Annotated in this window: 53 protein-coding genes and 1 tRNA gene (1 of these 54 running past the window's edge); 30 read left to right on the top strand and 24 right to left on the bottom strand. The window is 55.9% G+C overall.

What is annotated here, in order from left to right:
- Window positions 1-266, top strand: a 266-nt coding sequence (locus Q0Y02_RS06575) for a helix-turn-helix transcriptional regulator (protein WP_297766162.1), incomplete at its 5' end; no start/stop codon positions are given.
- Here Q0Y02_RS06575 and Q0Y02_RS06580 read toward each other — a convergent pair.
- From Q0Y02_RS06580 to Q0Y02_RS06610, 7 genes are all read right to left on the bottom strand, one after another.
- Window positions 253-1143, bottom strand: coding sequence for a hydrolase or metal-binding protein (locus Q0Y02_RS06580; protein WP_297766164.1), 891 nt, complete (start codon window positions 1141-1143; stop codon window positions 253-255). The genes Q0Y02_RS06575 and Q0Y02_RS06580 overlap by 14 nt on opposite strands.
- Window positions 1144-1237: 94 nt before the next feature.
- Window positions 1238-2245, bottom strand: a complete 1008-nt coding sequence (locus Q0Y02_RS06585) for a lambda-exonuclease family protein (protein WP_035246358.1) — start codon at window positions 2243-2245, stop codon at window positions 1238-1240.
- Window positions 2242-2742 carry a hypothetical protein gene (locus tag Q0Y02_RS06590; RefSeq protein WP_297766169.1) on the bottom strand — a complete coding sequence of 167 codons (501 nt, stop codon included), beginning with the start codon at window positions 2740-2742 and terminating at the stop codon, window positions 2242-2244. Before Q0Y02_RS06590 ends, Q0Y02_RS06585 begins: the two co-directional genes overlap by 4 nt.
- Before the next feature lie 84 nt (window positions 2743-2826).
- Entirely contained in the window at window positions 2827-3795 is a 969-nt protein-coding gene (locus Q0Y02_RS06595) for a DUF932 domain-containing protein (RefSeq protein ID WP_297766172.1), read from the bottom strand.
- 98 nt (window positions 3796-3893) lie between these two features.
- Entirely contained in the window at window positions 3894-4388 is a 495-nt protein-coding gene (gene radC / locus Q0Y02_RS06600; protein WP_297766175.1) for a DNA repair protein RadC, read from the bottom strand.
- Between the two features lie 80 nt (window positions 4389-4468).
- Complete coding sequence (locus tag Q0Y02_RS06605) at window positions 4469-4801, bottom strand: hypothetical protein (RefSeq protein WP_297766178.1); 333 nt, start codon at window positions 4799-4801, stop codon at window positions 4469-4471.
- 169 nt (window positions 4802-4970) lie between these two features.
- On the bottom strand, window positions 4971-5858 hold the full coding sequence (locus Q0Y02_RS06610; protein WP_297766182.1) for a WYL domain-containing protein: 888 nt from the start codon (window positions 5856-5858) through the stop codon (window positions 4971-4973).
- 162 nt (window positions 5859-6020) lie between these two features.
- On the opposite strand from Q0Y02_RS06610, the gene Q0Y02_RS06615 reads away from it, so the two are divergent.
- The 10 genes from Q0Y02_RS06615 (at window position 6021) to Q0Y02_RS16275 (ending at window position 20931) form a co-directional block, all read left to right on the top strand.
- Window positions 6021-6833 (top strand): DUF6694 family lipoprotein, encoded by an 813-nt coding sequence (locus Q0Y02_RS06615; protein WP_297766185.1) that lies wholly within the window; start codon window positions 6021-6023, stop codon window positions 6831-6833.
- A 274-nt stretch (window positions 6834-7107) separates the two neighbouring features.
- Window positions 7108-10479 carry a DEAD/DEAH box helicase family protein gene (locus tag Q0Y02_RS06620; protein WP_297766189.1) on the top strand — a complete coding sequence of 1124 codons (3372 nt, stop codon included), beginning with the start codon at window positions 7108-7110 and terminating at the stop codon, window positions 10477-10479.
- A 23-nt stretch (window positions 10480-10502) separates the two neighbouring features.
- A complete protein-coding gene (gene rmuC, locus Q0Y02_RS06625) occupies window positions 10503-12281 on the top strand; it encodes a DNA recombination protein RmuC (RefSeq protein WP_297766192.1) in 1779 nt (592 codons plus the stop codon).
- On the top strand, window positions 12282-13883 hold the full coding sequence (locus tag Q0Y02_RS06630) for a class I SAM-dependent DNA methyltransferase (protein ID WP_297766195.1): 1602 nt from the start codon (window positions 12282-12284) through the stop codon (window positions 13881-13883).
- Window positions 13880-15043 carry a restriction endonuclease subunit S gene (locus Q0Y02_RS06635; RefSeq protein ID WP_297766198.1) on the top strand — a complete coding sequence of 388 codons (1164 nt, stop codon included), beginning with the start codon at window positions 13880-13882 and terminating at the stop codon, window positions 15041-15043. Before Q0Y02_RS06630 ends, Q0Y02_RS06635 begins: the two co-directional genes overlap by 4 nt.
- A gap of 9 nt (window positions 15044-15052) precedes the next feature.
- Window positions 15053-17308 carry an AAA family ATPase gene (locus Q0Y02_RS06640; RefSeq protein ID WP_297766201.1) on the top strand — a complete coding sequence of 752 codons (2256 nt, stop codon included), beginning with the start codon at window positions 15053-15055 and terminating at the stop codon, window positions 17306-17308.
- Complete coding sequence (locus Q0Y02_RS06645) at window positions 17305-18168, top strand: hypothetical protein (RefSeq protein ID WP_297766204.1); 864 nt, start codon at window positions 17305-17307, stop codon at window positions 18166-18168. Before Q0Y02_RS06640 ends, Q0Y02_RS06645 begins: the two co-directional genes overlap by 4 nt.
- Window positions 18165-19775 (top strand): DUF3696 domain-containing protein, encoded by a 1611-nt coding sequence (locus tag Q0Y02_RS06650; RefSeq protein WP_297766207.1) that lies wholly within the window; start codon window positions 18165-18167, stop codon window positions 19773-19775. Before Q0Y02_RS06645 ends, Q0Y02_RS06650 begins: the two co-directional genes overlap by 4 nt.
- The gene (locus Q0Y02_RS06655; RefSeq protein ID WP_297766211.1) at window positions 19775-20650 is read left to right on the top strand and encodes a hypothetical protein; all 876 of its coding nucleotides are present in this window, start codon (window positions 19775-19777) and stop codon (window positions 20648-20650) included. The genes Q0Y02_RS06650 and Q0Y02_RS06655 overlap by 1 nt, the downstream gene beginning before the upstream one ends.
- Before the next feature lie 59 nt (window positions 20651-20709).
- Window positions 20710-20931, top strand: coding sequence for a hypothetical protein (locus Q0Y02_RS16275; protein ID WP_366516910.1), 222 nt, complete (start codon window positions 20710-20712; stop codon window positions 20929-20931).
- 215 nt (window positions 20932-21146) lie between these two features.
- Here the strand turns inward: Q0Y02_RS16275 and Q0Y02_RS06660 are convergent, their stop codons facing one another.
- From Q0Y02_RS06660 to Q0Y02_RS06680, 5 genes are all read right to left on the bottom strand, one after another.
- Complete coding sequence (locus tag Q0Y02_RS06660; protein ID WP_272974541.1) at window positions 21147-22067, bottom strand: bile acid:sodium symporter family protein; 921 nt, start codon at window positions 22065-22067, stop codon at window positions 21147-21149.
- 177 nt (window positions 22068-22244) lie between these two features.
- Entirely contained in the window at window positions 22245-22586 is a 342-nt protein-coding gene (locus Q0Y02_RS06665; protein ID WP_272974542.1) for a P-II family nitrogen regulator, read from the bottom strand.
- 14 nt (window positions 22587-22600) lie between these two features.
- The gene (locus Q0Y02_RS06670) at window positions 22601-25702 is read right to left on the bottom strand and encodes a CusA/CzcA family heavy metal efflux RND transporter (RefSeq protein WP_272974543.1); all 3102 of its coding nucleotides are present in this window, start codon (window positions 25700-25702) and stop codon (window positions 22601-22603) included.
- A 14-nt stretch (window positions 25703-25716) separates the two neighbouring features.
- Window positions 25717-26802: an efflux RND transporter periplasmic adaptor subunit gene (locus tag Q0Y02_RS06675; RefSeq protein WP_290500865.1), complete on the bottom strand. Its 1086-nt coding sequence runs from the start codon at window positions 26800-26802 to the stop codon at window positions 25717-25719.
- Entirely contained in the window at window positions 26799-28100 is a 1302-nt protein-coding gene (locus Q0Y02_RS06680) for a TolC family protein (protein ID WP_272974545.1), read from the bottom strand. Before Q0Y02_RS06680 ends, Q0Y02_RS06675 begins: the two co-directional genes overlap by 4 nt.
- A gap of 203 nt (window positions 28101-28303) precedes the next feature.
- Here Q0Y02_RS06680 and Q0Y02_RS06685 point away from each other — a divergent pair, with 203 nt between their 5' ends.
- The gene (locus Q0Y02_RS06685; protein ID WP_290500866.1) at window positions 28304-28558 is read left to right on the top strand and encodes a hypothetical protein; all 255 of its coding nucleotides are present in this window, start codon (window positions 28304-28306) and stop codon (window positions 28556-28558) included.
- A 40-nt stretch (window positions 28559-28598) separates the two neighbouring features.
- Here Q0Y02_RS06685 and Q0Y02_RS06690 read toward each other — a convergent pair whose 3' ends face one another.
- Window positions 28599-29204 carry a cation diffusion facilitator family transporter gene (locus tag Q0Y02_RS06690; protein WP_272974547.1) on the bottom strand — a complete coding sequence of 202 codons (606 nt, stop codon included), beginning with the start codon at window positions 29202-29204 and terminating at the stop codon, window positions 28599-28601.
- A 71-nt stretch (window positions 29205-29275) separates the two neighbouring features.
- On the opposite strand from Q0Y02_RS06690, the gene Q0Y02_RS06695 reads away from it, so the two are divergent.
- Window positions 29276-29746 (top strand): helix-turn-helix domain-containing protein, encoded by a 471-nt coding sequence (locus Q0Y02_RS06695; RefSeq protein ID WP_272974548.1) that lies wholly within the window; start codon window positions 29276-29278, stop codon window positions 29744-29746.
- A gap of 299 nt (window positions 29747-30045) precedes the next feature.
- On the opposite strand, the gene Q0Y02_RS06700 is transcribed toward Q0Y02_RS06695, so the two are convergent.
- From Q0Y02_RS06700 to Q0Y02_RS06710, 3 genes are all read right to left on the bottom strand, one after another.
- On the bottom strand, window positions 30046-30903 hold the full coding sequence (locus Q0Y02_RS06700) for an IS3 family transposase (protein WP_272974549.1): 858 nt from the start codon (window positions 30901-30903) through the stop codon (window positions 30046-30048).
- The gene (locus tag Q0Y02_RS06705) at window positions 30900-31208 is read right to left on the bottom strand and encodes a transposase (RefSeq protein ID WP_272974550.1); all 309 of its coding nucleotides are present in this window, start codon (window positions 31206-31208) and stop codon (window positions 30900-30902) included. Before Q0Y02_RS06705 ends, Q0Y02_RS06700 begins: the two co-directional genes overlap by 4 nt.
- A 538-nt stretch (window positions 31209-31746) precedes the next feature.
- Window positions 31747-32451, bottom strand: a complete 705-nt coding sequence (locus Q0Y02_RS06710; protein WP_297766224.1) for a TetR/AcrR family transcriptional regulator — start codon at window positions 32449-32451, stop codon at window positions 31747-31749.
- A 151-nt stretch (window positions 32452-32602) separates the two neighbouring features.
- Between Q0Y02_RS06710 and Q0Y02_RS06715 the strand changes: the two genes are divergently transcribed.
- Both Q0Y02_RS06715 and Q0Y02_RS06720 read left to right on the top strand, forming a co-directional pair.
- On the top strand, window positions 32603-33274 hold the full coding sequence (locus Q0Y02_RS06715) for a hypothetical protein (RefSeq protein ID WP_297766226.1): 672 nt from the start codon (window positions 32603-32605) through the stop codon (window positions 33272-33274).
- A gap of 13 nt (window positions 33275-33287) precedes the next feature.
- Complete coding sequence (locus tag Q0Y02_RS06720; protein ID WP_297766228.1) at window positions 33288-34103, top strand: SDR family NAD(P)-dependent oxidoreductase; 816 nt, start codon at window positions 33288-33290, stop codon at window positions 34101-34103.
- 16 nt (window positions 34104-34119) lie between these two features.
- Here Q0Y02_RS06720 and Q0Y02_RS06725 read toward each other — a convergent pair whose 3' ends face one another.
- From Q0Y02_RS06725 to Q0Y02_RS06740, 4 genes are all read right to left on the bottom strand, one after another.
- A complete protein-coding gene (locus tag Q0Y02_RS06725) occupies window positions 34120-34575 on the bottom strand; it encodes an AtaL-like protein (RefSeq protein WP_297766231.1) in 456 nt (151 codons plus the stop codon).
- Window positions 34576-34678: 103 nt separating this feature from the next.
- Window positions 34679-35881 carry a low temperature requirement protein A gene (locus tag Q0Y02_RS06730; protein WP_297766234.1) on the bottom strand — a complete coding sequence of 401 codons (1203 nt, stop codon included), beginning with the start codon at window positions 35879-35881 and terminating at the stop codon, window positions 34679-34681.
- A 68-nt stretch (window positions 35882-35949) separates the two neighbouring features.
- Entirely contained in the window at window positions 35950-36576 is a 627-nt protein-coding gene (gene ycaC, locus Q0Y02_RS06735) for an isochorismate family cysteine hydrolase YcaC (RefSeq protein ID WP_297766237.1), read from the bottom strand.
- Window positions 36577-36651: 75 nt separating this feature from the next.
- Complete coding sequence (locus Q0Y02_RS06740) at window positions 36652-37518, bottom strand: pirin family protein (RefSeq protein WP_297766239.1); 867 nt, start codon at window positions 37516-37518, stop codon at window positions 36652-36654.
- A gap of 113 nt (window positions 37519-37631) precedes the next feature.
- On the opposite strand from Q0Y02_RS06740, the gene Q0Y02_RS06745 reads away from it, so the two are divergent.
- Both Q0Y02_RS06745 and Q0Y02_RS06750 read left to right on the top strand, forming a co-directional pair.
- Entirely contained in the window at window positions 37632-38537 is a 906-nt protein-coding gene (locus Q0Y02_RS06745; protein ID WP_297766242.1) for a LysR family transcriptional regulator, read from the top strand.
- A gap of 135 nt (window positions 38538-38672) precedes the next feature.
- Window positions 38673-39146: an NYN domain-containing protein gene (locus Q0Y02_RS06750; protein ID WP_297766245.1), complete on the top strand. Its 474-nt coding sequence runs from the start codon at window positions 38673-38675 to the stop codon at window positions 39144-39146.
- An 81-nt stretch (window positions 39147-39227) separates the two neighbouring features.
- On the opposite strand, the gene Q0Y02_RS06755 is transcribed toward Q0Y02_RS06750, so the two are convergent.
- Window positions 39228-40502 (bottom strand): bifunctional O-acetylhomoserine aminocarboxypropyltransferase/cysteine synthase, encoded by a 1275-nt coding sequence (locus Q0Y02_RS06755; protein ID WP_297766248.1) that lies wholly within the window; start codon window positions 40500-40502, stop codon window positions 39228-39230.
- Window positions 40503-40574: 72 nt separating this feature from the next.
- Window positions 40575-40955: a nucleoside diphosphate kinase regulator gene (gene rnk / locus Q0Y02_RS06760; protein ID WP_297766250.1), complete on the bottom strand. Its 381-nt coding sequence runs from the start codon at window positions 40953-40955 to the stop codon at window positions 40575-40577.
- Between the two features lie 393 nt (window positions 40956-41348).
- Here rnk and Q0Y02_RS06765 point away from each other — a divergent pair, with 393 nt between their 5' ends.
- From Q0Y02_RS06765 to Q0Y02_RS06825, 13 genes are all read left to right on the top strand, one after another.
- Window positions 41349-42701, top strand: coding sequence for a wax ester/triacylglycerol synthase family O-acyltransferase (locus Q0Y02_RS06765; RefSeq protein WP_297766253.1), 1353 nt, complete (start codon window positions 41349-41351; stop codon window positions 42699-42701).
- Window positions 42702-42773: 72 nt separating this feature from the next.
- Window positions 42774-43292 (top strand): CinA family protein, encoded by a 519-nt coding sequence (locus Q0Y02_RS06770; RefSeq protein WP_297766256.1) that lies wholly within the window; start codon window positions 42774-42776, stop codon window positions 43290-43292.
- Window positions 43293-43563: 271 nt separating this feature from the next.
- On the top strand, window positions 43564-44601 hold the full coding sequence (gene recA / locus Q0Y02_RS06775) for a recombinase RecA (RefSeq protein WP_297766259.1): 1038 nt from the start codon (window positions 43564-43566) through the stop codon (window positions 44599-44601).
- A complete protein-coding gene (locus tag Q0Y02_RS06780; protein WP_297766262.1) occupies window positions 44594-45061 on the top strand; it encodes a regulatory protein RecX in 468 nt (155 codons plus the stop codon). The genes recA and Q0Y02_RS06780 overlap by 8 nt, the downstream gene beginning before the upstream one ends.
- Window positions 45062-45290: 229 nt before the next feature.
- Entirely contained in the window at window positions 45291-46058 is a 768-nt protein-coding gene (locus Q0Y02_RS06785; protein ID WP_035246462.1) for a sulfite exporter TauE/SafE family protein, read from the top strand.
- A gap of 175 nt (window positions 46059-46233) precedes the next feature.
- Window positions 46234-48834: an alanine--tRNA ligase gene (gene alaS / locus Q0Y02_RS06790; RefSeq protein WP_297766269.1), complete on the top strand. Its 2601-nt coding sequence runs from the start codon at window positions 46234-46236 to the stop codon at window positions 48832-48834.
- 93 nt (window positions 48835-48927) lie between these two features.
- Complete coding sequence (locus tag Q0Y02_RS06795) at window positions 48928-50154, top strand: aspartate kinase (protein ID WP_297766272.1); 1227 nt, start codon at window positions 48928-48930, stop codon at window positions 50152-50154.
- A gap of 211 nt (window positions 50155-50365) precedes the next feature.
- On the top strand, window positions 50366-50554 hold the full coding sequence (gene csrA, locus Q0Y02_RS06800) for a carbon storage regulator CsrA (RefSeq protein WP_011589077.1): 189 nt from the start codon (window positions 50366-50368) through the stop codon (window positions 50552-50554).
- 103 nt (window positions 50555-50657) lie between these two features.
- Window positions 50658-50747: transfer RNA gene (locus tag Q0Y02_RS06805), tRNA-Ser, on the top strand.
- 214 nt (window positions 50748-50961) lie between these two features.
- A complete protein-coding gene (gene pyrC / locus Q0Y02_RS06810) occupies window positions 50962-51996 on the top strand; it encodes a dihydroorotase (protein WP_297766281.1) in 1035 nt (344 codons plus the stop codon).
- Window positions 51997-51999: 3 nt separating this feature from the next.
- Window positions 52000-53004 (top strand): GTP-binding protein, encoded by a 1005-nt coding sequence (locus Q0Y02_RS06815; protein WP_297766284.1) that lies wholly within the window; start codon window positions 52000-52002, stop codon window positions 53002-53004.
- 8 nt (window positions 53005-53012) lie between these two features.
- On the top strand, window positions 53013-53342 hold the full coding sequence (locus Q0Y02_RS06820) for a multidrug efflux SMR transporter (RefSeq protein WP_297766287.1): 330 nt from the start codon (window positions 53013-53015) through the stop codon (window positions 53340-53342).
- 20 nt (window positions 53343-53362) lie between these two features.
- A complete protein-coding gene (locus Q0Y02_RS06825; RefSeq protein WP_297766290.1) occupies window positions 53363-55513 on the top strand; it encodes an acetyl-CoA hydrolase/transferase C-terminal domain-containing protein in 2151 nt (716 codons plus the stop codon).
- Between the two features lie 130 nt (window positions 55514-55643).
- Here Q0Y02_RS06825 and Q0Y02_RS06830 read toward each other — a convergent pair whose 3' ends face one another.
- Together Q0Y02_RS06830 and Q0Y02_RS06835 are read right to left on the bottom strand one after the other, a co-directional pair.
- Entirely contained in the window at window positions 55644-56162 is a 519-nt protein-coding gene (locus Q0Y02_RS06830) for a DUF4282 domain-containing protein (RefSeq protein WP_297766293.1), read from the bottom strand.
- Window positions 56156-57071, bottom strand: the 3' portion of a protein-coding gene (locus Q0Y02_RS06835; protein WP_297766296.1) for a DUF2804 domain-containing protein. It continues 119 nt past the right edge of the window; the window shows 916 of its 1035 coding nt (coding positions 120-1035); its start codon lies off the right edge, out of view; its stop codon occupies window positions 56156-56158. The genes Q0Y02_RS06830 and Q0Y02_RS06835 overlap by 7 nt, the downstream gene beginning before the upstream one ends.

Below are 57071 nucleotides of genomic sequence, written 5' to 3' on the forward strand. Positions count from 1 at the left end.
GCGACGAGCTTCATGTGACCAAATCCACGATATCCGCCTGGGAAAATGGCCGTGATTCGCCCGGATTTCGTTTACTGCCGAAGTTGAAGGCGGTCCTCGGTGTATCGCTGGATCATCTGATCTGCGGTGATCCGGTCGAGGGTGCCTCAGAGCTGAATTCCAAGTATGACGCCCAGGTACGCAATGACGCCGAAGCCCAACTGCTCAAGGGCTACCGGCGCCTGTCCGTTAAGCGCCGCCAAGGTCTGCTGGCTATGATTGATTAGCCTGCCTTTTTCCGGCCAGCTTCTGGCTGAGTCCCTGTGCCGACTGCGGTTGAGCATTGCCCGGTGGGGCCGAGCCTTCCGGCACGAACTCCTCCACGACCTGTAACCCTTCCTCCTCCGAGTACTCGAACTGAGTGTTGAGCAGGCCGGCATGGGCCACCTTGTCCAGCTCTGCTTGGTTGATGCCTTGGTTTTCCCTGACCTTGGCTGTTTCCCTCGCGTGGCTGACGGCATCCTCCATGGATTGCTCAGCCCGCAGCGTCAGATCCACGTAGTAGATTGGTGCTCGGTGGCTCTGGGTAGTGCTCTTCCCGCGCAGCTTCAGCTCGAGGGGCAGGGTGGCTAGGTTGCCGCCAGAGATGGCATGGAAGTAGCGTAACCGGGCAGCCAAGGTGCGGATGCTGTTGTAGCCGGTGGTCCGGAACACGAAGCAGCCCAGTTCATCCTCTTCCCCGATTCGTACGTACAGACGCCCGTAGGGTTTGCACAGATCGTGGGCGCCGAATTCGCATAGGTCGGGTGACGGGCAAGGCAGTTGCTCCAGGCCCTGGTCGGTGCGGCGCCGACAGATCTCCCCGTCGCCACTACATAGGGGGCGGCCACTCTTGCGCTCGAAGAAGGTGTACTCCGCCCGCAGGTTAAGGTCCGGATCATTGAAAGGCAGGGTGACGGGAATGCTGCGCAGCTTCTTGCCTTGTACTTCCTGACGTAGAGCCTCATCCAGCGGGTGCGGTAGCCAGCCCTCCCGGGTCTGGATCTGGGTGGTGATGGTGAATTGGTCGTCTTTCTCCGGCAGACGCTTGCCGTTCTTTTCTACCATGCGGCCAATACTGATACGGCCAATCACGGGGGGCGTAATGGCGAGTCCTTTGATCATGGGAATCTCCTGTTATAAAAAGCACAGCCGCCGGGCTGGGCCCGGCGTTTATGCTGTTAGGCGTGGCGTGTTGAGTGGGGGGATGGTTGAACGATCAGGCGTTGGGCTTGACCAGGAACCGGCGACTGCCGGCCCGATGCTTGGGGAATTGCTGCAGTAGCGCGGGCTGAGTCTTGAGCAGGGCGTCAGTATCGAGCACCGTACTGTCCTTGCTGCGTTTCCAGCTCACCTGGCCATCCAGGAAGTAAGCCCGAGCGGCGTCCCCCATGCGTTGCTGGATGCGCTGCTTGAGCCTTGCTTCCCGCTCGGCCAGACGGGCCAGTCGCTCCCGGATATCCAGCATCTCACTGAAATCACCGTTGAGTGCGGTGTCTTCAATGAGATCCAGGGTTTCGCCATCATCACGAGGGTAGAGCGCCCGCAGCGCCTGGTCGGCGGAGTCGGAGCCATCGGCCTCGGGTGGCGTATCGGTTTCCACCAAGTGCCAGAAAGCCCGCTCCAGCTCGATCAGTTGCTTGATGACGGCTTCATCCCGCTCGATGCGATGCACCTGCAACTCCTGCCCGCAGATCAGTACCGCCACGTCCGCTGCCTGCTTGCCGGTGACGGCCAGTTGATGCTGAACCTGGCACTGGATGTACTCCGGTACGCCATCGGCCCAGAGCCGGGCACCATTAAGGCCAGTGGTTTTGCACTCCAGGATCTGCACCTCTGGATTGCCCACTACCGAGTAATCCAGATTGGCCAGCATCCAGGACTTGTCCGCATCCGGGTGCTGGAGTACGGCATTCACTCGCCGCACCTTGTTGCCTGTCGCCTTGGCATAGGCCTCGGCCACCTTGGGTTCAAGAAGATTGCCCCAGTACAGCGGGGTATGGATGTCGTCCGGATCGGGGGCCGGTAATAGCCCATCCCGACCGGTCTTGATCATCCACAGCTCCAGGGGCGACTGATACGGGTTGAGCCCCACTGCCGCAGCGGCATCGCTGGCGCCGATACCTTGTTTGCGGACCTTGAGCCATTGTTCCCGGTTCATGCCCTTGGTGGACACCAGGCGCAGGGCCGGACGGGATGAGGGTTTGATGGCGCGGGGCGTGCTCATGAGTGACCTCCTTCCAGTTGGGTCAGCCGCTCGGTAAAGCGATCATGGAGATTGATCAGCCGGTGGGTCTGGGGCGTCTGATCCGTCGGGATCTCATGACTGCCGCCCTGGCTGAAGAAGGTGACCACCAGATCGGTGATCATCTGCTGGATGTCAGCTTGGGATGGAAAATTGCCGTCATTATCGAGCAGATAGGTACCGAGCTGTTCGCCCAGAATGGACACCACCTCGTACTCGAACACCCCAGGAAACCCTTGCGGGCCGTACCAGTAGGGTTGCACCTGTTTCCAGATATCGGGAATGAAGTCACACAGGGTGCGGATCAGCTCGATACAGCCATTACCCCAGATCTCCAGAAGCCGGGTGCCGCGCTCCTTGTTCAGCATCACCCCTTCATGGAGAAAGGCACCCCAAATGGCGGCCAGATGCGGTGAGAGGGGTGGCGCAGAGAGTCTTGATTCCCGGGTTACAGGACTATCGTGATTGCGTTCTGTCATGGTCAGGCTCCAAACAATAAAAAGCCCAACCGGCACAGAGCGGGTCGGGCTTTAGTCGAGGGAAAAGAGTGAGTCGGGAATCAGTCAGGCCACCAGTTCCAGGGTCTGGCTCAGGGCCCGCTGCTTGATCTGGGCACCCTTGCCGAACCAGGCGGAATCCAGCCGGTTGTCGGTGCTGCGGGCGCGTCGTTCGTGGTCCACGAACTCGGTGACTGCATTGAGCAGTCCGTAGGCCGTGTTCTTGGCAGACGGTAGCTCTGCACCGCGACCGGCGCCCTCATACAACGCCATGGCCTTCTTCATGGCCTGTTCGTTGGGCTTCACCAGCATGTCACCAGAGGCGTAGTTCACATCGGTGAAGACCGAGCGCATGACTTTCTCGGCGGTCTTGCGGGTGATGCGCCGCTCGCTGAGGGCCTTCAGGCGATACATGAAGTCATCCCAGGCGGAGACGGAGATCCCCAGCTGTTTCTTGACGGCCTGGGCATCGAAGGTGGTGTTGTGGCGGACTTTCACCGCCTGGCCGGCGCCATTCAGGGCTACCGCCAGGGTGTTGTTGCACACCACCCGGATGCTTGTGAACTGGGCAGTGGTGGCCAGGGTGCCGTCACAGGCAGTAGCCAGAAGCACATAGCCGTTGGTCTGGTCATCGCCTGCCAAGGAACCCGTTTGCCCGGTGCGGGCCAGCGCCCAGAGCTTGCGGCCACCTTTAAGGACGCCAGCGGTTTCCAGCTCAAAGCCGGAGCGCTCGGTGAGATCCCGGTAGAACTCCAGGATCTGCCGGGGCTGAACCACCTTGAAGCGGTTACTCACTACGGACAGAGGCGCCTGATTGTCTGAGCGGAACAGCACCTTCTGATCCGGGAAGGACGAGATCTGGCCGAGGGCGCCGGCCTCGCTGCTAATGAAGCGGACAGGGGTTTCACGGATCTCCCAGTCCATGCCGGCTTCTTGCATCCAGACATTGAGAGGTTGTTGGGCAGCGAGCTGGTTGCCCAGCCCGTGCCAGGGGGTACGGCCTGCATAGGCCATGCTTTCGACAAGGTGTGCCATGGTAATTCTCCAAGAATAACGCTGAGCCCGAAACGGGCGGATTAACGAATGAGAAGAGGGGTGAGTCAGGGGTAGAGCAAAAGCCCAAGAGGGGCGGTTCAGAGCCAGCCACGCTGGGCCAGGCTGACCCACTCAGAGCGAGACACGACGAAGTGATCTAGTACTCGCACATCGATCAGGGCCAGAGCGTCCTTCAGCCGGGTAGTGATGGTGCGATCAGCCTGGGAGGGCTCACAGCATCCGGAGGGATGGTTGTGGGCGAAGATCACGGCAGCGGCATTGCAGGCCAGGGCCTGCTGTACCACCACACGGGGATACACCGCAGCACCATCAATGGTGCCGTTGAACAAGGACTCGAAACTGAGCACCTTGTGCTTGTTGTTGAGAAAGATGGCCGCGAAGACCTCGTTCTTCTCCTGGGCCAGGGCCATCTGCAGGAACTGGGCGACATCGGTGGGTGCAGTGAGCGCCTCCCGACCGGTCAGCTCATCCAGCAGAATGGTGGCAGCGGTACTGACAATCTCCTCAGGCTTCACGCAGCCCTGTACGTGGTACAGGCCCTGCTCGTTCTTTACGAAAGTGGGAATATCCATAAAAACTCCAAAACGGCATAAAAAAGCCCGCACAAGGCGGGCCCTGGTATGCAGTGAAAAGGGGATGTGCGAAATACGGGTCAATCGGTGTCGAGTCGAAAGGCGTGGCCGCAATCCAGGCACTTCAGGTTGTCGAGGAAGGTCTGGTCGAGCTTATCACCGAGGGCAGCGCCAGCCTCACCGCCAGCTACTCCCCCTATCAAACCGCCAATCACGGCACCGGCTATGCCGCCGAGCAGAGATCCTCCAGGGCCTGCGACATAGCCCAGTGTCATGCCCACACGGGCACCACTGGTGGCTGCAGCTACGCCACTAGCGGCACCAGCAGCTGTGCCGACGGAACCACATACCCTGCGTCCGTTGTGGAGTGCTGATACCCGGATAGATTGGCAGCTGGGACATTGAATGATCATTAAACCTCCATGAGATGGGTCAGGAAGGTCATTCCTCCCTGGCTTCGTGGAGGTGATATGTGTCTGAAAAAATCTTGGTTAACGTTGGTTGTTGATCTTGGGTATCAATCAACGTTTATTTGCGAAGGGCATACTGTTTTACCCCTTAATCAAAACTGGGGTTGCCATATTAGTTGTCTTTCCAAAGCCACTTTTGGATTGCTTTCCGGTTTCCTAATACAACCTGCTGGGCTATGGCCTCACGGTGATGCTGATCATCCAGTCGTAGAAGTTGCACGATGTAATTAGCCATGGCTGCCCGACACGTAACGGCCAATACGCCACTTGTCATGCCATAGTCACGAGCAATCACGGCCTGCTGAGCCGGCGATAGTCGTGGGTCGGGAATGATTTCTAGCGTTAGCGTTTGCTGCCAGGCGGTATCCTGCTCTGGGCCATGCTCTCCAGCTAGACTGATGTCCGGTTTATCCTGAATCCTGCTAAGCACAAAATCCCGATAGCCACTATTTTTTTCGCACCAGGCACGGACATGCCAGCGCAGACCACTGTGTACCACTGTGTGGGGCTGGATGACCCGATATTCCGGTTCCGGATTGCTCAAGGAAGCGTACTGGATTTCCACGCGTAGTTTATCGCGGCAGGCCTGGAGAATCGGGCGCAGCACACTCGGGTGTAGGTCACGAGAAGGAGGAAGCAGCACTTCGGTATTGAGTTCGCGCACATCCAGGGCCTCAAAGGCACAACTGAGGTCCTCCCGGGCATGCATCATCTGAAGGTACTCATCCGCCACGCCCCGTGTGAATACGGGCTTGAAGGTGCTGGCGGGCTTGTACCCCTTCAGGGAGCGGTCGTATTCCAGGTTGCCCGGCGCATATTCAGCAAGATAGTGGTTAATGTCCTTGCTGGCCTGCTGTCGGCCAATGCCAAATGCTCGCTGAAGGTGGTTGGTGGTCAGCCGCCCCTCCCAGAGGGCGATCACCTCGATCAGTCTATAGCGCAATAACAGATCCCAGCGCAGCGGCCAGTCTGCCGCGTTTTTACCCGCAGTCCGTGCCATGGATATGCTCCAAAAAGCGATATGTGCCAAAAGGCGACGTGTTCATGTATTCAGTATCGACATGACGATAATAAGTAAATAGCCTTTGGGTGTCATCATGGACGAGACAAAAGCGGCAGGATGCCGCATCTGACTTAGGGAAAAGTGGCGAAGGAGAAAATAATGAAAGTCTATGCACTATTGATGCTGGTCCTGGCGACCATGGCCATTACAGGCTGTTCCGACCCCACCATTGATGCCTCCAGTGAGGCCAAGATGAAAGAGTCTGTGGCCAAGGTTCGGGAGTCATTGCCCGAAGCGAAGCGGACAGATTTCGATCAGGCGGTTCAGTTGATCGCCTTCAGTCAGATCGATATGAAGAGCCTGTTTGCCAATGGCGGTGCCGATGCCGGTGATGTGGAGGGCAAAATGCGCGAAGCCCTGAACGGCAAGACGGCGGAGCAGGTACTGGCCCAGGCAGAGCAAATTCAGGCCGAACGCAAAGCTCGGGAGAAAGAGCAAGCACTGGCCGAGATCCGCGAGCTAGTTGCCAAGCGGGACAAGGCTGAGCAGGCCAAACAGCAGCTGGACAAATTCCAGGTGGTGCGCTCCCGCTTCTATATGCGGGAAAGGCAATACCTTGGCGAGCAGCCGATCATTGAGCTAACGGTCAAGAACGGCACGGATCAAGCCATCTCTCGTGCCTATTTCTCCGGCACCATCGCCAGCCCTGACCGGAGTGTGCCTTGGCATGAAGACCAGTTTAATTACAGCATTTCCGGTGGCCTGGAGCCTGGCGAGGAAGCTACCTGGACGCTGGCACCGAACAGTTACTCTGACTGGGGCAAAGTGGATGCCCCTGCAGATGCTGTCTTTACGGTGATGGTGGAACAGCTGGACGGGCCGGACGGCGAAGCCCTGTATTCCACCAGAGACTTCAGCGAGCGAGATCGTAACCGCTTGGCTGAGCTAAAAAAGCAATATGGAGTTGATTAGACCGGCCCCCCTGCATCATGGGATGCCTGATGCAGGGGGGTAATAGGGGAGAAGGAATGTGTAGAGGGGAGGCACTCATGATTCTTTGTGATAGCCTTTCCAACACGATGAATAACCTTCACAAAGCACCAAAAAAGGTGGCGTGGAGCCAAAATGATATTGGCCGGATAAAAGAGGGCTGATAGGGGGGAGTTGGCAGCAACTCAAAGGGCCACGAAGGAGCCTGGTGCTGCCTTGGCCTTATATGTCGGGCCAAGCAGGGGAAAAGGGATTTATGAAGTCTGTTAATTTCGAGTTTCTACGCCCGGCCAATGAGTCGTTGGCCGAAGTGGCGGGTTTGGCCGAGGCAGTCCTGCATATTGATCCCGGCAGCGCCCTGACCAGGCTCAGGGGCTTTGCAGAAGAGGTCACCAAGGCCATCTACAAAGAAGAGCTCCTTCCGCGCCTGCCTCAGGCGAGTTTCTACGAGTTGCTCAAAGACCCGGTGTTCACTGCCTGTACCAGCAAGCCGCTGGTCTACCAGATCAATGCTTTGCGGATTCAGGGCAATGAGACCGCTCATGGTGCCAAGGGCTCGGTGAGGGATGCCAAACTGGCATTGGGTATAGCGCACCAGCTCGCCATGTACATGGCAATCAAGTATTACGGGAAGAAGAAGGCAGATATTCCCGACTTCCAGGAAATCCCGGATCAATCCGCTGCGCTTGGCGAGCTAAAGCAATCGGTTAGTGCTTACAAGGAAAAGCTGGAAGCCCGGCAGGAAGAGGTAAAGGCTCTCCTGGATGAGTTGGATAGGGAGCGGACAAAAAATGTTCAGCATATCGATCCGCCCCAGCCTGTAGAGCAAAAAGAGAAGCACCAGAAAAGCCAGGCGGTTGCCGATAGCCTGCAGTGGAACGAGGCCAAAACCCGCAAGCAGCTCATTGATGTAATGCTCACCAAGGCAGGCTGGGATGTGGATGACCCGGAGCAGGTTGGTCAGGAAGTCGAAGTGGACTTCCCCAATAACCCCTCAGGCAAGGGCTATGCCGACTACGTGCTATGGGGCGATAACGGCCAGCCCCTGGCCGTCGTGGAAGCCAAGAAATCGGGAAACACCAGCCTGCAGGCGGGCCGCGAGCAGGCCCGCCTGTATGCCGATGCCTTCGAGCGCATGGGCTATCAGCGCCCGGTCATCTTCTACAGCAATGGCTACGAAACTTTCATCTGGGATGATCACCAGTACAACGCGTACCGTCAGGTCTACGGTTTCTATAGTAAAGACAGCCTTAATTACCTGATTTACCAGCGCCACTACCGCGCCGCCGAACTGGAGAAGTTCAACCCGGAGCTGCGCATTGCGGATCGCCCCTACCAGATTGAGGCCATCAAGACGGTTGCCGCTCACTTTCAAGGCCAGCGCCGCAAGGCCTTGATCATTCAGGCCACGGGCACCGGGAAAACCCGAGTGGCCATTGCCCTGGGCGAGCTATTGTTGCGCACCGGCTGGGCCAAGCGTGTGTTATTCCTTTGCGACCGCAAGGAGCTACGAATTCAAGCGGATGATGCCTTCAAGCAGAACCTGCCCAGCGAACCGCGCTGTGTCATCGGCGAAACCAACCAGATCGACCAGAATGCGCGTATCTACATCGCCACCTATCCCGGCATGATGAATCGTTTCGCGCAGCTGGACGTGGGCTTTTTCGACCTCATCATCGCCGATGAATCCCACCGCAGTATCTACAACAAATACCGGGATCTGTTTGACTACTTCGATGCCCTGGAAGTGGGGCTCACCGCCACCCCGGTGAAATTCATCAGCCGCAACACCTTCGACATGTTTGGCTGTGAAACCACCGACCCCACCTTCGAATTTGGTCTGGATGCGGCCATCAACAACGAACCGCCGTACCTGGTGCCGTTCCGGGTCAAGGATCTCACCACCGACTTCCTGCGTGATGGCATCCACTACAACGACCTGGACGATGAACAAAAGCAGCGGCTGGAAGACGACCTGGGAGAGGAAGAAGCCCGCAACACCACCATCGCCGGCAAGGACATTGGCCGTAAGATCTTCAGCGAAGATACCGACCGCATCATCCTGGAAAACCTGATCAATAACGGCATCAAGGATGAAACCGGCTCCCTGGTGGGCAAGACCATCATTTTTGCCCAGCGCCAGGACCACGCGGAGCACCTGGAAGCGCTGTTCTGCAAGCTCTACCCGCAATATGGCACCAAGGTATGTAAGGTCATCCACAATAAGGTTCCCCATGTAGATAGCCTGATCAAGGAATTCAAGAAAGCCGACAACGACTTCCGCATCGCCATTTCCGTCGACATGCTCGACACCGGCATTGATGTCCCTGAAGTGGTCAACCTGGTCTTCGCCAAGCCGGTCAAATCCTGGGTCAAGTTCTGGCAGATGATCGGTCGCGGTACCCGTCTTTGTCCGAACCTGTTTGGCCCCGGAAAGGATAAAACCGAATTTCTGATCTTCGATCATTACAGCAACTTCGATTTCTTCGAACAGGAATACAAAGAGCCGGAAGACACCGGCGGAAAATCCCTGCTGCAGACCACCTTCGAGGCCCGTCTGGATCTGGCCGAAAGTGCACTCAAGAACAGTAATGCTCCAGCCTTCGATGCCGCCATCGCACTGCTTCAGGCAGACATCAACGACCTGCCGGAAACCAGTGTTGCCGTAAAACGTGAACTGCGTCTGGTACACCAGCTTCAGCAAACCGATGCCCTGAAGAAATTCGAGGCCACTACCCGGCATAAGCTGGTCGAGACGCTGGCTCCCCTCATGTCAGCCAGAGTGCTGCGAGACAAGCACGCCACCGCGCTGGATAAGCTGATCGCCAGCATCCAGCGCTGTCTGGTGGAACAGGCTAGTTGTTTTGAAGATGGCCGGGATGAATTCCTGGCCGAATTGGACAAGTTGGCGGTGAATATCCAGGCCGTCCGGCAGAAAGATGCCCTGATCGCCGACGTACGCAGTGCAGACTTCTGGCAGCAGCCCAGCATCGAGAAACTGGAAAAGGCCCGCAGCGGGCTGCGCGGCATCATGAAATACAAGCAATCCGGCGGAACAGGCGGCTACACCACGCCTTCTACCGGTACGTCTGATGGTGGAGTAAAGGAAGGGGAGCGGCAAGTCACCATCGCTGGTGCCAATGAAGCTATGATCTACCGCCGCCGCCTGAAAGGCATTCTCGATGACATGCTGGCCGCCAACCCGGTGCTGCAGAGAATCCGCCAGGGTGAGCCCATTGCCGTGACGGAACTGGAAACGCTCACCTCCACCATCCTCACCAGCCACCCCGGCGTCAGCCTCGAAGTCCTTAACGACTTCTATGGCCGTACCGCCGACCAACTGGCTGTCACCGTCCGAGAAATCATCGGGTTGGACCCGCAGGCAGTGGAAAACCACTTTAAGCAGTTTCTCCACCAGCATCCCAGCCTCACTGCCCAGCAGGTGCGTTTTATGAACCTGCTCAAGAACCACATTGCCCAGCATGGCTCCATCGTCGTGGACAAGCTCTACGAGGCACCGTTCGACAGCATCTCCCATGAGGGCATCGACGGCGTCTTCAGTCCCGAAGATGTGGATGACCTCATTGCTGTGCTGAAACCCTTTCTGCGCCAGGATGATGCGCATTGATTGACCAGGAATAAGGACGAAGGATGCTCTGGAACACCGAACAAAGCGTGGTAATGGCGGTTGCAGCCGTGGTCTTTATCGGCGTGGGCTATTTGCTGGCCGCCCTGAAAGCAGCAAAACGGGTTGCCGCGCTGGAAGGCCAGCTCGATCAGGGCAACGCGGACCTTCAAGAAACCCGGGAACAGCTGGCACAGGCCCAACAAGAAGTCTCGACGCTAAAAGCAACCACTCACCAGCAAGAACTGGAAATGAGCAAGCTGACTTCCCTGCTTGCCACAGAGCAGGGCCGTGTTCAGGAACGCCAAACACGCCTTCAAGAACTCCAGACCCAGTCAACATCAGAGCTGCAGCAGGCGCGGGACGAATTGCGAACCATCCGTGATGAAAAACACCATGCAGAGAAAAGCCTGGAAGCGGCCCAGTCCGATATCCGTGCCAGCGAGAAACGCCTGGAGGACGCCAATTCCCGCATTCAGGAGCTGAAAGACCAGGTCACTGAAAATGCACAAGCCCATAAGGCCTTGAATGAGCGCTACCTCAGCCTGAACAACGAGCACACCGAACTGAAGACCAACCTGGAGCGCAAGGAAGAGCACTACAAGGAGCAGTTGGAACAACTGGGCGAGGCGCGGCAGTCCCTCACCAAGGAATTCGAGAACCTGGCCCACAAGATCTTCGAGGAAAAGGGCAAGACCTTCACCGATACCAGCAAGGCCAGCATCGACGTGATGCTCAAGCCTTTCCGTGAACAGATTGAAGGTTTCCAGAAGCGCGTCAACGAAGTGCATGAATCCTCCGTGCGTGGCCAGACCGAGATGAACGGCAAAATCCGTGAAGTGCTGGAAATCGGCATGAAGATGAGCGCCGAAGCCAACAACCTCACCTCGGCTCTCAAGGGCGATTCCCAGCAGCGCGGTGCCTGGGGCGAAGTGCAGCTCCGCCGCACCCTGGAAATGAGCGGCCTGATCGAAGGTGACCATTACGACGCCCAGAGCGAGTTCAAGGATGCTGAAGGCAAGAGAAAGCGCCCGGATTACCTGATCAAGCTGCCGGACGGCAAGCACATCATCATCGACAGCAAGGTATCCCTGGTGGCCTATGACAAGGCCGTCAGCGCGGAAACCCCCGAAGAGCACCGTCTGGCCATGGATGAACACGTCAAAGCCATCAAGCGCCATATCGATGATCTGGAAGGCAAGGATTACACCAACCTTATCGGCATGCGCAGCCCCAGCTTTACCCTCATGTTCATGCCCATCGAGCCCGCCTATATCGAGGCCCTCAAATACGACAAGGGGCTGTTCGAATACGGCTACAAGAAGAACATCGTGCTGGTCTCCCACACCACGCTCATTCCCATCCTGCGTACCGTTTCCAACCTGTGGATGATCGAGCGTAGCAATGCGGAAGCCCGCGAGATCTCTGAAAAGGCGGGCGAGATTTTTAATCAGGTTTGCACCGTGGCAGAGCGGCTCAACAAGCTGGGCGGCACCCTGAAAACCGTCAGCAGCCACTACAATAACACCATAACGGCACTGGCGGGGCAGCAGGGCCTGTATGGGAAAGTGGAGCGTTTCGGCCAGCTTTCTACCAAAGTTAGCAAGTCACTGCCAAGTCTGGAGCCTGTGCACACCGATATTGAATCCGAGCGCCTTGCCTTGATCGTAGAGCCGCTGGAAGAACCAGAAGAGCAAGATGAGGAAACAACCGCTCAGGGCGAATCGATAGACCAGATCAGCGACCAATCACACACAGATGCTGACGAATCAGCAGATGAAACACCGAATCAAGAGATCAACTAAATGCTCACAGGCCAGCTGAAAAACGACATCGACAACCTCTGGGAAAAATTCTGGACCGGGGGCATCACCAACCCCCTCACGGTTATCGAGCAGATCAGCTACCTCATGTTCGCCCGCATGCTCGACATGCAGGAAGAAGTAGCAGAGCGTAAAGCCGCCCGCAGCAAGAAGGAGTTCGACCGCCTGTTCCCGAACACCCCGGAAGGCCAACTGCTGCGCTGGAAGAACTTCAAGAACCTCAGCGGCAAAGAGCTGCACAAGCACCTCAAAAACGCGGTCTACCCCTATTTCGCCAGCCTGGGGCAACATGCAGAAGAAGAGGGTCTGGGCAGCGAAGGCAGCGCCACCCAGGCGCTGGGCCACATCGGCGAATACATGCAAGACGCCGATCTGGAGATCAAGAACGAATCAGTACTGGTCTCCGCCGTGGAAATGGTCGATAACCTGCCGCTCACCCAGAGCGACGTGAAAGGCGACATCTACGAATACCTGCTCAGCAAACTCACCACCGCCGGTATCAACGGCCAGTTCCGTACCCCGCGCCACATCATCGATGCCATGGTGGAGCTGATCGACCCGCAACCCACCGATATCATCTGCGACCCGGCCTGCGGCACCGCCGGTTTCCTGGCCCGCACCATGGAATACCTCAATCGAGTGCATTCCAGCGAGGCCGGCACCTTCGAAGACGAAGAGGGCAACAAACACTACACCGGCGACCTGCTGGAACCCTACCGGGAACACATCAACAAACAGATGTTCTGGGGCTTCGACTTCGACACCACCATGCTGCGCGTCTCCAGCATGAACATGATGCTCCACGGCGTAAACGGCGCCAACATCCTCTACCAGGACAGCCTCAACAAATCGGTAAAGGAAAGCTACCCGGAACAGGAAGAAGACTTCTTCGACATCATCCTCGCCAACCCGCCGTTCAAGGGCAGTCTGGATGAAACCAACACCAACCCGGATGTGCTCGGCCTGGTCAAAACCAAAAAGACCGAACTGTTGTTCGTCGCCCACATCCTCCGCGCCCTCAAGCTAGGTGGCCGCGCTGCCGTCATTGTGCCCGATGGCGTGCTGTTCGGCTCCTCCAAGGCGCACCAGCAACTGCGCAAGGAACTCATCGAGAACAACCAGCTCGAAGGCATCGTCAGCCTCCCCAGTGGCGTATTCAAACCCTACGCCGGTGTCAGCACCGCCATCCTGCTCTTCACTAAAGGCGGAAGCACCGAACGTGTCTGGTTCTACGACCTGCAAGCCGACGGCTACAGCCTGGACGACAAGCGCACCCCACTGAAAGGCGAGGGCGGCAATGACCTGCCAGATGCCATCGTCAAATGGAAACAATACAGGGAATTGGTGGAAGCCAACGCCAGCGACAAGAAAATAGAAAAAACCTTTGGCGACAAGACCCGGAAAGCCTTCATCGTCAACGCCTCCGACATCGCCAGCAACAAGTACGACCTCTCAATCAATCGCTACAAGGAAGTGGTGTACGAAGAGGAAGAATACGAAGACCCGAAAGTGATTCTCAAGCGGCTAATGGCGCTGGAGGAGGACATCGTGGGGGATTTGAAGGATCTGGAGGGGATGCTGTGAGTTGGCCTGTGGTTGCGCTGGGTGATCTCGTGGATATTCGTGGCGGCGGAACACCAAGCAAGCAGAAACCTGAGTATTGGGGTGGCGCGGTACCCTGGGCATCGGTTAAAGATTTTAGAGGGGCTGAGCTAAATGAAACTACGGATTATATTACTACGCTTGGTGTAGAGAAGTCGGCTACGAATATCATTCCGGCTGGGAATATTATTGTCCCGACACGTATGGCTCTTGGGAAAGTGGCCATTAACACTGTGGATATGGCCATAAATCAGGACCTAAAGGCCTTGATTGTGAGGAATGAGAAGGTTCTAGATAAGAATTATCTGAAAAGATTTTTAGAAGCAAAAGCAGATTTTATTGAAGGGCACGGGAAGGGGGCGACAGTAAAAGGCATTACCCTTGATGTATTGAGGAAATTGGAAGTACCTGTTCCCCCCATCCGCGAACAAAAACGCATCGCCACCATTCTCGACAAAGCCGACGCCATCCGCCGCAAACGCCAGCAAGCCATCCAACTCGCCGACGAATTCCTCCGCTCCGTGTTTCTGGATATGTTCGGTGATCCGGTTATTAATCCGAAGGGGTGGGAGGTTAAGCCCTTAAAACAGCTCGCAAGGGTGACTACCGGGAGCACTCCGTCGAGAAAAGAAGAAAGATTCTATGGTGATCACATCGAATGGATTAAGTCAGACAATATCAACACGCCTTGTCACTTTTTAACCAAGGCTTCTGAAAGTCTCTCTGTAGAAGGAAAAAAGGTGGCGAGAGTTGTTGGCTCGGGTTCGATATTAGTTACATGTATTGCGGGAAGCTTTGACTGTATTGGCAATGTGGCTTATGCAGATCGTGAAGTAGCGTTCAATCAACAAATAAATGCACTTACACCTTTTAATGGTGTAAGAAGTTGGTTTTTATATGCTCTCATCATTTTTTCAAAAAAGCATATCCAGTCGGCATCAACAAACTCAATGAAAGGAATGGTGAGCAAAGGAAAAATGGAAGAAATTCCTATGATCTGCCCGCCGCTATCAATCCAGGATGAATTTCAAGAAGTCTTTCTCAAATTTCTATCGCTGACTGATCGTTTGGATCGTTCTTTTGCTGGGGCGACGGATGTTTTCGATTCACTAAGCCAGCAGGCTTTCTCGGGCGAAATATAAGGAGGGAGTATGATCGGCGAAATCAAGATCAATCCACCGGTAGCAACCTATTCAAATCCGGCAACGCTCGGCGATCTGCGCAGTATCAACTATATTTTCGGTGCCAATGGTACCGGGAAAACCACCATCAGCCGCGTGATTGCGCAAACTGAGGGACATAGTCATTGCCAACTGGTATGGCAGGGTGGTGCTCCCCTGGATGTGATGGTTTATAACCGCGATTTTATTGACAGAAACTTTAATCAGGATAGCCCGCTACAAGGCGTATTTACCCTTGGTGAGAACCAGGTTGAGGCAGAGCGTGAGATCGCGCGATTGCAGCCAGAAATAGAGAAGGTTGACGACCAAATAGCCAGTCTAAACAATCAGCTTGATGGCGAAGATGATCAGCCTGGTAAACGAAATGAGCTAGCAGACCTCGAACCTGAATTGCGTGAAAAATGTTTTAAGCAGAAGCAACTTCACGATGGGTATTTTCAAGAAGCATTTAGCGGCGTACGCAGCAATGCTGAAAAATTCAAAGAAAAGGTTTTGAGTGAAAGGGATTCGAACAGTGCGGAGCTGCTTACACTGGATGAATTAAAAGAAAAGGCCAGAACGGTTTTTTCAAAGGGCCTAGAGAGAGCGTCACATCCTGCGGATCTGGAAGTGGGAAATCTCGTACAATTGGAGTCCCATGGACTACTGCAGAAAGCCATCATAGGTAATCAGGACGTCGATATTGCTGCTTTAATTGAGCGTCTTGGGAGTAGTGATTGGGTGAAACAAGGCCTCAAGTACCATGAGCAAGACCCGGAAACCTGTCCATTTTGCCAACAGCCCACAGACCACCATTTTTCCGAGAGCCTGGCGTCATTTTTTAGTGATGCCTATGATAACGACATTCGGTCATTAAAGGCACTTCAAGCTAACTACCAGAGAGCGGCCGAGCAGTTACTGGCTGCTATTCAGCGCAATGTTGAGTTAGGTAACCCTTTCTTGAACCTGGAGCTGTTCAATGCCGAAGCACAGGCTTTGTCTGAACGGATTAAGGGAAATCTGGGAGTTCTGGACAAAAAGCTGGCCGAACCAAGTCGAAAAATCCAGCTCGAACCTGTTGAGCCATTGCTAGCACGACTGGAAAAGACAGTGTCTGATGCAAATGACGCGACCTCTAGCCATAACCAAACGGTGGCGAATATAGCGACAGAGAAGCAGAGGTTAACCTCCCAGGTCTGGCGCTATGTGCTCAACGAGTTAACGGACGATTTGTCGCAATATCAGGAAAAAAGGGATCAGTTGAACCGGACAATTCAAGGCATGGAAGGCAGCCGGCGAGAAAAACAACGGCGGCGTAGAGAGCTGAAGGAGCACATTGAAGAGCTCGAAAAGCAAACAACGTCAATTCAACCAACGATCACGGCGATCAATGAGTTGTTGCATAAATTTGGCTTTCATTCGTTTCATCTTGGAGAGGCTGATGGAGGCCGCCACTATCAAATTGTCCGTGATAATGGTGACGATGCCAGTCGCTCGCTGAGTGAGGGCGAAAAGACTTTCATAACCTTCTTATATTTCTATTACCTCATTAAAGGTGCTCAATCCCCCTCAGGGATAACTACCAACAGGGTGGTGGTATTCGACGACCCCATATCTTCACTGGACAGCGATATCCTGTATATCGTCAGTAGCCTTATCAAGGGTGTAATGGAGGAAGTCAGAAGCCAAACTGGGCGGATCAAGCAGCTGTTTTTGCTCACGCACAACGTCTATTTCCATAAGGAAATCACTTTCAATCGAGTGAGGCCCTTAGATCGAGTTCTCAATGAGGAAAGCTTTTGGTTGGTTAAGAAGCAGCAGCAAGGTTCAATTCTCGAGCGTTGCAGTTCCAATCCGATACGTTCGGCCTATGAGCTGCTTTGGGAAGATGTGAAGTCCGCCAATGTCTCAAGCATCAGTCTCCAGAATACCCTGCGGAGAATATTAGAGAACTACTTCACCATGTGGGGAGGCATGGGGAAAGACGAGATCTGTGCGTTATTCGAGGGCCGGGAAAAGCTGATTTGTCAGTCGCTTTTTTCTTGGGTCAACGATGGTTCTCACTCTATCCATGATGACCTTTACATCAATCATGGCGAGCAAAAAAATGAAGCATACCTTCGTGTCTTCCGTAGCATTTTTGAAAAGGCCTGTCAGTTAGGCCACTACAACATGATGATGGGAGTGGCCAACGATGATGGCAATCAACAGGATAGGTTGGCTGTCAACTCGGAAGATGCCTCATGAGAATATCCATACAGCACAATAGCGCCTACATCATAGAGTTTGATCAGCTTTCTGTTAGTGGGCGCGAGGCGGCAGGTGCGTATGCCTTCAATTTAACTTTGCGCGGTAGCCGTCAGGCATGCAGTGCTCCAGTAAGCATTTTCGATATTAGCCTGAGCCTTTCCCTTTCCGATCCCGTTAGGCCGTTGCTCACCGCTGCTCCAGCATCGAATCGTGTGGTTCAGTGCCATAACTTCGCTAATAACAGCGAGCAGGTTAATTTTGAGTTTGTGTTAACTAAGGGGCAAGTAAACGCGATTGAAGACTACCGCCAAGAGCAAGACTTGAAGCTAAACGTGGGCTTAAGGGCCTTAACCACATCGAGTGACGGCCTGCTTCCCAGCTTCGATTTGGCAGACGTTGTTATACCTAGAGAGCATTGGCTTAACGCTCTGAAAAGAGCCGGTTTTAGGAAGACGGTGCTGTTTGAAGTGCCGCTACCCTCAGTTTCTGATGAGCTAGAAAGCATTATAAGTAAGGCGCAGGAGTTCATCGAAACCGGCCATTACAAGGATGCGGTCATGCAATGTCGTCATATCATCGAGTCGATAGAGGAGCTGCGAGATGACAAACGAGAAGCTGCGGAGGCAAATCGTAAGGCTCATGGGAGTTCGCGCAAAGACATGACGTCCATCGAGCGTTTGCTTAGTCTCAGAGAGCAGTTGAAGAATGTATGTCAACTTGGGGGGCACGGAAGGGAGGCGTTTACACGATCCCAGGCACTTTCCGTGCTTGGAATGACAATGGCCCTCATTTCTGAGCCCACTGTCGGAGCTTCAGTCAATGTGACTCCAGAAGACGCTGAGCGGGGTGAAGTGTGAGAATAACTGGTGTATCGCTTACCAACTTCAGGTCGTTTGGTGAAACTCAGACCATCGACATTGCTCCCGTCACCCTGCTCTTTGGGCCCAATAGTGTTGGCAAGAGCACAGTCCTCATGTCGCTCGCTTACATCCAGGAGATTCTAGAAAACGGCCATTGTGACCCCAAGAGGCTCTTCTCTCTTGGTGACAAGCCTGTAGGGGGATTTCGGTCTCTTGTGTTCTCTCAAGACCTTGAGAGGCCCATAAAGATCCGGATTGACTACGAAGCAGGTCAGACCGTTTTTGGTGATTATGCATCAGAGGTTGAAGAGCTTGCTTCTCATCTCGGGCTTTCCTTCCTATTAATGCCGGATATTGGCGGCTCCATCAACAATGGAGCGATTGAGGTCGAGGTAGCATGGTCGAAACAATTCGCCCAAGCGTATGTTCGTCACTACCGGACATGGATCAACGGCAAGTTTGTTGCCCAGGTGAGTTCCAGTGAAGACCTGAAAAATACGCGGGTATCTGAATTAAATACGGATCATCCAATCCTGCAGCCTGAGGCTAATGAAGAGTGGTTAGAAGAGCAGAGCTACAGTCACACAATAATGCAGGGAGAATATTTGACGGCATTTGAAGAAATCATTGATGGCTTAAACCCGAACTCAATGCCATTAGGTCTCTCAAAAATCCCGGAGGGGATAACTACCCATTCCAAGCGGCTTGGGGACATAGCGCTGACATGCCGGTATGGTGCGATTCCTCTCCTTGGTCGTCATGTCGATGTGCGATTGGCAGGGAAAGATATAGATGATATGGAAAAGCATCTTGACTATCTGGTCGTACGGGACACCCTGTCACAAATTTTGGTCGAGCCGCTTGATTGCCTGCTGGCATTGCTAAAGGAAACAGTGTTTATCGGCCCGCTCCGAGTTATTCCTGGCAGTGATTATACGCCCAACCCCTATCCCGACCAATCTGACTGGGTAGATGGTGCAGCTGCATGGGACCTGCTTTCAAGGAACCCTAATCGAAATAAAGATGCCCAGGCCCTGATTAAGAAGACCAGCGAATGGCTTTGTCAGTCAGACAAGCTGGATGCTGGATATGAAATTGTTAATAAGTCTATTTCGGAATACGCAGGTTTAGGGAGGCATCCGGATTCCTTGGGTTTTCTTGAGCAGCGACATGTCTACTTCAAGGACTTAAAAACCGGGATTAACCTCTCCGCTAGCCAGCTGGGAACAGGTATTTCCCAAGTTCTTCCAATCGTAGTCGCGGCATGCTCAGAAAAACCTGGACTGGTCAGTGTTGAACAGCCTGAACTTCACATTCATCCTCGCCTCCAAGTTGAGCTTGCTGATGTGCTTTTAAACTCAAAGAACAAACACTCATATCTAATTGAGACACATAGCGAACATATTGTTCTAAGGCTTCTAAGAAGGATTCGTGAGAAAGAATATTTGGGTATGTCAGTAAGTCCAGATGATGTCAGCATAGTTTACTTATCTCCAACGGCTGATGGTGTTGTCACCAAGAGAATCAACATCACTGGAGATGGCGATTTTGAGGAAGATTGGCCAGACGGCTTCTTTGATGAAAGAGACGAGGAGCTTTTTTAATGTACAAGGAAGTCTCATTTGATCCTTCTTGCATGGGGAGCATGGAGTACTATGGACTGATTAAGCAGCATTTTGGATATGACCATGGCCGCTACATATCCGTTGAGGTTAAAGCGTGGGCAAAAGAGGCTATGAGGTACGCTCAAGATGCTGACTTGCCTCCAGTTAAAAAGCAATCGATTAAAAACTTTCTTAATAAAGCATATAGGTCTCCTGTCAAGAAAGAATATTTCTTTCTTTCTGAGGATAGAAAAGGTGTATCGGGAGGTGGTTGGTTTGACTGGCATGTTGAGCAGGAGAGAGTGAGGCCCTTCTCATTTGTGATTTCTGAGTCTGACCGTATAGACGGTATTACTGTTGATGATATTAACTCAGATTGTGAAGAGTGGCAGGTAAGTCGGTCGCTTTCAGTTGATCGAAATGAAAAAGATATCGTGGCTCCGCTAGTCTCTTTAATGGTGATTAGCTCTTCGCTTACCTTGCTTGACCCTTACTTCATTTTTGCAGATAACAAAGTGGTATCTGAGCTTTTTACTAACGCCAAAGCTCTTGGTGTTTCCAGTATTCGCTTTGTTACATCTATGCAGACGCCAGGAGCAGAATCAATCTTTGAACGATGCTACAAAGAAAATATGCCTAATGACCTGTCCATGTCTTGGGTTGTGGTGCCTGATAAGTGCTTCCATGACCGCTATGTTATAACCGAGGCAGGGGCGATTAGGTCCGGACAAGGGTTTATGCCGGCCACGAAAAGAGGTGTTCACGCTGACAAGGCTAACTATAACTCGATTTCAAAAGTCGAGGCCGCCGGAGTGATTTCTGAACTTGATGAATTGATAAAATCAGGAAAGGCTGAGGTGGTGTTTGAGGTCTGATTACGATCGTGCGGTGATAATATGAAAATTGACAATTTTCTTGGATACCCCCCCACCCGATTGTTCACCCCGACAAGCCCGGCATTTATCTGGCGTGCATCGAGTGCGATGGCGCCATGTATCACAGCTCCGTCTATGCCCGTGAGCGCGACAATATCCGCCGGGGTGTGCTGGAGGGACTGGGTTGGACCCTGTTTAGGGTACGTAGTGTGGTCAACTATCCCCGGACAGTAATTAAAGATGGATTAGTGTTGGGTCTCTTACCTAACCAGAATGTGTAGCATTTAGTGTAGTCGTTCAGTCTAAATACTTCGAAACAGCCTTGGTTTCTGCCTTTGAGACCTTTGTATTATTGGTGTTTATCAATAAACCTATTCTTTGACTATTTTTCTTGTAAATCTTTGATCTCTGATGTATCGATTTATCTGCCATTAAGAAAATTCGATCTATATTTAAAATTCGAATTTGTAATAGGGATTCGATCAACAGGGAGCTTTCAATCTCGTGCCAGGATCTTGGCTGCAATAGGTGAGGTGATCATCTGAATCACTGCAAAAAAAGCGGCTGGGATCGCTATTTCAGAGGGTAATCCGGATGCGGCTACAAAAGCAGCTGCGATGCTGAATTCTTTTTTACTTACAGTAAAAATATATGTAATGACTTCTTTTCGGTCAATGGTTATCAATCGTGATGCCATTCCTACTAGATAACCAATCAGGTTCAGCAATAAGGCTGCGCCAGCAATCACAAAAGCGTACCAGCCATAGCCAATGATAGTCTCTGCGTTGGGGCCGACTACGGCTAGCAATATCAAAAGATATATAATTGATCCAAGCCCGGCATAAGCGGAATCATGTCGTCCAAAGAACGTAGGAAATCCTGTGCGTAAGCTCACACCTATGATAGTTGGGATGAGAACAATCAAGACCAGTTCGAGAATGATCGAACCGAGCGGGACTTCCAGTTTTATGCCTGTAAGCCATAGAAAAAGGAAAGGAACTATAAAAGGGGATAGCGCAGTGTTAACTGCATTAAAAACGGCAGCAAGGGCAATATTGCCTCGTGCCATCAGTACGAGGAGAGGGGACGATACATCTGTTGGCAGTGTGCCAAGTAAAGTCTGGCCTGCTGCCAGTGAACCGCTCCCAAAGAAGAGGCGACCCGTTAGCAACCCGGCAATCGACATTGGACCATAAACCAGGATCAGTGCCAAAAACTGCCTGGATGGTTTACGAAGTACCAATCGCACATCATGGGCGTCGAACGTCAGGCTGATAACAAGCATTAACAATGCAAGTAATGGTCCTATGAATGATGCAAAGAAATTCCCAGTCTCCGGTATTATTAATCCCAGTCCAGCTGCAACGATGACAAACCATACGAGGTGAGACTCAACGAAAGAGATTAGTCGGCTCATATTTCCAAGTTCCAATTGATGGTTTTTAACCGATGGCGGCGGGGCATTATCAGGTAATTTTTTTGAGCTGTTTTAGATGATTTCTGAGAGGGGGAGGCCCGCCATAGCCCCTTGAACTGAGCGTTTTGGCGGGCGGATCATAACATTAAGCGCCGATTGGCATCGGCGCTCATTCTTTCAGACTACAGAATCATCCTCTGCGCCATCCTCGATCCTGATGGCGCGATTGACGTCACTGACGAAGACGCGGCCATCACCACGCAGGCCCGTGTGGGCCTCGGACTTGAAGGCCTGTACAACCTCGTCCACGTATTGATCGTGGCAAACCACCTCAACTTTAACGTGTTTGACGAAGTCGGCGGCACCGTCAATCGGATTTGCCGCGCTGGTATGCACCTTACTGCGCCCAAAACCGCGCACTTCCGACACGCTCATGCCGGTAACGCCATCGATCCGATGCAGGGCTAGTGTTACCGCTTCCACCTTGTGGAGCTTGATGTAGGCTTTTATCTCTTGCATGTGACTATCTCCAGTTAGTGGCTTGCGCCGATATCAGCGGGCTTGTCGGCAAACCACTGATAGAGTGCGGGGAGGACAAGTAAGGTCAGCAGCGTGGCGGTTACCAGGCCGCCAACAACAACTGTTGCCAATGGCCGCTGCACCTCGCTGCCCGTACCACTGGCAAACAGCAGCGGGAACAGCCCCAGGGCGGTGGTTACTGCCGTCATGATGACGGCGCGCAGGCGTGAGCAGGCAGCTCTCACACTGGCTTCTGCAACGGGAACCCCGTCTCTGACCAACTCATTGAGATAACTGACCAGTACGAGGCCGTTTTCCAGCGCGATGCCAAACAAGGCGATGAAGCCCACGGATGCGGGCACCGACAAACTCTGGCCGCTCAACCACAATCCGACAATGCCGCCCACTAGGGCCAGCGGGATATTGAGCATGATCAGCAGGGCATTGCGCAGTGAATTGAAGTTCGCGTAGAGCATGAGGAACACTAGGCCTAGGGTGATCGGTACCACAATCATCAACCTTTTGTTGGCCTGTTGTTGAAGCTCGAACTGACCGCCCCACTTGAGAAAATAGCCAGGTGGCAAATCGACCTGCTCAGCAATGGCGGCATCGGCCTCGGCCACAAAGGAGCCTATATCCCGTTCACGTACATTGGTCTGAATGGTTATGAATCGCTGATTATTCTCACGCGTGATCTGCCGTGGGCCGACCACTTCCTCGATGTTGGCCAGCTCTTCCAGCGGGATGCGCTGGCCTGCGTCATTCTCGATGATCAGCTGCCGGATCACATCCGCTTCATCGCGTGATTTTTTCTCCAGGCGAACATAAATATCGAAGCGTCTGATTCCCTCAAACACCTGGCCGGCTTCACTGCCACCCACGGCAACGCTCAAGGTTTTCTGAACATCACTGACGTTGAGGCCATAGCGAGCAATCGCGTTGCGATTTAGGGTGATGCGCAGTTGCGGTGTGCCACCGATTTGGTCACGCTGAACATCCTGAGCACCGGGTACTGTGCGCATAACCTGCTCAATGGCCTGGGCTTGTTTGGCGAGCACGTCCAGATCATCACCAAACAGCTTGGCTGCAAGCTCTGCTTTGGTGCCTGTCAGCAGTTCATCCACCGCAGCGGCGATAGGCTGAGTGAAGTTGAACTTGGCGCCGGGAAAATTCTCGAACTTTTTGCTCATGGCTGCGTAAAGCCCGTCCAGGGATTCTGCGCTGACCCATTCCTCCTGTGGCTTGAGAGAGACGAAAATCTCCGCATTATTGACCGGGTCGGCATGAGCGCCGACCTCGCCACGACCAATGCGTGAGACCACCTGGGTTACCTCGGGAAACGCCTTCTTCAGCTGCCGTTCGAAGACGGTGATGGTGTCTTCGGCTTTCTCCAGAGAAATGGACGGTGCCATGGTGGCGCGGATCAGCAGGTCGCCTTCGTTCAGCCGTGGCACGAACTCCGACCCAAGAAACGGCGCCACTGCAATACCTACAGCCAACACCACTCCGGCCACAGTTACGGCGATCCAGCGACGGGCGACCATGAGTTGCACCATTGGCTGATAGCCTTTCATCAGAAAACTGATGATGTCCTTGCGCGGCTTATCATCTTGTTTCTGTGGGCGTTTCATCAGCAATAACGAGGTCACCGGTGCAACCACAAGGGCGAAAATCAGTGAACCGAGCATAGCCACCGCCACGGTATAGGCCAGCGGTCGGAACGTTGCCCCTTCCACGCCCTGTAGGGTAAACAAGGGCAGGAACACGATGATAATAATACTAATGGCGAAGAGGATCGGACGTGCAACAGCCTGACAGGCTCGTGCGACGATATGCAGACGGGATTCATCCGGCGAGGATTCGCGCAGCATGCGATCAACGTTTTCCACTACTACGACCGCCCCGTCCACCATCATGCCAATGGCAATGGCTATCCCGCCCAGTGACATCAGGTTTGCCGAAATGCCGAAGAACTTCATGGCAAGGAAGGTAAAGCCCACAGAAAAGGGTATGGAGAGCGCTACTACCAGGCTCGGGCGTAGCCCTCCCATAAAGGCCAGTAGGACCAGTGCTACCAGAATGATCCCTTGTAACAAGGCGTTGATTACGGTGCTTACGGCGGCTTTCACCAATGTAGCCTGATCATAGTACGGCTGGACCTCAATCCCTTTCGGGAGGTTGTCGTTGATCGTTGCCAGCTCCTTCTTGACTGCATTGATCACCTCGGAGGTGTTGCTGCCGATCAACTTCAATACCATGCCGACAACGACTTCACCGTTGCCATCCTTGGTGGTAAGTCCGCGTCGAATCTCGCCACCAATCTTGAGCTCGCCGAGCTGCTCCAGATAGACGGGCGTGCCGTCGATGGTTTTGACCACGATGTTGCGCAGTGAAGCCAGGTCCGTGGCGAGGCCCACGGACCGCACGATGTACTCCTCATCGTTCTTGACAATAAACTGGGCGCCGGCATTAGCGTTGTTCTCCTCGATGCGCTCCTTGATCTGCGGTAGCGATACGTCGTAACGAATCAAGGCGTCCGGGTCCACGCGGACCTGAAACTGTTTTACCTCGCCGCCAATGGAAAGTACTTCCGTGACTCCCTTGACTGTTTGCAGGTTGAACTTGACGATCCAATCCTGGATTTCACGCAGCTGGGTATTGTTGTATTCGCCGCTAGTATCTTCCAGTACATAAAACAGAATCTGCCCGAGGCCGGTGGTGATCGGCCCCATGACTGGTTCCCCAAAGCCGTCAGGAATTGACTCACGGGCAACTTGCAGACGCTCACCCACCAGCTGTCGAGCGAAATAAATATCGGTGCCGTCCTCGAAATAGATATTTACCACCGACAAACCGAAGTTAGAGACCGAACGTACGTGATCCAGTTTCGGCAAGCCATTCATGGCGCTTTCAACGGGGTAAGTGACGTATTTTTCGACTTCCTCCGGTGCCAGCCCTTCGGTTTCTACGAACACCTGCACCAGAGACGGTGAGATATCCGGGTAGGCGTCCACAGGCAGGGTGCGATAAGCGAAGTAACCGCCGATCAGTGTTGCCAGAGATAACACGACCACCAACAGCCGGTTCTCCAGCGCAAAACGGATGATGCTTTGCATGCTGTTCTCCTGTGTTAGTGGTTGTGACCTGATTCAAATTCGCTTTTCTGCAGCTCTGCTTTGAGCACAAAGCCGCCCCTGGAGACATATTTTTCACCCGCTTCCAGGCCTTTCAATATTTCTACCTGATCGCTGTCATTGCGGCCAAGCTTGACCGCTCGTGGTTGCCAGCGCTCCCCTTGTCGCACAAATACGGTGGGCTGGTTTTCGAAATCAATAACAGCGCTTCTGGGTACTACCACGGCTGCAGGGAATTTACCGACGGTAATGGTCGCCTCGACGAACATACCAGGCTTCCACTCTCGGTTTTTGTTGGTGAGAAAGATGCGAGCTAGGCCGGTACGCGTCCCTTCATCTACCAGCGGGGCAACATAATCGATACGGGCGTCGACCGGTGCTGGGCCGTGTGAGGTTGTGATGCGCACAGGTTGACCGGTTTTCACGCGCGGTATCTGTTTCGGATAAAGGGCAATGTCTACCCACAGAGTTGATAAATCCGCGACAACGAAAGCGGTGTCGTCAGGGGATAAATGTTCGCCCGTCGCCACGTGTCTTTTGATCACCACGCCGTCTATCAAGGATTTCAGCGAAAAACGCACCAGTGTTTCTGAGCTTTCTGCCGCCGCAAGGGTTTCTCCAGCCTTAATATTGTCACCAATATTGGCCCGTACCTTGGTGATTTTTGCCGCGAAACGGGGAGTGATGTGGGCAACGGCTTCCTCGTTGAGTCGCACTTCCCCAGGCAGGGATACTTGCTGGTGAATCACCCCGGCCTGGGCAGACGCAATTTCACCACCGAATTCACGTAACAGCTCGGCGCTAAATGTCAGCTCGGGCTCTTCACTTTTCCCGTGGTCCTCATGGCCATTTTCTGCTGCGCGGTCCTCTTCTTTGTGTGCGCCATGGTTATCCTTATCGTGTTGCTCTTCGTCGTGGCTTTCCTCGTGCTCCTCTTCGTGGCCATCCTGGTGATCATCAGGCGAGCCTGATTCGTGCTGAGCGTGTTGCTTTTTTTCTTCTTTTTCATGGTGTTCTGATGCATAGACGGTACTGGAGCTAGCCAGCAGTAGAGTTGCCATCAGATGTGGGATAATTTTCATTGTGCGGTCTCCTGTTCACCGGCGTTGGAGAGCGTCATGCCGGTGAGGCGTTCAATCTCGTTACGGTGCTGGTGGAAGCGAGCTGCTAGGGCAATGGCACGCTCTTCAAGGGCAACTTGCTCTTGCTGGGCACTAGTCAGATCAAGCAGGCTGTAGCGGCCGGCCCGGTAACCTTGCTCAATATCGCGATACAGTTGCCGGGCAAGGGGCAGGGCGGTGTCCTCGACCAGGGACAGTTCTTCGCGGATAAGCTTCAGGTTTCGGTAGAGGGCTTCCAGGGTGGCTTCCAGCTCAATGCGGCGTGCCTTCTTTTGTGCCTGGCTTTCTGCCAGTTCTGCCTGGGCCTGGGCAATGTTGCCGCGATTGGGATTCCGTAGGTTTAATGGCAGTGAAAATCCAGCGACCAGGGTGTTGTTGTCGCTGAGCCGATCATGGCGAGCCCCCAGGGTGACTTCGAGGTCGCGTCGGCCATTGGCTTGTGCCAGGCGTATCTGGGCTTCACGCAGGCGGGTTTCGTTGGCCAATCTCAGCAAGTCAGGGGCCTGCTCCAGTTGCGCCTTGATGTCTGCCAGTGGCGGAAGCGTGGGTAAGGGACGCAGGGCGGTAGTTGGCAGCAGGTCCGCGACTCCCGTTTCTCCCCAGAGTGCAGCCAGCTGCTGGCTGGCGGTATCGCGTTTGACCTGGGCGCGTTGCAGAGCAATGCTGGCTTGGCGGCTGGCCAGGGTCAGGCGGGTAAGATCGGATTGCGGGGCCGCACCCGCATTGACCCGGCGTCGTGCGGCCGCTTCTGATTGCCGCGCCAAAGCCAAGCTTCGTTCTGCCAGTGCAACCCTTTCCTGGGCTTCAGCCAGCATCACATAACGACGCACGGCTTCGCCAAGCACCTCAAGCCGGGCCTGATCATAAGCGAGTTGAGTGTTGTCCAGCGACAGGCTGGCCACTTGGGTACGTTGACGTCGTTTGCCACCAAGTTCGATCAACTGACTCAGTGCTACGGTTATTTCCGCGCCATTGATGCCATCAGCTGGCTCGTCACCGGCCAGGTTTTCCGCCTCCACAGACAGGGAGGGCTGTGGCATCAGACTGGCCTGCAATTTTTCGGCATCAGCAGCACGTAATCGATAGGGGAAGGTAGCGAGCCCTGGATTTTTTTCGAGGGTCTCTGCTATGACTTCTTGCAGGGAAATCCGTTGCCCTGTATTGGTTTCTGGCGGCTCTGTTGCCATGGCAGATTGCCATACCAGCACTGCCGCCATGGCTGCTGCCCACAGGCAGGCGCCGCGTAATCGGTAAAACATGGGATTCTCCCGTTCAGACTGTGTCGAGCGGCAATTGTCGCCGCAGAAAAGCGTCAGACGAGCGGTTGCTGATCGGGAGGGGGAACCGGGGGACGGTTATGGTTGGAAATCAGGCGAGTGCGATAATGGCTTTCCCAGTCTTTTTGAGCACCACTGGGATAGTGTGCAAAACCGACAACAGGCAGGTTCATCGGTGAATGGCTGTGGCAGCCGTGGTGGCTTTCGCAATCAACGTTGTCGGAGAGTGGGGGGTGTGTGCCTGCATCGTGGAAGGCGCCATGCTGGATGTCAGCCAGAGTGCTGTCGTGGACAGAATGATCAGCTTCCTCACCGACTACGACCACAGCATTCAACAACATGAAAAGCGCAAGCACCATTGCCGTTACAGCGCTTTTTGGAGTATGGCGATGACTGGACATGGCGCTCTGTATCCAATGTTGGCTTTTGAGCAAGGCTAAGTATGCTAACAAGTCAGGCACACCTGTCAACCTGCCAGCATTATGAAGACTCATGGCGAGCCTGGCGCAGTATGGAGAACGCGCTGTGAGTAAATAGGCTCGCCATCACCAAGGCAAGAATCAGATCCGGCCATGGAGAATTCAGCCAGGCCACCAAGCCTGCTGCGGCTATAACCCCTACATTACCGATGGCATCGTTGCGGGAACATAGCCAGACTGACCGGATATTAGCGTCGCCGTTGCGAAAGCGCATCAGCAGAAGGGCACTGGTCACATTGGCCGCCAGGGCGAGTAGAGCAATGCCTCCCATCCAGCCTGCCAGGGGGGGTGCAGCGTTACCAAAACTCAGCAGAGTAGTAACTAGGATTACCAGCCCCATGACCAACAGAGATGCGCCTTTGAGGGTAGCGGCTCGGGTACGCCAAAGTAATGGCTTGCCGATTACCCACAGGCTAAGGGCGTAAGTACCTGTATCTCCGGCAAAATCCAAGGCGTCGGCCTGTAACGCCTTTGAGCCGGAGAGGGCGCCCGTCACAATTTCCACCGCAAACATAACCGCATTGATGGCAATCACAGTCCACAGTACCCGGCGGTATTGCGGACTCTGGCCATCGAATTCAATCTCATTGTTGCAACAGCCGGGCATGGAAACACTCCTTGCGATCTTGCCAGTTCGGGTGCCAGTATAAAACCTACAATAGTTGCAGGTTCAACCATATGCTCACTATCGGGAAGCTTGCGGATGCCTCAGGTTGCACCGTTGGTCTGATTCGCCACTACGAAAAAGAAGGGTTGTTACCGCCGGTGGCACGTAGTGAAGGCAACCAGCGGCGATATATGCAGATCCACTTGCAGCGCTTGCTGTTCATTCGTCACGGACGAGAGCTGGGCTTCACCCTCACCGAGATTCGTGAACTGATCGTGCTGTCCAGTGAGCCCCAGGCGTCATGTCAGGCTGTCGATGAGCTGACCCGCGCCCACCTAGAGCAGGTGAAAAACCGAATAAAGCGATTGCATGCTATGCGTGACGAACTGGAAAGGATGCTTGGCCAGTGCCAAATTGGCAGGGTAGCGGATTGCCGAATCATCGAAACGCTTTCGGACCATGAGCTTTGTGATCATAGCCAGGCTCAGGCTGATCACCTTCCAGGCTACCGAACGTTGTCGATGGCTTCCAGCAGCGAGTAGCGACGCTGACGCCGATAAAGTGACTGACAGCGTGAATCAGGGGCTGATCAACTCAACCGCGTGTGGTGTCGGGTTCCTATTGGAGGCCGGGGTGTGGTTAAGCCTGCCGGATGCATTACGGTATCAGATCTCAATGCGGAAAAGTCAGACCAGTAGACCGAGGAATACAAAGCAAACAATTGTCAGCACAATGCTACAAGCTGCTATGGCAACTAGGAATCCCCAGCGATCCAACATTAAAGGAAACAGGACAAACATGGGGGGGCGGAATTGGTCCTACCCACAAAAAGTAGACACTGTTATGCGCACCTGCGCTCAAACTCTGCTGGACTGATGTTTCCAATCGCAGAGTGTCTCTGTTTGCGGTTATAAAAGATTTCTATGTATTCAAAGATACCGGATCGGACTGCTTCGATGGAAGCATATTGCTCCGCATAGATCAGCTCCACCTTGAGCCTGCTATAGAAAGACTCCATTACCGCATTATCCCAACAATTACCCTGGCGACTCATGCTCGGCAAACAGCCTCGTGAACGAACCAGATCGAGATATTTCACGGAACGGAACTGAACCCCACGATCAGAGTGAATTATCAGTCCGGGCTGGATATCCCGATTTGCGTACGCCATTGCAAGTGCATCCATCGCCAGCCTCTCTGTCATTGAGGTATCCAGCTTCCAGCCAACGATGGCACGAGAATAAAGATCCATTACCGTCGCAAGATAGAGCCAGCGCCCATTGACCCAGATATAGGTGATATCCGTCACCCATTTCTGATTTGGCCCCTCCGCCCGAAACCGACGACGCAACCGGTTCTCTTCCACATTGATCATCGTCGGGCTGGCTGGGCGATAGTGAAACCCCTTACCGTTGCGTGCCCGGATACCCCGCAACCGCATGATATTGGCTACAAAATTCTTCGAACATGGCAGACCCGCATCTGCCAATTCATCAGCAAGCCTGGGGGCGCCATAGCGGGCCTTGAACTCCGCAAACAGTTCAACAACCTTGCTCTCCACCTGTTCGCGCCGTAGCTGAGCAGCACAGGGCGGGCGCTTCAGCCACTTGTAGAACCCTGAGCGGGATACGTTCATGGCTCGGCACATCAACACGACGGAGTAATGTCCCAAATACTCGGCAATGACCGCGTACTTCACTCTTGGTGCTTCGCAAAGTACGCAGCAGCCTTTTTTAGGAATTCGTTCTCCTTACGCGCTTCATTGAGCTCGCGCTTGAGGCGTCGCACTTCCTCGGATTCGTGTTTGGAGTAATCGACACCGTCCAGGCTATTGAATTGCTTATCGGAAAGGCGAGAAAACTGGCGGCGCCAGTTATAGATCTGGCCGGGGTGCAAACCCAACTCCTTGGCAACCGATACCGCCGTATTCCCTGGTTGGTCGGATCGGCGGACGGCTTCTCTACGGAAGTCTTCCGTATATGCTTGCCGCTGTTTCTTGGCCATGACACACCTCCATTAGGGGCTACCCTAACTATAAAGGGTGTCTACTCTCTGTGGGTAACTCGGGAATTGCATGCCAGGAGGTGTGCCTAGAGCGGTTGTTGATTCTCTTCGTGCTAAAAAAAGAGGTAGAAGTCCTTAGCTGCTAATGACTAATAGCGTTACTAGGCTTGAAGGTGTGTGCAGGTGGGCTCCGTATTGTCCGCTAGATTCCATGGTGATCCGTCACGATCCAGAAACCAAGTGTAGGTTATGGTATAGCAAGTGACCCTTTTGGCAATGATGGCCAGTTAAATAAGCCTAAACACACCTGTGCATCATCGGCGTATGTTGGCTCAAGTCCGCGCTCACGCTTCCTCCGGGGGTATCAGTGACTCAGATGAAAGCAGGCATGATATAGGGATTGGCAGCAGGAATCATCGGGGCATGGGTGCGCTGCTGCCTGGTCTGTTGGCTGAGGGCGGCTGCGAGAATATTTTGGCAAGCATGCAGGCGTAGCGGCCGTGAAGGCGTGTACGCCATGAGCAAAGTGATCAGTGAGTCAGTCGCTGTCGCTAGACTCCCTGCCGGGGTTAGTTGTCGTTGAGGTCGGCGTAATCCCTCGGCTGCGTGCAAGGGAAACGGCGCTGTCCCCAACGGCAACCCAGAAACAGGCAATATCCTCGACAAATTCCTCTCGGCTCACGGCGACATCGTCGTCGAGCCATGTCATCACTGCTTCGATGGTGCCACCAATCAGCAGGGCAGAGCCCACATGAGCAATCGGCAGGGGTTGTCCCGCCTGGTGGTACTGGATACTGAAGGCGGACAGCACCTGTGCCATTTTCCGGATCACTATCTTGCGTTGCTCAAGAGCCTGGGGATTCTCTGATGCCGAGGAAAACAGCAACCGGGTTCGGGCAGGCTCGTCCACCATCCAGCCGATACAGCGATCCAGCACATGGCGGGCCAGTGTGGCGGTGTCCATGCCCTCCTGCCAGCCTGTCAGCGCCGCGTGCTGACCGGTTGCGATCAGTTCCTCTGCCAGGTCGTCTATCAACGCGGCGGCCATGGCATCAAGGCTGTCGAAGCTTTCGTAAAAGTAGCGTTTGTTCAACCCGGCCTGAGCGCAGAGCTTGTGGATGGAGAGTTTTCTCCCGCCCTCAGTGGCGATGATTTCATAGGCCTGACTCAGCAGTTGTTGGCGCCGAGTCTGGACGCGGGATTCCGCTGATTGGCCCTGAAAAGGTCGCGTGGGGTGGGTCATTGGCTAAATTTCCTGTTTGATCAGGGGGTTATGGTAACAGCAAGAAAATCGGGCAAGCCAGTCTTGACCTGTTGGCTGCACTGATTCTATTCTTGGTACAGTGTTGTACCAAGAATGATTTGTAGCCACCAACCCGATTCGAGGAGTCAACATGCAAGCTCACGCTACGCTCAAACAGGCATCCACGGTGCCGGCGCCGCTGTCAGACGAGCAACGTCTTACACAGTTGAGAGCCCAGGCCAGAAGTCATCCCGATGCAGCGAAAAAGGCCGCCTGGGGGTTGCTCAGGGAGTTGCAGGACGAGTCACAGTTTTATCGCTTGCCCCTGCTGTTTGCCCAGGGCAAAGGAGAGGCGCCAGCACCGGATGGTGATACCGAGGGTATGGTGATGAATCTGCACGGCTCGTTCATGATGCGCACGCTGGACCGAGCGGTCAGGCTGGGACAGCTTCTGGGGCGTATCGGCTGGACAGGAAAAACCTTCAACCCGACAACCGGCACCGGTTACAACCGGGTTAGCGCTTCGACCGCCATTCCCGCCCGCATTGCCATGCCACACTACAAGTTGCAAAAGCAGGGCAAGGAGTTACTCGGGTTCGATTTTCACCACTGCATAGACACCTCGCCGGTGCCTCCCCATCTGCAGGTCCGTGCAATTACGTATGATGAACCGTCCTTTAAAAACCCGCTGATTCTGCCGAAAGTCCGTGACGAGATTGTGGAAATCGTGCCGGATGTTTTTCTGGGCCGGGTGGTGTTCAGAGCAAAGCATGGTTGGGACATCGTGGGGTACTTCGCCCTTCGTTACCCTTTCGTGGGCTAGGGAGCATCGATCTATGTCTATCACATTGAAGGGTGCTGTTGCCTGTGTCACCGGCGGCGGCAGGGGGATAGGTGAAGCCACCGTCAGGGCGCTGGTCGATCAAGGGGCCCGCGTGGTTATCGGCGACATTGACCTGAAGGCGGCACAAGCCGTGGCGTTGTCTCTGACCGGTGTCAGGGCGGTAAAACTGGATGTAGCCGATGCCGATTCGTTTGAAAATTTTCTGAATGTGGCGCGTGAAATGGGGCCGGTGGATTTGCTGGTGAACAACGCCGGAATCATGCGTACCGGTGCGTTTGTCGATCTGGACCTGGCATCACTGCACCGGGAAATGGCCATCAATACGGGCGGTGTGATCAACGGCATGCGTCTTGTGCTGCCGGAAATGCAGCAGCGGGGTTATGGGCACATTGTCAATGTGGCGTCCATGGCGGGGAAGATGACCTGCTCAGGAGCTGCCGTTTACACGGCGAGCAAGTTCGCGGTGGCCAGCCTGTCACGGGCGGTGCGTGCAGAGATTGCCGGTTCCGGCGTGTCGATCACTACCCTGATGCCGTCCGCAGTCGATACGGATTTGACCGCTGGCATGAATATCCGTGGTATTCCCAAGGCCATGCCGTCCGAGATCGCCGAAGAAGTCATTGCGTCGTGCCTTCATGGTGAGCCGGAAGTGACAATGCCGAAATGGCTGTTTCCCATTGGCACCATCGAGCAGGCCCTGCCGGAACGGCTGGGTAACTGGATCAAGCGAATGGTAGGGGCACAGGAGCGCATCGCTCCGGATAATGCGCAGACCCGAAAATATCAGGAACGGGTGTCTCGCTCCTGATCGGCAGAAAACCAGACTAATTGAGAGACAGATTGCGGATGATGGCGATCGTCTCGATATCCGTTGCCACATAGGCCTGTTGGGCAAAAAGGTCGTAGGGCAGTGCGTCATCCATATCGTTGAGATACAGGGAGCAGTATTTGAAGCGGACAAACAGAGCGTGGGGCTCCGGTTCCTCAATCAGCATTTCCAGGGTGCCGCCGGGAGTGCTTTGTGTCGGTGTGATTTTGTACTCAATCCGTTCTTCTGGCGTCAGCCATACTTCGTCGTTAACGGTCAATCCTGGTAGCTCAAGACAGCGCCTCATGTAGTTATCGTTGTCTTCCACAATGCGATAGGTGTCGAGGCCGACCAGGAAAAGGTTTGGTTCTTTGGCTCTTAGTACCAGCCCCTGCCAAAGCTGTGCTCTGGACAAGATCGGCAGGTCATTTTCTGCAGGGTCATTGACCTGGATTATGTGTTCAAACTGCATTGTTGTTCCTCTTTATATGCATGAGGTCGCCATGAAATCACTGCAAAATGCAGGGGCTGATGATGAGAGCTCCTGGTAGAAAGTGTAGAACCATGCAGTGGCTCTAATTCGCACGCTCGGCATCATCGCTATTCGACTCATTACGTATCACGACGACCGTCTCCCACGTGGCGACCAGTACCAGGACTGATGTGGTCAGTATGGCCAGTATGACGGGGGAGATGAAGGAGGAAAGTGGGATCAGGGCGGCGAGAAGGCTAAGGCCAACATAGTGGGATAAAGGGTGGCTATTGAATATCAGTGTTTTGAACAGAATGTTGGCCACCAGATAGAGGGCAGGGCCGCCAATGGCAGCAACCAGTGTGGCAGTGCCAATATGGCCTGTTGCATGGGCAAGGATGAATTCATCGGCGGCAGCGACGATGACAATGCTGGCGATAATCAGAAAATGCACATAGGTATAGACCAGCCTTCCCATGTGTCCGGATGTTTCGCTGTTGGTGATGCGGTGGCTGGCTCTTTCCGCGCTAAGACTGAAGTAGATCCACCACATGGCAACGGTGGCGATAAAGGCAGAAATAAAGGCGGTGGTTGTGGCAACACTCCAGTCGGTATGAGAAAAGGTATTCCCTGTCACAAGCAACGACTCACCCAGGGCGATAATGATCAGCAGGCCACATCGTTCAGCCATGTGGGCTCCGGAAATATTCCATTTGCGGCTGTCGGATCGGCCCATACCGGGCACATAAAAGGAGAGTGATGCCGACAGATACTCAACCGTCAGTGCCAACGCCCACCAGAGTGTGCGTGTCTCTCCCTCCTGAACGGCGCCGATGATCCAGAAAATGGCGGCAAGGGCAAACCACAGGGTCATTCGCAGGAAATCATTATGTAACTGCGGGGCGGCTTTTCGGCTGCTCAGGCACATAAAGATAGTGCGGCCCAATTGCAGAGTGATGTAGGCGCAGGCAAATAATAGCCCGTGCTCGCCAAATGCTTTCGGAATGGCAATGGAGGCCACCATTGCCAGTAGCATTAACGCAAAAAGCATTAGCCTGACAGGTACCGTTTCCGGATCCAGCCAGTTGGTGACCCAGGTGGTAAATACCCATGCCCACCACACCGCCATCAGGATGAGAAGTGACTGGAATGCACCATAGGGTGTGAAGTGGTTAATGAGAAGATGAGCGGTTTGCGTGATGGCGTAAACGAAAACAAGGTCGAAGAAGAGTTCCGAGAAAGACACCTTGTGTTCGTTGTGTCCCCCTTTGACTCTGAACAAGTTGGTCAGTGCGGATTGAGGCATGTCTTTCTCATCAGATCAGTCAAACAAAAGGAAAATGGGGCTTCACAGGGTGAAGCCCCATAAGGCTATTACTTGCCTTCAGTGAGAGTAAAGTAGCTGGTCATCAGGTTGCGGTAATCGGGAATGTGGTTTGAGAACAGGCTGCCGAGCCCTTCGATATCATTGCGCCAGTCACGGTGCAGCTCGCAGGCAGTACCGAACCAGGTCATCAGCTGTGCGCCGGCGTCGGTCATGCGGGTCCAGGCCGCATCGCGGGTCATCGGGTTAAAGGTGCCGGACGCATCGGTCACGATAAAGACTTCAAAGTCTTCTTCCAGGGCTGACAGTGCCGGGAAGGCCACACAAACCTCGGTCACAACACCAGCAATGATCAGCTGTTTCTTGCCGGTTGCTTTAACGGCGTTGACGAAGTCTTCGTTGTCCCAGGCGTTGATCTGACCCGGGCGGGCGATGTAGGGGGCATCGGGGAAAATTTCCTTCAGCTCCGGTACCAGTGGGCCGTTGGGGCCATCTTCAAAGCTGGTGGTGAGAATGGTTGGCAGGTTGAAGTACTTGGCCAGGTCCGCTAGTGCCAGCACGTTGTTCTTGAACTTGTCCGGATCAATATCGCGCACCAGTGACAGCAGGCCGGCCTGGTGGTCGACCAGCAGAACGGCAGCGTCATCTTTGCGAAGGCGGTTGTATTGCTTACCCATGATTTGTCTCCTTGGTAAATGAAGGGTGCGTAGTAGCGCCCCCGGTTATTTCGCCATAGCTGTGGCGAGAAACTCTCAGTTATCAATTCTTCCAAAGGTGCCGCGTTGAAAGTCGCTGATGGCCTCTCTGATTTCTTGCTGACTGTTCATGACGAAGGGGCCATAGCCGACGATGGGCTCGTCAATTGGCTCGCCGCTTAGCAGCAGCACCCGGGCTTCACCGTTGGCTTCCAGGCAGAGGTGCTGGCCTTTGGGGCCCAGCACGGCCATCTGTGCATCACGCATCACCGTGTTGCTATTGAGCTGTACGGTTCCATTGAGGACGACCACGGCGGTATGCCAGTCTTCCGGCACTTCCAATTCACAAATGCCGTTAACTGCCAGGGCGATGTCCCAGACATGCATGGGGGTGAATGTCTGTGCCGGTCCGCGGTGATTTTCAAAGTCCCCGGCAATGACCCGGAGTGTGCCGGCCTGGTTAGCCAGTGGTATGGCGGGAATATCCTGGTCGGTGATGGCCTGATAGCGCGGGGGAGTCATCTTGTCGCGGGCGGGAAGATTCACCCAGAGCTGAACCATTTCCAGCTCGCCGCCGGATTGGGTGAAGCCTGCGGAATGAAACTCTTCGTGGACGATGCCTGCGCCGGCAGTCATCCACTGAACATCACCGGACCCGATAAGACCGCCGCCGCCGCTGGAATCCTGATGGGCAACCTCGCCCTTGTAGACAATGGTGACTGTCTCGAAACCGCGATGGGGGTGCTGGCCGACCCCTCTTGGCTTGCTGGCAGGCGGGAAGTGCGCCGGGCCGGCATAGTCCAGCAACAGAAACGGACTTAGCTGCTTGCCGTGACTGTCGTAGGAAAACAGGGAGCGCACCGGAAAGCCGTCACCCACCCAGTGGGGGTTGGGGGCGGAGTAAATGCCAAGGACGTGTTTCATTGCTATCCGCTTATCTGAGGAGTGTTTATTGGATAGTATTTATGGAACATTGCTTTGTGTAGTAGGCAAAAAAGCCTTATAGCGTTCCATAAATGAGACGGTGATAGCCGCTTATGCAAAATCTTAACGATCTTTACTACTTCGCCCAGTCTGTCGCACACGGTGGGTTTGCCCCGGCCAGTCGGGCGACAGGTGTGCCGAAGTCCAAGCTCAGTCGTCGCGTGGCGGCCCTGGAAGAGCGTCTCGGGGTGCGGCTGATAAACCGTTCGACCCGGCGGTTTTCCATCACGGAGATTGGTGAAACCTACTACGACCACTGCAAGGCCATGCTGGTGGAAGCGGAAGCCGCCCAGGAGGCAATCGACAGCGTCCAGTCCGAGCCTCGCGGGGTGATTCGAATGACCTGCCCGATAACACTGCTACATGTGCATATCGGTGACTTTCTCTCGGATCTGATGGCGCGCTACCCGAAGATCACTGTTTACCTTGAGGCAACCAATCGCCGGGTCGACGTGCTGAATGAAGGGATCGATGTTGCCATTCGCGTGCGTCCGCCGCCGTTGCAGGCCAAGGATCTGGAGTTGAAGGTGCTTTCGGATCGTGGCCTGGCATTGGTTGCCAGCCCTGCGCTGATAGACAAATATGGCATACCCGCGTCACCGGCAGATCTTCATGACTGGCCCAGCATCAGTCTTAGCAGCGCGCAGTCCGAACACCGCTGGGTTCTCAATGGTCCGGAAAACAGCAAGGCAACCATCAATCATCAGCCCAAACTGGTAACCGACGATATGATCGCCCTGCGGCGTGTGGCACTGGCAGGGGTTGGCGCGGTCCAGTTACCGATCCTGGCGGTTCAGGATCAGCTTGACCGGGGTGAACTGGTCAGGCTGCTTCCTGAGTGGCAGCCCCATCGGGATATCATCCATGTGGTTTATCCCTGTCGCCGGGGCTTGTTGCCGGCAGTGCGAACCTTGATTGAAGAGCTGGAGAAATATTATGCCTCTTTCGACGAGGAGTAGTGACCTTGTCTGAAAAAACCAGCTATGCATGAATGGAGCGTGATTCAATTAACGGGTTATACGGTGCGGATTGATCAGTCTGGTGCGCTCTGAAAAACCTGCTTGTATCCAAAAACAGCAACCCGGAACAATCTTATGCCCCGCATCGCGGTTTTCGCCGACGTTCAAAATATTTACTACACCACCCGCCAGGCATTTGGCCGACAGTTCAATTATCGCGGTCTGTGGAAACAGCTGTCTGAGCAGGGCGATATTGTTCATGCCATCGCCTATGCCACCCACCGCGGCGATGACGGGCAGACAAAATTCCAGGATGCCCTCAAGTACATCGGTTTCACGGTAAAGTTGAAGCCCTATATTCAGCGCAGCGATGGTTCCAGCAAGGGCGACTGGGATGTGGGTATCGCCGTGGATGTGATGACCCTGGCGCCGCAGGTGGACACCGTGGTGTTGCTATCCGGTGATGGTGATTTTGATGTGCTGCTGGAGCGCATCAACGTAGACCCTGGCGTGCGAACGGAGGTCTATGGGGTCGAATCACTGACCGCCCGGTCCCTGATTGATAGCGCCTCGGTGTACCACCCGATTGGGAACGCCCAGTTGTTGTAGGGACGGATTGTTCAGCAAGCGGGGCAAGAAAACAGGTTGAGGGGCGAGAGCAGGGCATTGTCCTGCTCTCGCGCAAACGTCTCAGCGTGCCGCGTCCAGGGCCTGGCTGATGTCTGCCAGGATATCGTCAATGTGCTCGATGCCGATGGACAGGCGCACCATCTCGCGGCTGACGCCGGCGTTGGCCAGTTCCTTGTCATCCAGCTGACGGTGGGTGGTGGAGGCGGGGTGGCAGGCCAGGGAGCGGGCATCGCCAATATTCACCAACCGCAGGATCAGTTCCAGGGCATCAATGAAACGGGCACCGGCTTCCTGACCGCCCTCAATACCGAAACTGAGAATGCCGGACGCGCGGCCGTTCATATATCGCTTCGCCAGTTCGTGATCCGGGCTTTCCGGCAGGCCTGCGTAGTTCACCCAGTTGACCTGGGGATGGTCGCGCAGGAACTCGGCGACTTTCTGGGCGTTTTCACAGTGGCGGTCCATGCGCAGCGGCAGGGTTTCAATCCCTTGCAGGACCAGGAAGGTGTTGAACGGGCTCAGGGCCGCGCCGGTGTTGCGTAATGGCGCCACCCGGGCACGGCCGATGAAGGCGGCTTCGCCCAGGGCTTCGGTATAGACCACACCGTGGTAGGACGGATCCGGTTCATTCAGCACCCGGAAGCGCTCCTTGTGTTTGGTCCAGGGGAATTTCCCGGAATCCACAATCACCCCGGCCACGGAGTTGCCGTGTCCGCCCATGTATTTGGTCAGCGAGTGGACCACGATATCCGCGCCATGCTCGATAGGCCGCCACAGGTAGGGCGTGGCGACGGTATTGTCGACGATCAGTGGCACGCCGGCCTGGTGCGCCACCTCGGCCAGGCGGGCAATGTCGACGATGTTGCCGGCGGGGTTGCCAACGGACTCACAGAAGACGGCCTTGGTGTTGTCGTCAATGGCGGCGGCAAGGGCAGTAAAATCATCATGGCTGACAAAGCGGGCTTCAATGCCACGGCGCGGCAGACTGTGGGCAAAGAAGTTGTAGGTGCCACCGTAGAGTTTGCTGGTAGTGACGATGTTGTCGCCCACTTCGGTAATGGTTTCCAGCGCGTATTCGATGGCGGCCATGCCGGAGGCGACGGCCAGGGCACCCACGCCCCCTTCCATGGCTGCGACCCGCTCTTCGAGCACTGCATTGGTGGGGTTCATGATGCGGGTATAAATATTCCCGGGCACCTTCAGGTCAAACAGATCCGCACCATGCTGGGTATTGTCGAAGGCATAGGACGTGGTCTGGTAGATCGGTGTTACCACCGCCTTGGTGGTGGGGTCCACGTGAAAGCCGGCACGCACGGCAAGGGTTTCCATCTTCATGAGCGGTCCTTGTGTTGTTGTATAGGTGAATCAGTTTCAGAGAGTATCAAACTGTTGAAGGCTTATCCGGGTTTATCTGCGGCTCACAGTCAGCAAACGCAAGCGCAGAAAATGCCCCTGAAGCGGCCACTGAATGTTGTCACCCACCTTCAGGCCCAGCAGCGCCGCTCCGGCAGGGGTGAGAATGGATATGGCGTCGCTGACTGACTGTGCTTCGTGGGGCAGAGTCAGTACCCGTTCGTGTTCCTTGCCGGTGGCCTCGTTACGAAAACGCAGGCGGCTACCCAGCGTCACTACATCGTCCGTCATGGCATCAGCCTCAACAATATGGGCACGGGCCAACTCATCGTAAAGATAATCGATCTGGTCCGACTCCCCTTTGAAGTTATCCAGCACGGCAAAAAGGCGATCACGGTCAGTGGTGCTGACGGTGATTGGGGGTAGCGTATTCATGGTGTTCTCCTGACGGTGTTAAGGGTGTGTTTGCCGGGGGCGCCGAACCCCCGGTTTCCGTCGGGTGTTCGGCGTCAGGAGAGAAAGGCAGGGATGCTCGCAACCTGGGCGAAAGCGCTGGCTGTGCGGGACGGGGCTGGGCCGTCGGAGACATTAATTACTGTGCGAACCGGGTTCATGATGCGAGATTAGCAGAGCCGGATATTTTGTCCAGTGATCTCAAAGTGCCGGGATGGTTGGCGTCGAATAAGAAAACGGCTGTGCCCTGGCCAATAACCAAAAGCAACGAATCTCATAATGCTGTTTTGTCTTGAATATGGATGATTTGGCTATTGGCAGATTTCTCCCGCAGGATGAACCTTGCCTGTGGCGTATAACAACAAGGAGATCGGGATGGCGCGAAAATTATCCATTATGGATTCCGGCTGGTTGATGATGGAAACCCGGGAAACTCCCATGCACGTGGGCGGGCTGGCCCTGTTTGCGGTGCCGGAGGATGCCCCCAGCGATTATATGGAAAGCGTTTACCGCTACATGGTGGAAGTGGACGGTGTGTGCCGGCCCTTCAGCCAGAAGATCCAGTCCCGCTTGCCAGGTCGGCTGGATGCAGCCTGGGTGGATGACAAGAATTTTGATATCGATTACCACGTACGCCATTCAGCGTTGCCGCGCCCGGGGCGGGTGCGTGAATTGCTGGCGTTGGTCTCCCGTCTGCATGCTCAGCGGTTGGACCCGAGTCGTCCTCTATGGGAGAGCTATCTGATCGAAGGGCTGGAGGGCAACCGCTTCGCCCTTTACACCAAGTTGCATCATTCCATGGTGGATGGCATGGCGGGCATGCATCTGATGCAGTCGCGGATGGCCAGCAGTGCCGATGAGCGTTTACCCGCACCCTGGTCCGGGGAGTGGGATAATCGTAAGAAGCCGCGCAAGAAAAACGTGGCCGTGGCCGCCAAGGCTGGCGTGCTGGATGGCGTTGGCAGTGTGCGTCGTGGCGCCGGGCAATTGGTGGATCTGCTGCGCCTGCCCAAAGAAAGTAACGTAAAAACGATCTATCGTGCTCCCAAGACCCAGCTCAACTGCCGCGTCACCGGTGCTCGCCGGTTTGCCGCCCAGTCCTGGTCCCTGTCGCGGATCAAGGCAGCAGCGAAACAACACAACGGCACCGTCAACGATATTTTTCTGGCCATGTGCGGCGGCGCCTTGCGCCGTTATCTGGAATCACTGGATGCGCTCCCTGCGGAACCGCTGGTGGCCCAGGTGCCCGTGTCCCTGCGCAGTGCGGATCAGGCGGAAGGCGGTGGCAATGCCATCACCACGGTACAGGTGAGCCTGGCCACCCACATTGCCAGCCCGTTGGGACGGCTGGTCGCCATTCAGGAATCCATGCAGGCGGTGAAAACCCGTCTTGGCGAGATGCCGAAGTCGGATATCGACGCCTATACGGTGATGACCAATATGCCGCTTTCGTTGGGGCAGGTGACCGGCTTGTCCGGGCGGGTCAGCCCCATGTTCAATCTGGTTATCTCCAATGTGCCAGGGCCCAAAGAGACCTTGTATTTCAACGGCGCGGAGTTGCTGGCGTCCTACCCGGTGTCGCTGGTACTGCATGGCTATGCGCTGAATATCACTGTGGTGAGTTACAAGGACAGCCTGGAATTCGGCGTTATTGGTTGCCGCGTTACCTTGCCGCATATTCAACGTTTCCTGGACTATTTCGAGGCCTCGCTGGCCGAGCTGGAATAACCGGTTTGTTGGGCGGTGCTGTGTGGCAGTGGTATCTTGCAGGCTCCCTGAGAGGATATTCCCGGAGACACAGTGCATCACGACGACATCGCCCAGGCCGTGCAGCAATTGGCCGAACAGCTGATCCAGCAATCGCTGATGGTGGTTACCGCTGAATCCTGTACCGGCGGCGGCATTGCCCAGATGCTGACGGCCCTTGCCGGCTCCTCCCGCTGGTTCGAGCGGGGCTTTGTGAGCTATTCCAATGACGCCAAGCAGGACATGCTGGGGGTGCAGGCAGCGACTCTGGAACGCACCGGTGCGGTCAGTGAAGAGACGGCGCTGGAGATGGCGCTCGGTGCCGTTCGCCATTCCCGCGGGCAGGTGAGTATGGCCGTGACCGGCATCGCTGGCCCGCAAGGCGGTACCCCGGACAAGCCCGTGGGCACGGTCTGGATAGCCTGGGGTCACTCGAGTGGTCATGCCGACGCGCACTGTTTCCAGTTTCAGGGTGATCGGGATGCCGTCCGTCAGCAGACCATCCTGGAAGCCATTCGGGGCTTGAATGCGCGCCTGAAGTCGCCACAATCGTTCCCATCCACCGGCTATTGAAAGCCGGTTTATGCCTTTCACGCCTCCCTTGCCATGCGTTGTTGATGCTGTTAGCAAGGGAGGAAGCATTAAAAATCAACCGCTTACCGCACTGATGACGTTAACCGCGTATCAGCCTGCAATTAGCCCCGGGCTGCCGGGGTTGCAATGAGCCGCCATAGCTGCTCATAATACTGTCCATATTGTCAGTGCTGACTAAAAGGTCAGATCTGGCAAGGCACAATACGGTCGCCGTCAATGAATGACGCACCAGTTAACGGAGAGGGGTCACATGAGCGATAAAGGTAAGGCGCTGTCCGCGGCGCTGTCACAGATTGAGCGTCAATTCGGCAAGGGTTCTGTCATGCGCATGGGCGATCGCAAGCGCGAGCGCATGCCGTCCATTTCCACCGGCTCTCTGGGGCTGGATATTGCTCTGGGCATCGGCGGGCTCCCGAAAGGCCGTATCGTGGAAATCTATGGCCCGGAATCCTCCGGTAAAACCACCCTCACCCTCAGCGTGATTGCCCAGGCGCAGAAAAAAGGCGCCACCTGCGCCTTTGTGGATGCGGAACACGCCCTGGATCCTGACTACGCCGAGAAGCTGGGCGTCAACGTGGATGACTTGATCGTGTCTCAGCCGGATACCGGTGAGCAGGCCCTGGAAATTACCGACATGCTGGTGCGCTCCGGCGCTGTGGACGTGGTGATCGTCGATTCCGTGGCGGCGCTGGTGCCCAAGGCGGAAATTGAAGGCGAAATGGGCGACACCCATGTGGGCCTGCAGGCTCGTCTGATGAGCCAGGCGCTGCGCAAGATCACCGGCAATGTGAAAAATGCCAATACCCTGGTGGTGTTCATCAACCAGATCCGCATGAAGATCGGTGTGATGTTCGGTAACCCGGAAACCACCACCGGGGGTAACGCCCTCAAGTTCTACTCCTCCGTGCGCCTGGATATCCGTCGTATCGGTGCGGTGAAGCAGGGTGACGAAGTCACCGGTAACGAAACCCGCGTGAAGGTGGTGAAGAACAAGGTATCGCCGCCGTTCCGTCAGGCCGAATTCCAGATTCTGTACGGCCAGGGCATCAATCAGCTGGGTGAAGTGCTGGACCTGGGTGTGCAGCAGGGTCTGGTGGACAAGTCCGGTGCCTGGTATGCCTACAAGGGCGACAAGATTGGCCAGGGCAAGCAGAACGCCTGCGAATTCCTGCGTGAGAACCCGGCCATCGCCGAGGAAATCGAGCAGGAAATCCGTGCCCGCTTGCTGCCTGATCCCACTGAGGCACCCGCTGCCAAGGAAGAGGAAGCCGAAGCCGGCAATGAGTGAACCGCTCACTGAATCCGAACTGCGCCAGCGGGCTGTCAGCCTGCTGGCGCGTCGGGATCATGCCCGCCGGGAGCTGGAAACCAAGCTGTACCGCAAGCTCGGTGAGCAGGCAGCACTGCCTGCGGTGATGGCCTGGTGTGAGGAGCATGGCTTTATCGATGACCGGCGCTTTGCCGGTTTTTTTGTGCGTTCGCGCATCGACCGGGGGCAGGGCGCCCTGCGAATCCGCCAGGAACTACAACTGAAGGGCGTGGATAACGAGCTGATCGCCCAGGCCCTGGCAGAGGCCGAAGTGGACTGGTTCGCGCTGGCTCGGGACGTGCGTGCCCGGCGCTTTCGCCAGTACCCGGGCAAGGACCAGAAAGAAAAAGCGCGTCAGCTACGTTTCCTGCAACAGCGTGGCTTCGATGCCGAACAAAGTTTTGCTGCACTGGACTGTCCTCCGGACGACGATCTGTAGTCCGCTCCTCAACCCACAATCCGTATCCTCTAATTCGCCGTTGCCGCTCAGTTCGCGAAGCGGAGGGGGGGCATTACCCCGATGATTCGTCTTGCCAGCAAGGCTCCAGCGATCTTCCTTCATAGAGAGAGCTTCTTCGGTACGCCGCAAGTCCCACAGAAATTTCCTGCTTGGTTCGAATCCGGTTCACAGCGTATCCTGCGCTTTTGCGGCTTGTGTGAGACTTCTCATGGAATACCTGTCTGATCCCTGGTTGGCGGCAGCCATGCTGGGTGCCGGTGTATTGGCGGGTTTTATCAACACCCTGGCCGGTGGCGGGGGGCTGCTGATCCTGCCGCTGCTGATGCTCAGCGGTATGAGCGCGGCGTTGGCCAACGGCACCATGCGCGTGGGGGTGCTGATACAAAGCGTGGAGGCGGTGCGCCAGTTCAACAAGCGCGGCACCATGCCGTTCAAGCCGCTGCCGGCGATTCTGGTGCCCTGCCTGCTGGGGACCCTGGTAGGCACCCTGGCGGCGTCCTATCTGCCGGAGTCCATTCTCAAGCCGGTACTGCTCACTACCCTGGTGGTGGTGGCCCTGATCATGGTGTTCAAACCCAATCAACTGTCGCCGGCAGCGGACGAGCTGCCACTTCAACCCAATGATTCTGTTGCTGGCTGGCTGGGGCTGTTTTTCTGCGGTGCCTACGGTGGCTTTGTACAGGCGGGGGTGGGTTTTGTTCTGATCGCCGTGCTGGTGGGGCAGCTTCGCTATGACATGCTGCGAGGCAATGCCCTGAAGCTTGCCATTACCGGCAGCTTTACTGTGCTGGCCCTGGGCATTTTTGTGGCCCGCGACCAGGTGGCCTGGCTACCGGGCCTGCTGGTGGCCGCCGGCACCCTGCTCGGTGTTCGTCTGGGGGTGGGCTTCGCTCACCGGGTCTCCCCGACAGTGCTCAAGCGAATTCTGCTGGTGATGGTGCTGGCGGTGTGCCTGGCGGCGGCGATCAAGGGCTAGAAACGAGCTACGAGCTGCTAGCTTCTGGCTGTTAGATTAAAGAAGGAGGGCCTTTTGTTTCGGGTTGTTCTCGAAGCTAGAAGCTAGTAGCTCGCAGCTTACTGAACCATCGCAACCGGGCCTTGGGGGCGGTATACTCGGCGCTCTCTGATAGCCAGCCGATAATGTTTCTCCTATGAAGAGTGCTGAACTACGCCAGGCCTTCCTGGACTACTTTGCCAGCCAGGGGCACGCCAAGGTGCCATCCTCCTCGCTGGTGCCCCATAACGACCCCACCCTGCTGTTTACCAACGCAGGGATGAACCAGTTCAAGGATGTGTTTCTGGGCCGTGAGTCCCGGGATTACACCCGTGCCACCAGCTCCCAGCGCTGTGTGCGTGCCGGGGGCAAGCACAACGACCTGGAAAACGTGGGTTACACGGCGCGACATCACACCTTCTTCGAGATGCTGGGCAACTTCAGCTTCGGGGACTACTTCAAGCGTGAAGCCATCAAGTTTGCCTGGGAATTTCTCACCGGCACCCTGGGGCTGCCGGAAGAGCGGCTGTGGGTCACCGTGCATGTGTCCGATGACGAAGCAGCGGATATCTGGCTGAAGGAAATGGGCGTCAGCGCCGAGCGATTCTCCCGCCTGGACGAAGACAACTTCTGGCAGATGGGTGACACCGGCCCCTGTGGTCCCAGCTCGGAAATTTTCTACGATCACGGGGCAGATGTGCCCGGCGGCCCACCAGGGTTCGAGGGCGAGGATCTGGATCGCTACATCGAGATCTGGAATTTGGTGTTCATGCAGTACGACCGTAAGCAGGACGGCGAGCTGAAGCCACTGCCCAAGCCCAGCGTGGATACCGGCATGGGCCTGGAGCGCATCGCGGCGGTGCTGCAGGGCGTGCATTCCAACTACGAGATCGACCTGTTCCAGGCGCTGCTGCAGGCGGCGGCAAAAGCCACCGGCTGCCAGGATATGGAAGAGAAATCCCTGCGGGTGATCGCTGACCATATCCGTTCCGCCAGCTTCCTGATCTGTGACGGGGTGATCCCGTCCAACGAAGGCCGTGGCTATGTGCTGCGTCGCATCATCCGGCGTGCCCTGCGTCATGGCCACAAGCTGGGTCAGGACAAGCCGTTCTTCTCCACCCTGGTGGGCGCATTGGTCGAACAGATGGGCGAGGCCTATCCGGAGCTGGTCCGCGAACAGGCCCGTATCGAGAAGGCGTTGCTGGCGGAAGAAGAGCAGTTCGGCCGCACCCTGGCCGCCGGCATGAAGGTGCTGGAAGCGGCCATTGCCGAGCTGGATGACAAGGAACTGCCCGGTGAGGTGCTGTTCAATCTTTATGACACCCATGGTTTTCCGCCGGATCTCACCGCCGATGTGGCCCGTGAACGGGAGTTGACGGTGGACATGGCCGGTTTTGAAGAAGCCATGCAAGCCCAGCGTGAGCGGGCTCGTGGTGCTGGCAGCTTTGCCAATGATTACAGCGACCGTCTCAACATCGAGGCGGTGACCGCGTTCTCCGGCTACGAAAAACTGGCGGATGACGACGAGATCGTCGGCCTGTTCAAGGACGGTGAAGCGGTGGACGCCCTGCAGGCTGGCGAAGAGGGCATGGTTGTGCTGGCCAGCACGCCGTTTTATGCGGAGTCCGGCGGTCAGGTGGGCGACAGTGGCTTCCTGGTGCAGGGCGACAACCGTTTCGCGGTGGCCGATACCAAGAAGCGCCAAGCGGCCCATGTGCACCTGGGCAAGGTGGAAAGCGGCAGCCTGAAGGTGGGCGAGAAAGTGTCTGCCTATGTGGATGTGGAGCGTCGTCGCGCCATCATGCGCAATCACTCTGCTACCCACCTGATGCATGCCGCCCTGCGCAACGTGCTCGGTGACCATGTGCAACAGAAAGGGTCTCTGGTGGCGTCTGACTACCTGCGCTTCGACTTCTCCCATGGCGAAGCGGTGAGCGAAGCCCAGCGCGAACAGATCGAGATTCTGGTTAACCGCCAGATTCTGGCCAACACCCCGGTGACCACGGAATTGATGGATATCGAAGCGGCCCGGGAAGCCGGCGCCATGGCCCTGTTTGGCGAGAAATACGATGATCAGGTGCGCGTGCTGAGCATGGGCAGCGAGGGTTTCTCCAAGGAGCTGTGTGGCGGCACCCACGTGAGCCGTACCGGTGATATCGGTCTGTTCCGTATTACCCTGGAAGCGTCCGCCGCTGCCGGGGTGCGCCGCATCGAAGCGGTCACCGGTGAGCATGCCCTGGGCGTGATGCGCCAGCAGGAGCGGGCGCTTAGCGAAATCGCCGCCACGGTGAAAAGTACCCCGGACAACGCCGCCGAGCGGGTGCGCAGCCAGGCACAGAAAGTCCGCGAGCTGGAAAAGGAAATCGAACGCCTCAAGCAGAAGCTGGCCAGCGGTGCCGGCAGCGACCTCACCGATGAGGTGCAGGAGATCGCCGGCGTGAAGGTATTGGCGACCCAGCTGGACGGTGCCGATGGCAAGACCCTGCGGGTGACCATGGACAAGCTGAAAGACAAGCTGGGCTCCGCCATCATCCTGCTGTCTGCTGTGGAGGGTGACAAAGTGTCCCTGGTGGCGGGTGTCACCAAGGATCTCACCGACCGCTTCAAGGCCGGTGATCTGCTCAAGCATGTGGCCGAGCAGGTGGACGGTCGCGGCGGTGGCCGCCCGGACATGGCCCAGGGCGGGGGCAACAACCCTGCAGCCCTGCCGGCGGCCCTGGAAAGCGTGAAAAACTGGGTGTCCGAGCAGGGGGCGTAAGCTGCGGTCAAGACTGCGGTTCCGCCCTCAACATGAAATCCCGGCGCGTTTCTGCTAAGGTTACGCGCTCTTTTTTGCAGATAAAGCGACTTTATGGCCCTTATAGTGCAGAAATACGGCGGTACCTCAGTGGGTACAGTCGACCGCATTCAAGCCGTCGCCGAGAAGGTGGCAGGCTTCCATAAACGGGGCGACCAGGTGGTCGTGGTGGTGTCCGCCATGAGCGGCGAAACCAATCGCCTGATCGAGCTGGCCAAAGGTGTCAGCGATAACCCTTCACCGCGCGAGATGGATGTGCTGGTCTCCACCGGCGAGCAGGTCACCATTGCCCTGTTGTCCATGGCGTTGCAGAAGCAGGGCATCAATGCCCGCTCCTACACAGGCAGCCAGATTCCCCTGCGCACGGACAGTGTCCATTCCAAGGCCCGTATCGAAGAGATCGACGACAAGAAAGTGCGCGCCGATCTCAATGGCGGCAGCGTTGTGGTCGTGGCCGGGTTCCAGGGTGTGGATGCCGACGGCAACATTACTACTCTCGGCCGTGGCGGCTCCGATACCACCGCCGTGGCTCTGGCCGCCGCATTGCAGGCCGACGAGTGCCAGATCTATACCGACGTGGACGGCGTTTACACCACCGACCCCCGTGTGGTGGATAACGCCCGTCGCCTGGACAGCATTACCTTCGAGGAAATGCTGGAAATGGCCAGCCAGGGCTCCAAGGTCCTGCAGATCCGCTCAGTGGAATTCGCCGGCAAATACAATGTGCCGCTGCGTGTCTTGTCCAGCTTCCAGGATGGTCCTGGAACACTCATTACCGTCGACGACGAGGTTGATATGGAAAAGCCGGTAATCTCCGGAATTGCCTTTACCCGTGATGAAGCCAAAATCATCGTGCGTGGCGCCCCGGATACCCCGGGCATTGCCTACAAGATCCTCGGCCCGGTGAGTGCAGAGAACATCGAAGTGGACATGATCGTGCAGAACGTGGGCAAGGACGGCGCTGCCGACTTTACCTTCACCGTGCACCGCAACGATTTCGCTCGTGCCCAGGAAGCCCTGCGCAAGGCCTCCGAAGAGCTGGGTAACCCGGAAATCATTGGCGATGACAAGATTGCCAAGGTCTCCCTGGTGGGTGTGGGTATGCGTTCCCATGCTGGTGTCGCCTCCAAGATGTTTGAAACCCTGGCCAACGAAGGGGTCAACATCGAGATGATCTCCACCTCCGAAATCAAGGTGTCTGTAGTGATTGCCGAGAAATACCTGGAGCTGGCGGTACGTGCCCTGCACTCCGCCTTCGAGCTGGATCAGCCTTCAAGCTGATCCACATACTGCCAGGTAGGTACGGGGCGACGACCGGTTAGTCTCGCCCCTGTTCACGGCGAGACTTACGAATACGCTTCAGGCATACTACCGCCCCCGTGCCAGGGGTGGGTAAATGGTCCCGCACCAAGGAGTCGTCAAGGACGGCAACCCGCGAGCCTCAGGTACGGCATGCGCTCACGGAAATTGAAGGACCCCAGGAGGGATCATTATGTTAATTCTTACGCGTCGAGTTGGTGAGACCCTGATGGTAGGTGATGAAGTCACTGTGACTGTCCTGGGTGTGAAAGGTAACCAGGTTCGTATCGGTGTAAATGCGCCGAAAGAGGTTGCCGTGCATCGGGAAGAAATCTACCAGCGAATTCAGCACGAAAAATCATCAGACGGTGAGTCTGCCTGATTTTTGGGCTGTATTTTCTCCGCAAAATCGTTATGATGCGCGGCGAGTTTGGAAACAGGCCAGCAAGAGCCCACATTCCAGACTGACAATATGACCGCATTCCGGAGAGGTGGGTGAGTGGCTGAAACCAGTTCCCTGCTAAGGAACCATACGGGTTACCGTATCGCGGGTTCGAATCCCGCCCTCTCCGCCATATATCCAAAAGCGCCCCGCACTGCGGGGCGTTTTTCGTTGCAGCCTTGCTTGCAGGGCGCAGCCCCTCAGATTTCCTCGCGGATCCAGGCTGCCACGCAAAAACCGCGCTAACCCGTCGTGCTCATACTCACAAGCCAACATTTTCAACCCGCCCGACCTCGCAGTTGCGCTACACTATGTGCCCCGAAAAAACTTCGACCCAAGGTGACGCCATGACTGACACCCTGACCATCGCCCGCCCTGACGACTGGCATCTACATTTCCGCGACGGCGATCTGCTCGCCGAGACGGTGCCGGCCACGGCGAACGTGTTTGGCCGTGCCATCGTCATGCCCAACCTGACACCGCCGGTGAATACGGTGGCCCAGGCCGACGAGTACCGGCAGCGAATTCTGGCTCAGGTACCTGCAGGCGTCGCCTTCGAGCCGTTAATGGTGCTGTACCTGACCGATACTACGCCGGTGGAAGAGGTGGAGCGGGCCGCGAAGAGTGACTTCGTGCATGCCTTCAAGCTTTACCCGGCCGGTGCTACCACCAACTCCGATAGTGGCGTTACCGACCCGGGCAAGATCACTCATCTTTACGCGGCCATGGAAAAGCACGATGTGCCGCTGCTGGTGCATGGTGAAGTCACCGATGCAGATATCGATATTTTTGACCGTGAAAAAGTCTTCATTGATCGTTACCTCAATGATATCCGCCGCCAGTTTCCCGGCCTGCGCATTGTCTTCGAGCATGTGACCACGGCAGAAGGGATTCACTTTGTGCGCGAGGCCAGCGAGCTGACGGCTGCCACCGTGACACCGCAGCACCTGCTGATGAACCGCAACGATTTGTTGGTGGGCGGGGTGCGCCCACACAACTACTGTCTGCCAATCCTCAAGCGTCGCCAGCACCAGGAAACGATCCAGCAGGCGGTGCTGGAAGGCCATCACCGTTTCTTCCTGGGCACCGATTCCGCCCCCCATGCACGTAACAAGAAAGAAGCCGCCTGTGGCTGTGCCGGCTGCTATTCCGCCCGGGCCGCGTTGCCGTTGTATGCCAGCTTTCTCGAGCAGCACAACGCCCTGGACAAGCTGGAAGGTTTTGCCAGCCACTTCGGCGCGGATTTCTACCGGTTGCCCCGTCACAGCGACACCGTGACCCTGGTGCGCAAGCCCTGGTCCGTGCCCGAGGTGATTGATGCGGCTGGAGAGGCCATGGTGCCTTTCTACGCTGGTCAGCAACTGCCCTGGTCCCTGGGCTGATTGATGGAATGCTTGCCGGTAGTTGTCCTGAGCGGGTTTCTGGGCAGCGGCAAGACCACGCTGCTCAACCGCTGGCTCAAAGAGCGCCAGGATCTGGCGGTGATCATCAACGAGCTGGGCGATATTGGTATCGACCAGCACCTCACCGGCCCGGGGCGGGTGCCGGTGACCCTGCTTTCCGGCGGTTGCCTGTGCTGCGTGATACAGGGTTCCCTGTCCAGCACCCTGCGTAATCTCTTCATGGCCCGCAAGAATGGTGAGCTACCGGCGTTTTCCACGCTGGTGCTGGAAACCACCGGTGCTGCCGACCCCTTTGGTGTCACCGCACCGCTGGAGCAGGATCCCTGGCTGAAGAAACGTTTTTTCTGCCAGTCGGTACTGACCGTGGTAGACGCACAGGCCGGAGCCGGTAACCTGGAACGTCATCCTGAGTGGCTGGAACAGATCCACGCCGCCGATGCCCTGTTGTTGTCGAAAACGGAGCAATGCCAGCCGGGAGCCCTGGCGGCCTTGAAGGTGCAATTGGCAGCGCTGAATCCCACCGCGCGCATCTACCCGGAACCGGCCCCGGTGGACCTGCTGGCACAGTCCTTTCCCCGTCGTTGCCGGGTCACCGGCAGTTTTGCGCCGGTCCCATCCGGAGGCTCTCTGCTGTCGTCACAGCAACCGGCTAACCAGCCATCCCGTCACCAGCTTTACAGTGCCTCCCTGCGCTGGGATGGCGTGCTGTCCTGGCCCCTGTGGCAGGCTGCCCTGAAGCAGCTTGCCGAGCAATGCGGTGATGCCCTGATCCGGGTAAAGGGCCTGCTGCGCGTGGAGGGGCTGGATGGACCCTTGTTGGTGCAATGGGTAGAAGGCCGGGAGCCGGAACTGGGCCCGCTCAACCAATGGCCGGATCAGGACAGGCAAAGCCGGCTGGTGCTGATTGTCCGCCATCCCCAGGCTGACTTTGCGCAACAACAACTGGCACACTGGGAAACCTTGCTGACACAGCTCACCCCTGAATAGGATCTGACATGGGCTATGTGTATCTTGCCGTGGCCATCCTGGCCGAAGTGGTGGCGACCAGCGCCTTGAATGCCTCCCAGGGTTTTTCCCGGCTATGGCCTTCTGTGGTCACCGTGGTGGGCTACAGCATCGCTTTCTATGCGTTGTCGTTGACCCTGCGCACGATTCCCATGGGTATCGCCTATGCGGTGTGGGCCGGTGTCGGTATTGTATTGATTGCGCTGGTGGGTGCGTTGTTTTTCCGTCAGCAACCGGACCTGCCAGCGGTGGTAGGGATGGTGTTTATTGTTGTCGGCGTGGTGCTGGTGACATTCGTGTCCCGGACCAGCGGACACTGAAATTTTTACAAGGAGTTCCTGTGACAGAGCGGATGCAGAGTGCCGAACAGGCCGTGGATTATGTGATCGAGCAGACCGGTGGCGAAATCCGCCTGGCCATGCCACTGGGGCTGGGCAAGCCGAACCGGTTTGTGAATGCACTCTATGCACGGGTGGAAAAAGATTCCTCCCTGTCTCTGGATATCTACACTGCCTTGTCTCTAGGCAAGCCCGGCGCCGGCAGTGATCTGGAAAAACGCTTTCTCAATCCTTTCGCCGATCGCTTGTTCGGTGACTATGAAGAGCTGGCTTACCTGAAGCCACAGAAACGCAGTGCCCTGCCAGATAACATCCGCGTCTTCGAATTCTTTGTGCAGCCGGGCAGCATGCTGGGCAGTGACAGTGCCCAACAGCATTACATCAGCAGTAACTACACGCACGTGGCCCGTGATCTCAATGCTCGCAAGATCAATGTGGTGGCGCAGATGCTGGCCCACCGGCAGGAAGAGGGCAGTGATTGCTACAGTTTTTCCTGCAATCCGGAGGTGACTCTGGATCTGATGCCGCTGCTCAAGGCGCGCCGGGATGCCGGCGAGACCATCATCTCAGTGGGGCAGGTGCACCGGGATCTGCCCTTTATGGAAAACGATGCTCGTGTGGATGACAGGCTGGCGGACATGGATATCCTGCTGGACGATCCTCAGGGGCATACGCGCCTGTTCAGCACCCCGAATATGCCAGTAAATATTCAGGACCACTTTGTTGGCTTGCATGCCAGTTCCCTGGTGAAGGATGGCGGTACGCTGCAGATCGGGATCGGTGCTCTGGGTGATGCGCTGGTGCATCATTTGCGCTTGCGTGAGCAGGATAACGACCTCTACCAATCCCTGCTCGAGGCCTGGTCCTTGCCGGATAGCCATCAGCAGCTGGTGGAAAAGGAAGGCGGCACAAGCGCCTTCCGCGAGGGCCTGTACGGCTGCAGCGAGATGATGACGCATGGTCTGCTGACGCTGATCGATGATGGCATTATTCGCCGCCCGGTGTATGACTGGGCGCCCCTGCAGCAGCTGGAAATGCACAACCCGGCCAAGCCCGGACTGGCCCTGCTGGATGCCCTGCGAGAGCAGGATGCCATTCGCCGTCGTCTCAATCATGACCACTTGCGTCAGCTGAAGCGCTTCGGCATTTTCCGTAGTGATGTTGAAAAGCACGGTGATGAACTGGTGCTGCCGAACGATATCCGTGTGGCCAACGATCTGGATGATCGTGCTACCCGGGAGGCGCTCAAGGCGGTATTCGGTGAAGAGCTTGCCGGTGGTGTTGTCATGCATGGCGGCTTCTTCCTGGGGCCCCAGGCGTTCTACGCGCGTCTTCGCGAGCTGGATGCTGCGAGCCGGGCTGCCATCAACATGACCCACATCAGCTTCATCAATCATCTTTACGGTGATGAAACCCTCAAGCGTCTGCAGCGCCAGGATGCCCGCTTTGTGAATACCGCTTTCACCGTGACCCTGCTGGGGGCGGCGGTGGCCGACCAGGTGGAAGATGGTCGGGTACTCAGTGGGGTAGGCGGGCAGTACAACTTTGTCAGCCAGGCCCATGAACTGGAAGGGGCCCGTTCCATTCTGATGGTCCGCGCCTGGCGTGAGCGCGCCGGCGAGGCCATGAGCAATGTGGTGTTCCGCTATGGCCACAACACCATCCCTCGCCATTTACGCGATGTGGTGGTCACCGAATACGGGGTGGCGGATCTGCGTGGCAAGACCGACGAGGAAGTGGTGATGGCCATGCTCAATGTAGCCGACAGTCGTTTCCAGATCGAGCTGATGGAAGAAGCCCAGGCGGCAGGCAAACTGCGTCAGGATTATCAGATCCCCGAGCCTCATCGGCGTAATAATCCGGAGCACCTGCACGAAATCGCCGAGCGGCATGGCGACAAGGCGTTCCCGACCTTCCCGCTGGGTTCGGATTTCAATGATGTTGAGCAACAGCTGCTCAAGGCGTTGACCTGGCTGAAGGAAAAAGTCAGCCAGAAGGAATATCTGAAGTTGGGTCGCAAGGCGTTGTTTGAGGAGGGAAGCGAAAGCGATTTTGCTGCCGAACTGGAACGAATGTCGCTGGCCGATCCGCACGGCATCCGTGCCCACCTCTACCAGCGTCTGCTGCTCACCGCGCTGGAAGCCACGCGTTGATAATGTGGTGGGCAATCGGACTGTAGGAGCGGCGCTTGAGCCGCGAACCGGTAATGGCACGGCACAAAAACGTTAGTGCCATACCCTAACCCTGTTCGCGGCTCAAGCGCCGCTCCTACAGGAAAATACGCTAAGCGCTTTTTCTTTCTTCTACCTGATCGGCTTTCTTCGAGCGTGCTTTGCCGGGGCTGCTGGACAGCACCCGCCAGAATGGAATGCGACGGGTAACGGCTACCATTTCGTCGACGCTGTCGCCAATGCCGGAGAGGCGATCCACGGTATCTCTCAGGCCTACCAGTTCGTCCACATGTTCGGAAATCTTGAACACCACCATGTAAAATTCCAGCAGGGCACGCAGTATCGATGCCAGCACCAGAAACGTCAGTGGTGCGGCGAAGAAAAAGTAGAACAGCCCGCGCCAGGTCGAAGCCATAAAGGCTTCCACGCAGACATAGATCAGGCCACAGGCAATGGCCACTAGAGCGATACCGTACACGCCGGGCAGCACCTGGATAATCATGTACTTGTCGAACTTGAAGTTGAACAGCTCGCGCCAGTACTGCACTACCCAGAAGAGTCCGCGACGCATACGGTCGCCGAATTTTTCGGGCAGTTTTTCCGGCGTTTTCTGCTGATTATTCTCTACCATTTTGCGTACTGCTCCTCGACAAAACCGTACTGCCCGTCGATGGTCAGGGAGCGTCCGTCCTTGAGTCGGAGCTCACCATCGAAGCGGCCAAACAGCTGATTGAAATTGCTGGCAAACAGGCCCAGATTCATCCGTTCGCGATGATTGCCGTTGGGGGTGAAGCGAAGCGAAACCTGCCCGCACTGACTGCGTAGGGTCCAGGGTTGCATCAGATCATCCCGGTTGTATTCAAAGATCACCCCGCCGGTAGGGACCAGCTGGTCGTCCACCCACAGGCAGTTTTCTGAAAATGTGGTTTCGTTGACGCCGCAGGACAGATTCAGTCCCACCCGTGTGTTGCCGATCAGGGCAGACAAGCATGCCCAGTTCCAGAATGTCTCGCGACGCATATAACCGGCGGAAAAATCGTGGTGGCCGCTGGCGCCCAGCTCGGCCAGATCCTGGTGGTTGCCATCCTGCTGCAGGGTGCCGGTGACAGTGCGACCGGCGACTTTATTGGCGTACACCCAGCCATTGACGCCGGTGCGGGTACACAAGGACATGGGCTGATACTCCGGCCCCTCGTCCATCTGTACATCCAGCGACAGGTCTTTCAGGTCCACCCGCAGGGTTTTGCTCAGGGCGCCGTCCTGCTCCTGATAGCCCAGGCGGATATCCACGCCGCGGCGCTGAAAACGGCTTTCACCGTGCCGTGGCGATGTGGACATGTTCAGTTCCCGGCCCAGCGGCGAGCGCCAAGTATATTCCCGTAAGCGCCCGGTGCGGGGTTCAAAGATGTAAAAAAACGCCATCCCCAGGTAGGCGGTATGGGCGAGGGCACAGCCGGCCAGCAAATCCTGACTGATAACGCCGAAATACTGGAACTGCTTGTAATGAAAATGCCGGGCAAAACGCGGCGCTGGCTGGCCC

Origin of the sequence: uncultured Alcanivorax sp. (genome assembly GCF_947258575.1) — a bacterium.
Taxonomy (GTDB): domain Bacteria; phylum Pseudomonadota; class Gammaproteobacteria; order Pseudomonadales; family Alcanivoracaceae; genus Alcanivorax.

What these genes read in the sequence shown, in the direction of transcription:
- Q0Y02_RS06695 (WP_272974548.1), top strand. Translation starts at nt 29,276, where the DNA reads ATGCTCACTATCGGGAAGCTTGCGGATGCCTCAGGTTGCACCGTTGGT.
- Q0Y02_RS06710 (WP_297766224.1), bottom strand. Translation starts at nt 32,451, where the DNA reads ATGACCCACCCCACGCGACCTTTTCAGGGCCAATCAGCGGAATCCCGC.
- Q0Y02_RS06590 (WP_297766169.1), bottom strand. Translation starts at nt 2,742, where the DNA reads ATGACAGAACGCAATCACGATAGTCCTGTAACCCGGGAATCAAGACTC.
- Q0Y02_RS06580 (WP_297766164.1), bottom strand. Translation starts at nt 1,143, where the DNA reads ATGATCAAAGGACTCGCCATTACGCCCCCCGTGATTGGCCGTATCAGT.
- pyrC (WP_297766281.1), top strand. Translation starts at nt 50,962, where the DNA reads ATGACTGACACCCTGACCATCGCCCGCCCTGACGACTGGCATCTACAT.
- Q0Y02_RS06615 (WP_297766185.1), top strand. Translation starts at nt 6,021, where the DNA reads ATGAAAGTCTATGCACTATTGATGCTGGTCCTGGCGACCATGGCCATT.
- Q0Y02_RS06680 (WP_272974545.1), bottom strand. Translation starts at nt 28,100, where the DNA reads ATGTTTTACCGATTACGCGGCGCCTGCCTGTGGGCAGCAGCCATGGCG.
- Q0Y02_RS06785 (WP_035246462.1), top strand. Translation starts at nt 45,291, where the DNA reads ATGGAATACCTGTCTGATCCCTGGTTGGCGGCAGCCATGCTGGGTGCC.
- Q0Y02_RS06815 (WP_297766284.1), top strand. Translation starts at nt 52,000, where the DNA reads ATGGAATGCTTGCCGGTAGTTGTCCTGAGCGGGTTTCTGGGCAGCGGC.
- Q0Y02_RS06595 (WP_297766172.1), bottom strand. Translation starts at nt 3,795, where the DNA reads ATGGCACACCTTGTCGAAAGCATGGCCTATGCAGGCCGTACCCCCTGG.
- Q0Y02_RS06715 (WP_297766226.1), top strand. Translation starts at nt 32,603, where the DNA reads ATGCAAGCTCACGCTACGCTCAAACAGGCATCCACGGTGCCGGCGCCG.
- Q0Y02_RS06645 (WP_297766204.1), top strand. Translation starts at nt 17,305, where the DNA reads ATGAGAATATCCATACAGCACAATAGCGCCTACATCATAGAGTTTGAT.
- Q0Y02_RS06765 (WP_297766253.1), top strand. Translation starts at nt 41,349, where the DNA reads ATGGCGCGAAAATTATCCATTATGGATTCCGGCTGGTTGATGATGGAA.
- Q0Y02_RS06670 (WP_272974543.1), bottom strand. Translation starts at nt 25,702, where the DNA reads ATGCAAAGCATCATCCGTTTTGCGCTGGAGAACCGGCTGTTGGTGGTC.
- Q0Y02_RS06750 (WP_297766245.1), top strand. Translation starts at nt 38,673, where the DNA reads ATGCCCCGCATCGCGGTTTTCGCCGACGTTCAAAATATTTACTACACC.
- ycaC (WP_297766237.1), bottom strand. Translation starts at nt 36,576, where the DNA reads ATGGGTAAGCAATACAACCGCCTTCGCAAAGATGACGCTGCCGTTCTG.
- Q0Y02_RS06780 (WP_297766262.1), top strand. Translation starts at nt 44,594, where the DNA reads ATGAGTGAACCGCTCACTGAATCCGAACTGCGCCAGCGGGCTGTCAGC.
- rnk (WP_297766250.1), bottom strand. Translation starts at nt 40,955, where the DNA reads ATGAATACGCTACCCCCAATCACCGTCAGCACCACTGACCGTGATCGC.
- Q0Y02_RS06660 (WP_272974541.1), bottom strand. Translation starts at nt 22,067, where the DNA reads ATGAGCCGACTAATCTCTTTCGTTGAGTCTCACCTCGTATGGTTTGTC.
- Q0Y02_RS06675 (WP_290500865.1), bottom strand. Translation starts at nt 26,802, where the DNA reads ATGAAAATTATCCCACATCTGATGGCAACTCTACTGCTGGCTAGCTCC.
- recA (WP_297766259.1), top strand. Translation starts at nt 43,564, where the DNA reads ATGAGCGATAAAGGTAAGGCGCTGTCCGCGGCGCTGTCACAGATTGAG.
- Q0Y02_RS06655 (WP_297766211.1), top strand. Translation starts at nt 19,775, where the DNA reads ATGTACAAGGAAGTCTCATTTGATCCTTCTTGCATGGGGAGCATGGAG.
- Q0Y02_RS06585 (WP_035246358.1), bottom strand. Translation starts at nt 2,245, where the DNA reads ATGAGCACGCCCCGCGCCATCAAACCCTCATCCCGTCCGGCCCTGCGC.
- Q0Y02_RS06795 (WP_297766272.1), top strand. Translation starts at nt 48,928, where the DNA reads ATGGCCCTTATAGTGCAGAAATACGGCGGTACCTCAGTGGGTACAGTC.
- Q0Y02_RS06640 (WP_297766201.1), top strand. Translation starts at nt 15,053, where the DNA reads ATGATCGGCGAAATCAAGATCAATCCACCGGTAGCAACCTATTCAAAT.
- Q0Y02_RS06620 (WP_297766189.1), top strand. Translation starts at nt 7,108, where the DNA reads ATGAAGTCTGTTAATTTCGAGTTTCTACGCCCGGCCAATGAGTCGTTG.
- Q0Y02_RS06720 (WP_297766228.1), top strand. Translation starts at nt 33,288, where the DNA reads ATGTCTATCACATTGAAGGGTGCTGTTGCCTGTGTCACCGGCGGCGGC.
- csrA (WP_011589077.1), top strand. Translation starts at nt 50,366, where the DNA reads ATGTTAATTCTTACGCGTCGAGTTGGTGAGACCCTGATGGTAGGTGAT.
- Q0Y02_RS06725 (WP_297766231.1), bottom strand. Translation starts at nt 34,575, where the DNA reads ATGCAGTTTGAACACATAATCCAGGTCAATGACCCTGCAGAAAATGAC.
- Q0Y02_RS06730 (WP_297766234.1), bottom strand. Translation starts at nt 35,881, where the DNA reads ATGCCTCAATCCGCACTGACCAACTTGTTCAGAGTCAAAGGGGGACAC.
- Q0Y02_RS06820 (WP_297766287.1), top strand. Translation starts at nt 53,013, where the DNA reads ATGGGCTATGTGTATCTTGCCGTGGCCATCCTGGCCGAAGTGGTGGCG.
- Q0Y02_RS06830 (WP_297766293.1), bottom strand. Translation starts at nt 56,162, where the DNA reads ATGGTAGAGAATAATCAGCAGAAAACGCCGGAAAAACTGCCCGAAAAA.
- Q0Y02_RS06740 (WP_297766239.1), bottom strand. Translation starts at nt 37,518, where the DNA reads ATGAAACACGTCCTTGGCATTTACTCCGCCCCCAACCCCCACTGGGTG.
- Q0Y02_RS06665 (WP_272974542.1), bottom strand. Translation starts at nt 22,586, where the DNA reads ATGCAAGAGATAAAAGCCTACATCAAGCTCCACAAGGTGGAAGCGGTA.
- alaS (WP_297766269.1), top strand. Translation starts at nt 46,234, where the DNA reads ATGAAGAGTGCTGAACTACGCCAGGCCTTCCTGGACTACTTTGCCAGC.
- Q0Y02_RS06745 (WP_297766242.1), top strand. Translation starts at nt 37,632, where the DNA reads ATGCAAAATCTTAACGATCTTTACTACTTCGCCCAGTCTGTCGCACAC.
- rmuC (WP_297766192.1), top strand. Translation starts at nt 10,503, where the DNA reads ATGCTCTGGAACACCGAACAAAGCGTGGTAATGGCGGTTGCAGCCGTG.
- Q0Y02_RS06755 (WP_297766248.1), bottom strand. Translation starts at nt 40,502, where the DNA reads ATGAAGATGGAAACCCTTGCCGTGCGTGCCGGCTTTCACGTGGACCCC.
- Q0Y02_RS06610 (WP_297766182.1), bottom strand. Translation starts at nt 5,858, where the DNA reads ATGGCACGGACTGCGGGTAAAAACGCGGCAGACTGGCCGCTGCGCTGG.
- Q0Y02_RS06690 (WP_272974547.1), bottom strand. Translation starts at nt 29,204, where the DNA reads ATGCCCGGCTGTTGCAACAATGAGATTGAATTCGATGGCCAGAGTCCG.
- radC (WP_297766175.1), bottom strand. Translation starts at nt 4,388, where the DNA reads ATGGATATTCCCACTTTCGTAAAGAACGAGCAGGGCCTGTACCACGTA.
- Q0Y02_RS06705 (WP_272974550.1), bottom strand. Translation starts at nt 31,208, where the DNA reads ATGGCCAAGAAACAGCGGCAAGCATATACGGAAGACTTCCGTAGAGAA.
- Q0Y02_RS06605 (WP_297766178.1), bottom strand. Translation starts at nt 4,801, where the DNA reads ATGATCATTCAATGTCCCAGCTGCCAATCTATCCGGGTATCAGCACTC.
- Q0Y02_RS06630 (WP_297766195.1), top strand. Translation starts at nt 12,282, where the DNA reads ATGCTCACAGGCCAGCTGAAAAACGACATCGACAACCTCTGGGAAAAA.